Annotated in this window: 32 protein-coding genes, 1 pseudogene, 1 riboswitch and 1 other annotated feature (1 of these 35 cut by a window edge); of the genes and pseudogenes, 26 read left to right on the top strand and 7 right to left on the bottom strand. The window is 49.0% G+C overall.

Annotation, left to right across the window (positions count from 1 at the left end; all coding sequences use genetic code 11):
- Positions 1-22: 22 nt before the first annotated feature.
- The 19 genes and pseudogenes from ACQ76X_RS16675 to ACQ76X_RS16585 form a co-directional block, all read left to right on the top strand.
- Positions 23-175, top strand: a pseudogene (locus tag ACQ76X_RS16675) (AraC family transcriptional regulator); the annotation flags it as partial.
- A gap of 80 nt (positions 176-255) precedes the next feature.
- The gene (locus tag ACQ76X_RS16670; protein ID WP_438495079.1) at positions 256-627 is read left to right on the top strand and encodes an iron chaperone; all 372 of its coding nucleotides are present in this window, start codon (positions 256-258) and stop codon (positions 625-627) included.
- Positions 628-1,148: 521 nt separating this feature from the next.
- Positions 1,149-2,546: a cellulase family glycosylhydrolase gene (locus tag ACQ76X_RS16665; protein WP_438495084.1), complete on the top strand. Its 1,398-nt coding sequence runs from the start codon at positions 1,149-1,151 to the stop codon at positions 2,544-2,546.
- Between the two features lie 324 nt (positions 2,547-2,870).
- Positions 2,871-3,725 carry a hypothetical protein gene (locus ACQ76X_RS16660; protein WP_438495078.1) on the top strand — a complete coding sequence of 285 codons (855 nt, stop codon included), beginning with the start codon at positions 2,871-2,873 and terminating at the stop codon, positions 3,723-3,725.
- Positions 3,726-3,878: 153 nt separating this feature from the next.
- Positions 3,879-4,421 (top strand): PadR family transcriptional regulator, encoded by a 543-nt coding sequence (locus tag ACQ76X_RS16655; protein ID WP_438495077.1) that lies wholly within the window; start codon positions 3,879-3,881, stop codon positions 4,419-4,421.
- Between the two features lie 30 nt (positions 4,422-4,451).
- The gene (locus tag ACQ76X_RS16650) at positions 4,452-5,270 is read left to right on the top strand and encodes an SDR family oxidoreductase (RefSeq protein ID WP_438495076.1); all 819 of its coding nucleotides are present in this window, start codon (positions 4,452-4,454) and stop codon (positions 5,268-5,270) included.
- Positions 5,271-5,405: 135 nt separating this feature from the next.
- Positions 5,406-6,440 (top strand): NAD(P)-dependent alcohol dehydrogenase, encoded by a 1,035-nt coding sequence (locus ACQ76X_RS16645; protein ID WP_438495075.1) that lies wholly within the window; start codon positions 5,406-5,408, stop codon positions 6,438-6,440.
- Between the two features lie 106 nt (positions 6,441-6,546).
- Positions 6,547-6,653: riboswitch (TPP riboswitch) on the top strand.
- Positions 6,654-6,757: 104 nt separating this feature from the next.
- The gene (gene thiC / locus ACQ76X_RS16640) at positions 6,758-8,536 is read left to right on the top strand and encodes a phosphomethylpyrimidine synthase ThiC (RefSeq protein WP_438495074.1); all 1,779 of its coding nucleotides are present in this window, start codon (positions 6,758-6,760) and stop codon (positions 8,534-8,536) included.
- Between the two features lie 200 nt (positions 8,537-8,736).
- Positions 8,737-10,278 carry a response regulator transcription factor gene (locus ACQ76X_RS16635; protein ID WP_438495073.1) on the top strand — a complete coding sequence of 514 codons (1,542 nt, stop codon included), beginning with the start codon at positions 8,737-8,739 and terminating at the stop codon, positions 10,276-10,278.
- Between the two features lie 21 nt (positions 10,279-10,299).
- Positions 10,300-12,066 (top strand): sensor histidine kinase, encoded by a 1,767-nt coding sequence (locus ACQ76X_RS16630; protein ID WP_038596773.1) that lies wholly within the window; start codon positions 10,300-10,302, stop codon positions 12,064-12,066.
- Between the two features lie 286 nt (positions 12,067-12,352).
- Complete coding sequence (locus ACQ76X_RS16625; RefSeq protein ID WP_438495072.1) at positions 12,353-13,654, top strand: ABC transporter substrate-binding protein; 1,302 nt, start codon at positions 12,353-12,355, stop codon at positions 13,652-13,654.
- Between the two features lie 132 nt (positions 13,655-13,786).
- Positions 13,787-14,653, top strand: a complete 867-nt coding sequence (locus tag ACQ76X_RS16620) for a carbohydrate ABC transporter permease (RefSeq protein WP_076114021.1) — start codon at positions 13,787-13,789, stop codon at positions 14,651-14,653.
- Positions 14,653-15,477, top strand: coding sequence for a carbohydrate ABC transporter permease (locus ACQ76X_RS16615; protein ID WP_438495071.1), 825 nt, complete (start codon positions 14,653-14,655; stop codon positions 15,475-15,477). The genes ACQ76X_RS16620 and ACQ76X_RS16615 overlap by 1 nt, the downstream gene beginning before the upstream one ends.
- Before the next feature lie 69 nt (positions 15,478-15,546).
- On the top strand, positions 15,547-18,603 hold the full coding sequence (locus ACQ76X_RS16610; protein ID WP_438495070.1) for a glycoside hydrolase family 2 TIM barrel-domain containing protein: 3,057 nt from the start codon (positions 15,547-15,549) through the stop codon (positions 18,601-18,603).
- Between the two features lie 194 nt (positions 18,604-18,797).
- Complete coding sequence (locus tag ACQ76X_RS16605) at positions 18,798-20,168, top strand: hypothetical protein (RefSeq protein ID WP_438495069.1); 1,371 nt, start codon at positions 18,798-18,800, stop codon at positions 20,166-20,168.
- Positions 20,169-20,324: 156 nt separating this feature from the next.
- Positions 20,325-20,642 carry a GNAT family N-acetyltransferase gene (locus ACQ76X_RS16600; protein WP_438495068.1) on the top strand — a complete coding sequence of 106 codons (318 nt, stop codon included), beginning with the start codon at positions 20,325-20,327 and terminating at the stop codon, positions 20,640-20,642.
- Between the two features lie 574 nt (positions 20,643-21,216).
- Positions 21,217-22,134: a copper amine oxidase N-terminal domain-containing protein gene (locus tag ACQ76X_RS16595; protein WP_438495067.1), complete on the top strand. Its 918-nt coding sequence runs from the start codon at positions 21,217-21,219 to the stop codon at positions 22,132-22,134.
- A gap of 40 nt (positions 22,135-22,174) precedes the next feature.
- Positions 22,175-22,582, top strand: coding sequence for a DUF7674 family protein (locus tag ACQ76X_RS16590; protein ID WP_438495066.1), 408 nt, complete (start codon positions 22,175-22,177; stop codon positions 22,580-22,582).
- Positions 22,583-22,618: 36 nt separating this feature from the next.
- The gene (locus ACQ76X_RS16585) at positions 22,619-23,041 is read left to right on the top strand and encodes a macro domain-containing protein (RefSeq protein ID WP_438495065.1); all 423 of its coding nucleotides are present in this window, start codon (positions 22,619-22,621) and stop codon (positions 23,039-23,041) included.
- A gap of 124 nt (positions 23,042-23,165) precedes the next feature.
- Here the strand turns inward: ACQ76X_RS16585 and ACQ76X_RS16580 are convergent, their stop codons facing one another.
- Both ACQ76X_RS16580 and ACQ76X_RS16575 read right to left on the bottom strand, forming a co-directional pair.
- Positions 23,166-24,227, bottom strand: coding sequence for an LLM class flavin-dependent oxidoreductase (locus ACQ76X_RS16580; RefSeq protein ID WP_341096506.1), 1,062 nt, complete (start codon positions 24,225-24,227; stop codon positions 23,166-23,168).
- Between the two features lie 227 nt (positions 24,228-24,454).
- Positions 24,455-24,613 carry a hypothetical protein gene (locus ACQ76X_RS16575; RefSeq protein ID WP_156130961.1) on the bottom strand — a complete coding sequence of 53 codons (159 nt, stop codon included), beginning with the start codon at positions 24,611-24,613 and terminating at the stop codon, positions 24,455-24,457.
- Between the two features lie 174 nt (positions 24,614-24,787).
- Here ACQ76X_RS16575 and ACQ76X_RS16570 point away from each other — a divergent pair, with 174 nt between their 5' ends.
- Entirely contained in the window at positions 24,788-25,900 is a 1,113-nt protein-coding gene (locus tag ACQ76X_RS16570; RefSeq protein WP_438495064.1) for a WG repeat-containing protein, read from the top strand.
- A gap of 65 nt (positions 25,901-25,965) precedes the next feature.
- Here the strand turns inward: ACQ76X_RS16570 and ACQ76X_RS16565 are convergent, their stop codons facing one another.
- Complete coding sequence (locus ACQ76X_RS16565; RefSeq protein ID WP_438495063.1) at positions 25,966-27,165, bottom strand: oxalate decarboxylase family bicupin; 1,200 nt, start codon at positions 27,163-27,165, stop codon at positions 25,966-25,968.
- 157 nt (positions 27,166-27,322) lie between these two features.
- On the opposite strand from ACQ76X_RS16565, the gene ACQ76X_RS16560 reads away from it, so the two are divergent.
- From ACQ76X_RS16560 to ACQ76X_RS16550, 3 genes are all read left to right on the top strand, one after another.
- Positions 27,323-28,879 carry a tetratricopeptide repeat protein gene (locus tag ACQ76X_RS16560; protein WP_438495062.1) on the top strand — a complete coding sequence of 519 codons (1,557 nt, stop codon included), beginning with the start codon at positions 27,323-27,325 and terminating at the stop codon, positions 28,877-28,879.
- Between the two features lie 49 nt (positions 28,880-28,928).
- Positions 28,929-29,186 (top strand) — a binding site (T-box leader).
- 88 nt (positions 29,187-29,274) lie between these two features.
- A complete protein-coding gene (locus ACQ76X_RS16555; RefSeq protein WP_438495061.1) occupies positions 29,275-30,978 on the top strand; it encodes a glutamine--tRNA ligase/YqeY domain fusion protein in 1,704 nt (567 codons plus the stop codon).
- A 411-nt stretch (positions 30,979-31,389) separates the two neighbouring features.
- Positions 31,390-32,658 (top strand): Nramp family divalent metal transporter, encoded by a 1,269-nt coding sequence (locus ACQ76X_RS16550; RefSeq protein ID WP_438495083.1) that lies wholly within the window; start codon positions 31,390-31,392, stop codon positions 32,656-32,658.
- Between the two features lie 109 nt (positions 32,659-32,767).
- Here ACQ76X_RS16550 and ACQ76X_RS16545 read toward each other — a convergent pair whose 3' ends face one another.
- The 3 genes from ACQ76X_RS16545 to ACQ76X_RS16535 form a co-directional block, all read right to left on the bottom strand.
- Complete coding sequence (locus tag ACQ76X_RS16545; RefSeq protein WP_438495060.1) at positions 32,768-34,075, bottom strand: ABC transporter substrate-binding protein; 1,308 nt, start codon at positions 34,073-34,075, stop codon at positions 32,768-32,770.
- A gap of 107 nt (positions 34,076-34,182) precedes the next feature.
- On the bottom strand, positions 34,183-35,019 hold the full coding sequence (locus ACQ76X_RS16540; protein ID WP_438495059.1) for a carbohydrate ABC transporter permease: 837 nt from the start codon (positions 35,017-35,019) through the stop codon (positions 34,183-34,185).
- Complete coding sequence (locus tag ACQ76X_RS16535; RefSeq protein ID WP_438495058.1) at positions 35,019-35,909, bottom strand: carbohydrate ABC transporter permease; 891 nt, start codon at positions 35,907-35,909, stop codon at positions 35,019-35,021. The genes ACQ76X_RS16540 and ACQ76X_RS16535 overlap by 1 nt, the downstream gene beginning before the upstream one ends.
- Positions 35,910-36,030: 121 nt before the next feature.
- Here ACQ76X_RS16535 and ACQ76X_RS16530 point away from each other — a divergent pair, with 121 nt between their 5' ends.
- The 3 genes from ACQ76X_RS16530 (at position 36,031) to ACQ76X_RS16520 (ending at position 40,613) form a co-directional block, all read left to right on the top strand.
- Positions 36,031-37,860, top strand: coding sequence for a histidine kinase (locus ACQ76X_RS16530; protein WP_438495057.1), 1,830 nt, complete (start codon positions 36,031-36,033; stop codon positions 37,858-37,860).
- A gap of 35 nt (positions 37,861-37,895) precedes the next feature.
- Positions 37,896-39,476: a response regulator gene (locus ACQ76X_RS16525; RefSeq protein WP_438495056.1), complete on the top strand. Its 1,581-nt coding sequence runs from the start codon at positions 37,896-37,898 to the stop codon at positions 39,474-39,476.
- Between the two features lie 132 nt (positions 39,477-39,608).
- The gene (locus ACQ76X_RS16520; RefSeq protein ID WP_438495055.1) at positions 39,609-40,613 is read left to right on the top strand and encodes an HD-GYP domain-containing protein; all 1,005 of its coding nucleotides are present in this window, start codon (positions 39,609-39,611) and stop codon (positions 40,611-40,613) included.
- Between the two features lie 11 nt (positions 40,614-40,624).
- Here ACQ76X_RS16520 and ACQ76X_RS16515 read toward each other — a convergent pair whose 3' ends face one another.
- Positions 40,625-41,451: the 3' portion of an N-acetylmuramoyl-L-alanine amidase gene (locus ACQ76X_RS16515; protein ID WP_438495054.1), read on the bottom strand. 304 nt of this gene lie beyond the right edge of the window; 827 of the gene's 1,131 nt are visible here — the last part of the coding sequence; its start codon lies beyond the right edge, outside the window; the stop codon is at positions 40,625-40,627.

Here is a 41,451-nt window from a genome sequence, read left to right as displayed (position 1 = left end):
TTTTTAATTTTATCTATATTGGATTGATCAATACTTAAAAGAGCTCACTGAGCATCGAACGGTCGTACTACCGGTTGCATGTTACGAAACAACGATTAATCAAAATATAAATGAATATATACCGCTTCATTGGCATGATGAAATTCAGTTTGTTCTGATTGTAAAAGGGGAAGCCTGTGGAGTGAAGTGCTTTTTATTAAGCAAACTAGGGGATGTTAAATACATTAAATAAATTTTATTTTAGGGGGGAATGACATGGAAGTTTTTGCAGAATATTTAGCGCAAATTGATAACCCGGAACATCGGGACCGAGTGGAAGAGGTTTTGGCTTGGGTAAACAATGAATTTCCAAACATAATGCCGAAAATTGGGTGGAATCAGCCTATGTTCACCGATCATGGCACATACATTATTGGTTTTAGCGTAGCCAAACATCATATGGCTGTTGCCCCTGAAATCGCAGGGATTAATCATTTTTCTGCTGATATTGTGCAGGCTGGCTATGATCATACCAAGCAGTTGGTACGCATTCGGTGGGAAAGTCCGCTTGATTTCTCATTGCTTGAGAAAATGATCGAGTTTAATATTTTGGATAAGGCAGACTGTTCAACCTTTTGGCGGAAATAAAGTCGTCAAGATATGAGCGTGTTGCTTGAATTTCATCATATTAAAAGTGAGGTGCTGAATGAAACAGCGCTTCACTTTTTTTATGGAAATTTGATGTTGTTTGGTATTAAAAACCGATTGATGATTGTATAATATAACAGAATATGTAAGCGTTTACTGAGCATAGTGATTTCATAAGAACCCCCCATATGTTATGTGTCTTAATCATATCCGCTATGCTAGAACGATAATTCTTCTTAGATCTGATGATCTAGATGCCTCCATATGCTAATGCACTTCCATGTTACCTACCGACTACACCCTAACGATTAGATAACTACCAACCCTCAAGCCTGTCCTTTCACCCTTTTACATCGTTAATGAAACACCAAGACATACCCCATAGATTTGCAAGCTTGGTGAAGGGGGGATGAATCTTTTCGGAAAATAGAGCACGGGAAAGTGCAGCAAACCATTTAAGGAGGTAGCTTTATATGTTCAAAAAAATGTTTGCGGTTTTTTGTGCATTAATTATCACCTTCATGACCGTATCTTTCGGCCCCCCGCAAAAGGTGAAGGCCGAAGCTAATTCAGTCGTAGCCCAAAATGGCCAACTGCGAGTTTCTGGGAACCAATTAGTGAATCAGGCGGGAGAAGCGATCCAATTAAAGGGGATGAGTTCCCATGGGTTGCAATGGTTTGGCCAGTACGTGAATTATGATAGCATGAAATGGATGAGAGACAATTGGGGAATAACTTTATTTCGGCCAGCTATGTATACGCAAGATGGCGGCTATATCAATGATCCTTCGCAAAAAAACAAGGTGAAAGAAGCTGTACAGGCTGCGATTGATCTGGGAATCTATGTGATTATCGATTGGCATGTGCTGGGTGAAAAGGATCCGAATATTTATAAAGAACAGGCAAAAGGTTTTTTTGCAGAAATGGCCAATTTGTATAAGGATTATCCGAATGTGATCTATGAAATCGCCAATGAGCCTAATGGGTATGCTACGTGGAACGGCCACATTAAGCCATATGCAGAGGAAATGATTCCGGTCATCCGTTCCATTGATACGAATGGGATCATTATCGTAGGAACCGGAACATGGAGCCAGGATGTACATGATGCCGCCAACAACCCTATCGCCCAAAGCAACATTATGTATACAACACATTTCTATGCCGGGACTCACGGTTCATTGCTGAGAGATCGTATTGATTATGCAAGGAGCAAAGGTGTAGCTGTATTCATCACCGAGTGGGGAACGAGTGACGCTTCCGGAGACGGCGGTCCTTTCCTTGCCGAATCTAAAGTATGGACGGATTTTATGAAAGACAGAAAACTGAGTTGGACCAACTGGTCGTTATGTGATAAAACGGAAGCCTCCGCTGCATTGACGCCTGGCGCAAGCCCTTATGGTGGATGGTCTGACGCGCAGTTAACGGCATCCGGTAAATTTGTCAGAGAGCAGATAAAGTCAGCAACGTCGCCTCCAAGTGATGGTATCGTTTCTGGTAAAATCTACAAAATGGTTAACGTAGGCAGCGGTAAAGCATTGGACGCAGCTGCTGCAGGCACTGCAAACGGCACAAATGTACAGATCTGGGACGATAACGGAACGGGTGCTCAGCAGTGGATAATCACAGATGTTGGCGGAGGCTTGTATAAGGTTATTAACGTCAATAGTAATACAGGTTTGGATGTAGCAGAGATGGGGACTGCCAATGGATCGAATGTGCAATTATGGAGTTATGGCGGCGGTTCCAATCAGAAGTGGAGCATTGTTAAAGTTGGAAGTGCTTATAAATTGCTTGCCAGCAACAGTGGGAAAGCTCTGGATGTCGCTGCTGCTGGTACTGAAAATGGAACCAACGTTCAAATTTGGGATGACAATGGCTCAAACGCACAAAAGTGGAATCTGTATCAACTAAACTAGCGGGGAGGTTTGAAGAAGACTCCCGGATTGAATTTATCTCTGCTCAATGTTAATCTAACTAATAGAGATGCATACAAAGGAGCGTTAACCTGATCATGTGGATTACTCTGTAAAGATTAACAATGCGAAAGGATGCCTGTAATAGTGATTACACTATTTTATTCGGCATGCTTTTCTTTAATCTTACAGGGTATGCAGGGAAAGGTGTAATGTAAACCCATTCTGCGGATACCTTAGGGTATCCGCTTTTAATGTTGTGGGAAACCGCATCTCTATCGCTCCTAACCTACATATCCTCCTAATAATGATTGGAGGGATTTTATTATGAAACCGAAGTTAGTCTTGATTGAGGGATTACCAGGATTCGGAAAAACAACAACGGCTCAATTAGTTCATGAAATTCTTACGGAAATGAACCTTAAATCTCAGCTGTTTTTAGAAGGGGATTTGGAGCATCCAGCGGATTATGAGGGAGTCGCCTGTCTCGAGAAAAATGAATTCGATGAATTATTGAGTACCCATGGGAAGTTTCGGGAATTGTTGAATAATCGTGTGATTAAACAAGGGAACCATTATTTCCTGGAATATCGAAAAATCGCAAATGAATATGGGCCGGATTTTCCAGATGAGTTATTGCAGGCAGTTGCCAAAAGTGATGTTTATGAATTGTCGCTAGCTCAAAACAGGAAACTGATAACAGAGCGTTGGAAGGGATTTTCGGCGAGTGTTTTAAATGGCTCAGAAACCTTTATTTTTGATTGTTGTTTTATACAAAACCCTGTAACCATTGGGATGATTAAATATGGTGCACAGAAGGAAGACGTTATAAGTTATGTTCTGGAACTGGCAGCGATTGTGGAGCGGCTGAATCCATTGCTGCTTTACGTAGAGCAGAATGATCTTGATCATTCTTTCAGAAAGGCCGTTAAGGAAAGACCTAAAGAATGGTCGGAGGGATTTATTGAATATTATACTAACCAAGGGTATGGAAAAAAGCAGGGTTATACAGGGTTAGAAGGAACCTTGGAGGTACTGAAGGCAAGAAAAGAATTGGAAGAAGAGATATTTAACGGCATAAACATAGTCAAGAAAAAAGTGAATAACTCTTCTTATGACATGAATGAGTATAAGCAAGTTTTGGTGGGGATTTTATCAGAATATTTTAGTTCAGCAAATTAAGTACAAATGACAAGCTGAGTTGATTTCAGGCATTCACTGCTGACTTCACTCGGCTTTTTTTTGCTTAAGTTTTATATATTGACGTGATATATATCAGTCTGGTATATTGCTAAGTGTAATATATAGATATTTTTAAATAAGGAGGAGCTATTCTTGAACAGTCAGGATGTTATTTTAGGCTTGCTCATGAAAGAAGCGTTGACTGGCTACGAAATAAAGCAGTTATTGGAGAATGTGTTGTCTAATTTCTATAGCTCTAGTTATGGCACGATTTATCCTACGCTTGCCCGAATGGAGAAGGAAGAATTAATAACCAAGGAAATTGTGCCCCAGAAAGGTAAGCCAAACAAGAATGTTTATAACATAACGGCTAAAGGGCGAGATTGTTTTAACGACTATTTACTAGCGCCACTAGAGGGAGACAGTAGTAAGAAATCCGATTTTATGATGAGGCTTTATTTTGGCCGATTTGTGGGGTATGACAAGGTGATTTTCTGGTTGAAGCAAGTACAAGAGGAATCACAAAAAAAGTTAGATCAGTTATTAGAGCAGTATTCACATTATAAAGATGAAATGCACCCGGCCCAGATCATCTGCATCCAGATTGGGATAGCAGAATATAAAGCTAAACTTGCAACCATTGCCGAGGGATTGTTAAGCATGGAGCAGTTAGTGGAAGAGAAGAGCAGCATTTAACGAATTCTGATACTTTTAGGAGGAATTTTAATGAAAACAATTTTTATCACGGGTGCTTCATCTGGCATTGGGAGAGCTACAGTAAAACATTTTGCTGAAAGAGGATGGAACGTAGTAGCCACGATGCGTGCACCTGAAAAAGAAACTGAATTCATTACATTGGACAATGTGTTGGTGTTGCGGTTAGATGTTGAGAAAACAGATACCATTCAATCTGCATTAGCTGAAGCTGTCCAGCGGTTTGGTAAAATTGACGTTCTCCTGAACAATGCCGGATATGGGTCAATGGGGCTTATAGAAGTAGCTACGGATGAGCAGATCCGCAGACAATTTGAAGTGAATGTGTTTGGTCTTATTAGTATGACTAAAGCCATGTTGCCACATTTTAGATCCAATCAGGAAGGGTTGCTAATCAATATCTCCTCAATGGGAGGGATCGTGACCTTTCCTACGATGTCTCTGTATCACTCCACTAAATTCGCGGTAGAAGGTTTTTCTGAATCCGTATCTTTTGAATTGGCATCACAAAACATTAAAGTAAAGTTGATTGAACCAGGAGCCATTAGCACGGACTTTGGCGGAAGATCGATGGAGTTCTTTTTTAATGATGGCTTAACGGATTATAAATCATTCACTACTGCCTTTCTGGGTAAATTAGGGGAAATGGAAAAAGCTCCAGACTATGCCTCGGCACCAGAACTTGTAGCTGACACTATTTATCAAGCAGCCACAGACGGTACAAGCAAATTCCGTTATGTAGTGGGAGAAGATGCGAAAATGCTCATAAGTATGAAGAAAAATACGGTTGAGGAAGAGTATCTAAGTAATATAGCTCAGCATTTTTCATAAAAAGAGGAAGACGGTTCCCCTAATAAAGGGAATTACATTCTCCTTGAAGAATAAAATGGTAGGAGTCCCGCGGGCGCGCAGCCAAAAGTGAATTGACAGCGCGACACACATAAGCCTATCGAATGGAGAATGACCATGAGAGAAGAGATGATGGATACAGGCTTACCCAGCGAACGAGGAGCACGCACGATGACGGCGATGGTCTATGATGCCTACGGATCGCCAGAAGTCTTACGTATTGAAGAGGTGGATATCCCTGCACCGCAAGACCATGAAGTGTTGATTGAGGTCCACGCTGCCTCTGTGAATTCCTGGGATTGGGATCTCCTCCGCGGCAAACCGTTCATGAACCGCCTTGGCGGGCTCCGTAAACCCCGTTACCGTATTCTTGGTGCAGATATCGCGGGACGGGTCATCGCCGTAGGCGCCAATGCCAAAAGATTCCGACCGGGGGACGAGGTTTTTGGGGACCTTTCCGGTTGCGGCTGGGGAGGATTTGCGGAGTATGTATGTGCCAGTGAGAAAGCCTTGTCACCAAAGCCGGCCGGCCTGAGCTTCGGGCAGGCAGCGGCTATTCCTCAGGCAGCCGTTCTAGCCTTACAGGGTATGCGCGACAAAGGAAAGCTGCGAAAGGGCCATCGGGTTCTGATCAATGGGGGCGGTGGCGGAGTTGGTACGTTTGCGGTTCAATATGCCAAATGGGTCGGAGCGGAAGTGACCTGCGTTGACAGCGCCGAGAAGCTGGATATGCTGCGTACCCTCGGGGCGGATCATGTATTGGATTATGCAAAAGATGACTTCACCACAAGCGGACAACGATACGATTTAATCCTCGATGTCGTCGGCAACCGTTCGGTTGTCGCGATGAAGCGCGCACTAACGTCAGGCGGCACGTATGTCATGGTCGGCGGTTCCTTTTCTTATATCCTCCTGGCTCTGTTGGTTGCACCGCTGTCTGCCTGGTTTGAAAAAAAGAAAATAGCACTTCTAGTCCATAAACCGAACCACGAGGATCAAATGGTTTGGAAGGAGCTTGTCGAAGCAGGCTACGTAGTGCCTGTTATTGATCGGCAATATCCGCTAAGCGGCGCGGCCCATGCCCTTCGTGATCTTGGAGAAGGCCGTGCGAAGGGGAAAATTATCGTGTGCATAAAAAGTCAGCTAAGCTAACAGTGCTCATCCAATATGCAATCGATATTTATTATTTGCCAATTCCTCTATAAGAGCACCGGTTGACAATTGCTGGATTTCTCTGTAACTTAAACATAACTAAATAAGAAACCACTAGGGGAGCCTGAATAGGCTGAGACGGGAAAAATGCATTCCTGGACCCTTGAACCTGATCTGGATCATACCAGCGTAGGAAAGTGGAGTCGGACCTTTATTTCATTGTTGGCGTTAGCCTTTTATGGATATTTGAGCCGCTCCATGTGGAGCGGCTTTTTTGCGCGCACTCTTATTTATTTAAACCTTAAGGAGGAAATAAGATGCCGAATCAAGAGAAGAAACATGAGGTCGATCTGTGTGCTTTTCCGGGAAGTCACAAGGTGTATGTGGAGGGCTCACGGCCTGATATTCAAGTTCCGATGCGCGAGATTACATTAAGCCGAACCTCGGGTACTGCCGGAGAAGCGGAGAATGCTCCTGTCCGTGTCTATGATACAAGCGGGCCTTATACTAATGATGAAGCCTATAGCGATATCCGCAAGGGGTTAACGCCTCACAGGCTTCAGTGGATCGCGGAGCGGGGGGATGCCGAATCTTATGAGGGAAGAGCGGTCAAGCCGGAGGATAACGGAAATCTCACAGAGAAGTCGGCGGCAGAGGTGTTTCCGGGATTGCAGCGGCGTCCCTTGAGAGCTATAGAAGGCCGCAATGTCAGCCAGCTGCATTATGCGCGCAGAGGCCTGATTACGTCGGAAATGGAATTTATCGCAATCCGGGAAAATGTAACCCCTGAGTTTGTTAGAGAGGAAGTAGCCAGCGGCCGTGCGATCATTCCAGCGAATATTAACCATCCGGAGAGTGAACCGATGATTATCGGGCGGAATTTCCTGGTGAAGATCAATGCCAATATCGGGAATTCGGCGGTGTCCTCTTCCATTGATGAAGAAGTAGAGAAGATGAGATGGGCGACCCGCTGGGGAGCGGATAATATTATGGATCTGTCGACGGGCAAAAATATTCATACCACCCGTGAATGGATTATCCGCAACTCTCCGGTACCTATCGGGACAGTGCCTATCTATCAGGCTTTGGAAAAGGTAAACGGCAAGGCCGAGGATTTAACTTGGGAGGTATACCGGGACACCCTGATTGAGCAGGCGGAGCAAGGAGTGGATTATTTCACCATTCACGCCGGGGTACTGCTGCGTTACATCCCATTAACGGCCAAAAGAATGACGGGCATCGTCTCCAGAGGGGGTTCGATTATGGCGGCCTGGTGCCTGGCCCACCATCAGGAGAATTTTCTCTATACACATTTCGAGGATATTTGTGAAATCATGAAGGCTTATGATGTGGCGTTCTCTTTGGGTGACGGGCTGCGGCCAGGCTCCATTGCCGATGCTAATGATGAAGCCCAGTTTGCCGAGCTGGAGACATTGGGTGAATTAACCTCGCTTGCCTGGAAGCATGATGTTCAGGTGATGGTGGAAGGCCCGGGCCATGTACCGATGCATCTGATCAAAGAGAATATGGATAAACAGCTTGAGCTCTGCAATGGCGCTCCTTTTTACACACTGGGTCCGCTGACTACGGATATTGCACCCGGCTATGATCATATCACCTCGGCTATTGGAGCGGCGATGATCGGCTGGTTCGGCACGGCGATGTTGTGTTATGTTACCCCGAAGGAGCATCTAGGATTGCCTAACAAAAATGATGTGCGGGAAGGCGTCATCACCTACAAAATTGCCGCCCATGCAGCCGACTTGGCCAAAGGACACAAGGGCGCGCAGGATCGGGATAACGCACTCTCCAAAGCGCGCTTCGAGTTCCGTTGGCGGGACCAGTTCCATTTGTCACTCGACCCGGAACGGGCACTGGAATATCATGATGAGACCCTTCCGGCGGAAGGGGCCAAAACGGCTCATTTCTGCTCTATGTGTGGACCCAAGTTCTGCAGTATGCGCATTTCTCATGGTATCCGCGATACGGCGAGGTTGCAGGATGGACAAGAAGAACCGGAGCAAGAGATGATTGCCGCAGGGATGCGGGATAAAGCAGAAGAGTTTAAGGAAGGCGGAGGTCTGATCTATAAATAAACCGTCGGTCCGGGACTGTCGCTAATCGCCCTCCTCCCTCTCAATTGACAGTCTCCGGGCGTATACCTATAATGTAAATCAGATTATGAAAGCTGTTTCATTTCTGATAGATAAGTTTGTTTCGGTGAGATGGAACCCCTTAATCAAGCGGGTTTCATTTTGTTTTTTCAGTGTATTCTTGTTCCCAAAAAGGAGAAGCCATGGACACAACGTTCTGCAAAATATTGGTGGTGGACGATGAAATGCTGGTACGGCAGGGGATAATCCATCTGCTGGACTGGGAAGGGGAGGGGTTTCAGATTGCGGGCGAGGCCTCCAACGGAAGAGAGGCTTTTGAATTAATTGAATTACAGCGTCCGCATATCATCCTGACCGATATCGTTATGCCTGTGATGGACGGGGAAGAGCTGATCCGGCTCGTCAAGGGGATGTATCCGGAAATTGAGGTGATCGTGCTCAGCAGCTTCAGTGAGTTCGAATATGTGCGTTCGACCTTCCAAAGCGGGGTTGCCGATTATATCCTGAAGCCCAGACTGGAGGCCGCTTCCCTGCTTGCCGTTCTGAAAAAAACCGCGCAGCGGATTCCGCTGCTTCAGCATGTGGACTGGAGAAGCGACAAGCGGCAATCCGCAGACTATATTCTGGACAAACTGGTTTCCGGATTTCCAGTGGAGTACGACGAGGAAGCGCTGCGGGTAACGTTCCCCTTTCCGGGATTCGTGCTGCTAATTGCTGATACGGGCGACGAACCCGCTGCGAATAGCCGCAAAGAGGAGTGGCTGGAGAACAGCATTCGTTCTCTGTTGCACAGCAGCGGCAGCAGGGTGACCTTCCGCCGGCTGTCTCCGCTGGAGGGGCATGTCCGCCTGTTGTTTAATCTGGAGGAGGCTGGGTATGAGGCGCTCGTCCGTCTTGCAGATCAGGTATTCACCGCGGGCATCCGTGCAAATATGTTCCTGAATCTCGCGGTCAGCCGGGTTTTCACTGAGCTGAGTGAACTGCATACGATCTATACGGATGATCTGATGAAGCTGCTGGACCGCCGCTTCTTTCTCCCGGATCACTGTTTGCTGGTAGATAACGGCGAGGAGGGGCGGCAGGGTCCCGCTTTCGATCAGGATGCCTTCGGTGTAGAGCTGAACCGGCAGGAGTTCGACTTGGCTTTCGGCCGCTTAAGCGCATATGTCGCTTCCATGTCCGGCCGGAGAGATACAGGGATGTTCGAGTTCAAATCGTTTTTATGCCACAGTATGTTTCAGATCATCGGAATGCTGCTGCATTTCCATTACGAGGCCCGCGCCTTGGACGAAAGCAAATACGAGTTCTTCCGCTCCATTCATGAGGCACGGCATATCGGTGAAACGGAGATACGGCTTGAGCAGTTTCTGCAAGCTGCGACGGAATGCGTAACCAAGAACCGCGGCGGGGTACCAGCCATTCAAAAAATTTTACTGTATATCGACGAGCATTATTCACGCCAGCTTACGCTGACCGAAGTGGCAAGGCAGTTTCATTTCAACCCGTCCTATCTGTCTAATTATTTTGCGCTACATAACAAAGAGGGCTTCAACGAATATTTAAACCGGGTGCGGATAGAAAAAGCGTGCCTGCTGCTGAAAGAAAATGCAGGTTTATCCATTTCTGAAATCAGCAGTCTTGTGGGCTACTCAGACCACAGCTATTTCACCAGAGTATTCCGCAAGCTGATGGGAATCTCGCCTAGTCAATACCGGAAAGGCTAATGCAGCGGGAAGGAGCCCGAAATGGGACTAACGGAGAAATGGCTCACAAAGCTCAAGGATCAAAGCCTGTTCAGTAAAATATTCGCCGTCATGGTCATCAGCATCATTCTGGTTACTGTCCTGATTACCGGAGTGACCGTACAAATGTCCCAAAAGCTGTTCGTGCAAACCTTCAGCATCACCAATTCCAAGATTATCGACCAGATCAAAAGTGCGCTGGAGAACTCCCATTATGCAACCGTCAACAGCGCTATTGAAGTCGGGCAGAGCGGCGTGATCAGAAGCTTCATGACGGAGAAGGATATCAATTCACTGGCGAACTTCAAGCGGTATTACAGTATGCGGGATCAGATGGACCGCATTCAATCCGGCATCGGGGGGACCAATATCGGCCTCTCTATTCTGGGTGTGAACGGAAGAAGCTACACCAGCGATGTTACCTACTGGTCGGGCTCCTCAGAAGAGTTAAAGAATAATCCCATTACAAAGGCCGCTCAGGAACGCAATGGGCAGCTCTTCTACAGCTTTATGGACGCCAGCCCGTTCAATTCACAAAGCCGTTATCTGGTCGCCGCCAAGGCGTTGACCGCCCCGGGTCTATCCAAGCCGTACGGCACGTTGTATATGTTCACCCGTGAAAGTGATTTCCGCAAGAACTACGCCAGCTTTACGAGTCAGGGAAACGATGTAATGTTTCTGGATACATCGGGCCTGATCGTGTCCAGTAATCGGACGGAGCAAATCGGCAGCATGTCTCCCGACCTGCTGGAGAGTGCGCAGCAGATCGCCGAGGTGGGCAAATCCAGCCAGGAGCTCTCCATCGGCGGGCGGGAGGTCATCGTGCTGGCGGACTATTTGCCTTCGTACAACCTATATATTGTGAATCTGATTGATAAGAAACAGACAATCGGCACGCTGCTGGACAAAAAGGCGATTTTTCTGATCGTTGCAGCAATCGCCGCCGTAGCCGTACTCGTCATCTATTTTCTGACGAAGAGGCTGACGCAGTCTCTGCGCACCCTGGTCAAAAAAATGTCCAATGTCACCAAAAAAAGCTTCCATAACTACATGTCGGTTACCGGTACCTATGAGACAAGACAGCTCAGCACCGCATACAACTATATGCTCAAAGAGCTGAACGACTATGTCGGTCAGCTCGTGGAAACCCAAAAGGAACAGCGGAAGGCGGAATTGGCCGCACTTCAACAGCAGATCAATCCCCATTTTCTATACAACACGCTGGCGTCAGTCAATATTCTGGTGCAGAGAGGAAGCAAGGAACAGGCGACGGAGACCATTCATGCGCTGATTTCCCTGCTCCAGAACACCATCAGCAATGTGAACGAGACGATTACAGTGGAAGAGGAGCTTATTAACCTGAAGCATTATGTATATATTAATCAGGTTCGCAATGGCAACCGCATTAAGGTGGATTATTTCGTTTCACCAGACTGCATGTCTGCTAAAGTGCCCAAGCTTGTTCTTCAGCCATTTATCGAAAATGCCTTCTTTCACGCGTTCAATATCAAAACCTCCGGCTATATCTATGTCACCATTATGAAGGACAGGGATACGTTGCACTGTGAGGTGGTTGATACGGGAGATGGGATGGATTTGGACAACAAGGATTCGATTCCCGCCTCATCCGTCAGCAGGCAGCTGTTCAGCGGCATCGGCATCCGCAACGTTCATGACCGCCTGACATTGCTGTACGGTGAGCCTTACGGCGTATCTATCTCCAGCACACCGGGGCAGGGGACGAAGGTTTCTATCAAAATTCCCTGCTGACTACGGATTGAACCGGTGTTTTTGCAGCATACTATCCAAGCCACGCCATGAACCGGCGCCCTATAAACGGCGCCGGTTTTTTGTATGTGCGATGTTTATTGGACGGGTATTTACCTAAAAAAAGTGCGAAAGGAGAAAATAAATGCTAATTTACTCTCCGTGGAAGCGGATACAAAGACAATATTATCACTATTTTAACTAAATTAATTTCTAACGAAATGAAGGACCGGGATGATATTCTTGATAAAGAAAGCACTTTCAAATATACGTTAGGGGGATATACATCATGAAGAAAAAAGCTACTGCTCTTCTGCTCGCCGGCTTTATGCTGCTGACAGCCTGCTCCAGTAACGCCAATAACCAGGCAAATACCAACAATGGGGAAGCTACAGGCACCTCCAAGGAAATCACGGTCTGGGCATGGGACAAAAACTTTAATATTGCCGCGATGAATCTGGCGAAGGATGCGTATGTGAAAGACCATGCGGATGCTAAAATCAACGTTATCGAATATGCCCAAGATGATATTATTCAGAAGCTGAACACCGGCCTCAACTCGGGAAGCGCATCGGGTCTGCCGAATATCGTTCTGATTGAAGATTACCGTGCTCAAAGCTTTTTGCAAACGTATCCAGACTCATTTCAGGAGCTCGGTGATGCCATTAAACCCGCTGATTTCGCCGATTATAAGATCGGACCAACCAACTTTAACGGCAAGCAATATGGCGTTCCTTTCGACTCCGGGGTTGTAGGCCTGTATGTCCGCACAGACTATTTGCAGGAAGCGGGCTACACAGTTGACGATCTGCAGGATATCGACTGGCAGAAGTACATTGAGATCGGCAAAGCAGTCAAAGCTAAAACCGGCAAAGATATGCTGACCCAGGACCCGAACGATCTGGGGCTGATCCGGATGATGATCCAATCCGCCGGCTCCTGGTATCTGAAGAGCGATGGTACAACACCTGACCTGAAGGACAATGCTGTACTGAAGGAAGCGTTCGAAAGCTATAAAGAGCTGATGTCTGCGGATATCGTTAAGGTTAACTCCGACTGGAGCTCGTTCCTCGCCGGCTTTAACAGCGGTGCCGTTGCATCCGTTCCAACAGGCAACTGGATTACACCATCGGTGAAATCGGCAGCTGACCAGTCCGGCAAATGGGCGGTTGTACCGTTCCCTAAATTGAAAAATGCGACAGGCTCCGTGCATGCCTCCAACCTGGGCGGCAGCTCCTGGTATGTACTTAACAACGACGGCAAAGAAGCTGCAATTGAATTCCTGGGGGCAACACTCGGCTCTGACACTGACCTGTACCAGAAGCTTGTGACAGACGTTGGCGTTATCGGAACCTATAAACCGGCTGCTGAAGGCGAAGCTTACACTGCCGCAGACAACTACTTTGGCGGACAAAAGGTCATTTCCGACTTCGCAAAATGGACTGCGGAAATTCCGAATGTTAACTACGGCATGCACACCTATGCTATCGAGGATATCCTCAAGGTTGAAATGCAGAATTACCTGAACGGTACGGATATAAATAAAGCGCTCGGCGATGCTCAGTCCCAAGCGGAGTCTCAAATCCAGTAACCCCTTGTAGGACCTGATTACTCCGCTGTCCCCCCGTACCGGCCGATTTGAGCCTTGGCGGGGGGAGGGCGGCTTATCCGTTTTCCGATTCACGCCTGTATAGAGAAAGGATTGAGAGCTGTGAACCATACCATGCGCAACCGCGCTAAGCTTACCGGCTGGTTATTTATTGCTGTGGCCGTCCTCATGATTTGTTTGTTCTACTTTTATCCGATGATTCAGGCTTTGCTGCTCTCCTTCAAAACGGGCGCAGGAGCCAATCTTCATTTTGACGGATTAAGCAACTATAAACGGCTGCTCAGCGACAAAACCTTCTTTACCGCCGTAAAGAATACCTTTCTGTTCCTGATTGTGCAAGTACCGCTCATGATCACTTTTGCGATGATTATTTCGGTGCTCCTTAATGACAGCAAGCTGCGCTTCAAAGGGTTTTTCCGTACCGCTATTTTCCTGCCTTGCGTAACCTCGCTTGTGGCATACTCCGTCGTATTCAAATATCTGTTTGGTAATGACGGACTGGTGAATCTGGCTTTAATGAACATGCATTTGTTATCCGAACCGATTCAGTGGATCTCCGATCCCTTCTGGGCAAAGGTCACAATTATTATCGCAATTACATGGCGGTGGACGGGATACAACATGATCTTCTTCCTCTCGTCGCTGCAGAACATCGACAACTCCATTTATGAAGCCGCGCGGATTGACGGCGCCTCGGGGGTCAGACAATTTTTCTCGATCACCGCTCCGTTGCTTAAGCCGATTATTCTCTTTACGTCGATCACCTCGACTATCGGGACGCTGCAATTGTTCGATGAAATCATGAATATTACTAAGGGAGGTCCCGGCAACGCGACGCTCTCCATTTCACAATATATTTATAACCTTTCGTTCAAGTACACCCCTGACTTTGGATACGCAGCTACTGTGTCTTATTCCATCGTTGTCATGATTATTGTACTGTCCTTCCTTCAAATCAAATTGGCAGGTGATGATAAGTAATGAGAACCTTACGCCGCGCACCTATTTATGTGTTTCTGTCCATTGTAGCGATCGTTTCGATCTTCCCGTTTTTGTGGATGATTATTAGTGCGACAAACCTTTCGGTAGATGTAACTCAGGGAAGAATGCTTCCCGGAAGTCATTTGATCGAGAATATCAAGAAACTGACGGATTCAATCAATCTTGTGCCTGCTCTGTGGAACACGCTCAAAATCTCTGTGACGACAACGATTCTGGCCTTGCTGATCTCATCACTGGCCGGATACGGATTCGAAATTTATCGCAGCAAAGCAAAGGATATCGTCTTCAATTTGTTATTGTTATCCATGATGATTCCTTTCGCCGCGTTGATGGTACCGCTCTATCAAATGTTCTCAAAGCTGTCCGCTACAGCTCCGCTCATTGGAGTCAACACGATGGCCGCGGTCGTTCTTCCGACCTTCACAACGGCGTTTCTGATCTTCTTTTTCCGTCAGAGCTCCAAGATGTTCCCGCGGGAACTTCTGGAAGCCGGCCGGATGGACGGATTGTCGGAGCTGGGATTGTTCTTCCGAATTTATGTTCCGACCATGAAGACAACTTACTCGGCTGCCGCCATTATTACTTTCATGTCCAGCTGGAATAATTACCTCTGGCCGCTGATTGTGCTGCAGACCCCGGAGAAACGGACAATTCCGCTGCTGATCTCCAATCTGGGCTCCAGCTATTCGCCGGATTTCGGCGTGATTATGGCCGCGGTTGTCATCTCTACGATTCCAACGGCACTAGTCTTCTTCCTGATGCAGAAGCAGTTCGTGGCCGGCATGGTTGGTTCCGTGAAATAACAATGACTAATAAGCTGAACATAAGAATGAAGCAGCTAACCTTCTTATGTTCACGTTCTAAAGGAGGAAATGAAATTGGCAGTTACCCCAAGTTTGAGCTGGCTGGAGGACCCCGGTGTGTTCAAGGTGAACCGGCTGGAGGCCCATTCGGACCACCGTTATTATTCAGACATGGCTAAGGCAGAGGCGGGTGCGCCGATGGATATGCGCTATAGCCTTAACGGCAGCTGGAAATTCAGCTATGCGCCGAATCCGGCCAGCCGTGTAGAGTCGTTTTTTGCGGAATCCTATAATTGCTCCGCATGGGACAGCATCCAGGTTCCCGGACATATCCAGCTGCAGGGCTTCGGCCGGCCACAATATGTCAATACGATGTATCCGTGGGATGGACTAAGTGATGTCCGCCCGCCGCATATCCCGCAGGAGCATAACCCGGTCGGCAGCTATGTGAAGGAATTCCATCTCCCGGCGAACCTGGAGGACGGACCGCTCTATATCTCCTTCCAAGGGGTGGAATCGGCTTTTTATGTCTGGCTTAACGGGGATTTTGTCGGCTATGCCGAGGATAGCTTTACGCCGTCGGAATTTGATCTGACCCCGTATGTGCGTACAGGCAAAAACAAGCTGGCCGTCGAGGTATACCAGCGCAGTACCGGAGGCTGGCTGGAGGATCAGGATTTCTGGCGGTTCTCGGGTATTTTCCGCGACGTCTATTTGTATACTGTTCCGAAGCAACATATCCGGGATCTCGCGGTGCGGGCGGAGCTTGACGATACTTATACGCAAGGAAGCCTGAATGTTCAAATGCAGCTGTTGGATACTCCGCAGGAGAACGTTAGCGCTAGAATTGAGCTCAAGGATAAAGCAGGACAGGTCCGGCTGAGTGCGGAAGGCGGGTTCAGCGGACGTGAACTGACCTTGTCTGGAGACATTGCGGATGTTCTGACGTGGAGTGCAGAGAATCCGTATCTGTATTCGCTCTGCATCTCGCTGCTCGATGCACAGGGGAAGCTCATTGAAGCGATTATCCAGAAGGCGGGGTTCCGCCGGTTCGAGCTGAAGAACAAGCTGATGTGCATCAACGGCAAGCGGATTGTATTCAAAGGCGTCAACCGGCATGAATTCAACTGCCGCACTGGCCGGACGATTACCCGTGAGGACATGCTGTGGGATATCCGTACGCTGAAGCGCAGCAACATTAACGCCGTACGTACGTCGCATTATCCCAACCAAACACTATGGTATGAGCTGTGCGATGAATACGGCATTTACGTCATCGACGAAATGAATCTGGAAACCCATGGCTCGTGGCAAAAGATGGGGGCTGTTGAGCCTTCGTGGAACATTCCCGGCAACGATCCGAATTGGCGCGATATCGTGCTGGACCGGGCAGAGTCTATGCTGGAACGGGATAAGAATCATCCATCCATTCTAATCTGGTCCTGCGGCAACGAGTCGTATGCGGGTCAGGTCATTCTGGATGTGGCGAATTGGTTCCGCAGCCGCGATAATAGCCGTCTTGTCCATTATGAAGGTGTGTTCTATGACCGTAATTACAATGCCACGAGCGATATGGAGAGCCGGATGTATGCCAAACCGGCGGATATCGAAGAGTATTTGAACAGCAATCCGGACAAGCCTTATCTCAGCTGCGAATACATGCATGCAATGGGCAATTCGGTGGGCGGCATGCATAAGTACACGGAGCTGGAGAATAAGTACCCGATGTACCAGGGTGGCTTCATTTGGGATTATATCGATCAGTCGATTATAACTAAGGATCGCTATGGCCGCGAGTATTTTGCTTACGGCGGCGATTTCCAGGACCGTCCGACGGACTACAGCTTCTGCGGCAATGGCATTGTCTACGCCGACCGGCAGTGGACGCCGAAGATGCAGGAGGTTAAATTCCTGTACCAGAACTACAAGCTGGAGCCTGGTAAAACAGGCATTCGGCTCATTAATGAGAGCTTGTTCGCAGGAACCGGACATCTGGCATTGGAATACCGGCTGTATCGTGAAGGCGAGCTGCTCGGCGCTTGGACAATTGATGTCAATGCCGCGCCGCAAAGCGAGGTGCTGGTGCCGGTCGAGCTGCCGCAAGCAGACGGGAAACCGGGCGAATACAGCATTCAGGCCTCATTGCTGCTGAAGGATGCGGAGCTCTGGGCTGAGGCCGGATATGAAATTGCCTTTGGAGAGTCCGTCTTTGTAGTGCAAGAGGAAGCTGAAGCGGAGCAGCCAGCCGGCGAACTGAAGGTTGTGGAAGGGGATGTACAGATCGGCGTCCTCGGCGAGGGCTTCACCGTGCTGTTCTCTAAACAGGTTGGTTCTCTGGTGTCCTTGAACATCCACGGCCGCGAAATGATTGCGGCTCCTCCGGCCCCGCTGTTCTGGCGGGCGGCGACCGACAACGACAAAGGAACCAATCTCGGATACAATGCCGGATGCTGGTATGCTGCAAGCCTGTCGCGTAAATGTGTAGGGGTGAGCCTTGCACAGGAGGAAGGTGCAGTTACGGTGAGCTTTGATTACCGGTTCAGCATCCATCCCGGGCTGTCGGTTCAAACCGCCTATACGGTCTACGGCGACGGAAAGGTACGGGTACGTACCCGCTACAACGGCGCTGCCGGGCTTCCGGATCTGCCGATCCTGGCATTGTCCTTCAAAATGCCGGCCGACTACGACCAGACGGAATGGTATGCAATGGGACCAGAAGAGAATTATATCGACCGTGCGTACGGTGCCAGACTTGGCGTGTTCAGCCGGAGCGTACAGGAGCTGCCGTCCCGCTACCTTGTTCCGCAGGAATCCGGTAACCGCACCGGTGTACGCCGCGTGAAGATTACCGATAAATCGGGAGTGGGCCTGCAAATCTCGGCCCCTGCAACCGCGCCTGTGGAATGTAATTTGTCGCCGTATACCGCGTTCGAGCTGGAGCATGCCAGCCATGCGTTCGAGCTTCCGGCGGTTCATTACACCGTAGTGACAGTAGCAGGAAGACAAATGGGCGTAGGCGGAGACGATAGCTGGGGCGCGCCAGTATATAAGGAATACACCATCCCTGCAGAGCAAAGTCTTGAATATGAGTTTTTCCTTTCAAGCGTGGGAACGGAAGAGAAATAGCACGTTAGGCTTATTAAAGCCGTAAACCGGCCTTGGTCCTGAATTCATGGACCAAGGCCGGTTGTGTTTTTTTTCTGGAAGAGAGGAGGTCAATGAAGGCGGAGGTCTAATCTATAAATAAACCGTCGGTCCGGGACTGTAGCCTAATCGCCCTCCACTGAATACATTTGAAAGATAAGATGACTCAGGAGAGGATGTTGGCCATGCAAGCTGTTCCTCATGATTTTGTTCAAGGATGGATTGCCTACACGTCGGACCGCGCCGGAACGTTCGACATTTGGCTGTACCGACCGCAGGACGGTTTTAATTTTCAACTTACCAAGGGACTGGGTGCAGAGTTTTCCGTTCCTTATTGGTCTCCTGACAACAGGAGAGTCGCTTTCATTGGCGTTGGCAACGTGGTCTACCTAATAGATACCGTCACGTTTAGGGCTGCCCGGATCGACCAAATCGAACCCTACACGCTGCTGGATTGGTCCCCCGACAGCAAATTTCTGGCGTATGTCAAAAACGGGCGAATCGTCATCTATGATACATTCTCACATAACAGCAATAGCATCCCGGAGCCGGGCGCCAGTGATGTCCAATGGTTCCCTTCGGGCACGGAGCTTTTGTTTGCTGCTCCGGATTCCACCGGCAACACCCAGCTCTACCGCATCCGGACAGATGGTACAGACAAGAGACAAATCACGCAGAATACGGAGGGGCCGCTGCATGATGTTCGGCTTTCCCCGGACGGAGCCTTCGCGCTTTATACGTTTCCCGGCAGCAGCATCTCAATCATTTCCACGGTGGATCTGGCCACCGGCACCATCTACACACTGGAAGGGGGACCGCTCGCCAAAAACTATTTTCCAGCATGGTCCCCGGACTCCCTAACCATCGCTTATAGCGCAACCGATTATAAGGCACCGAATTATTATTCTCTCATCCAAATGGACAGCCGTACCGGTCAGCATCAAAAGACGTTAGCGGCTTCAGATTGTTTCGCGACTCCCGTCAGCTGGTCGCCGGAAGGCAGCAGAATCGCGTATTTATCGGGATGCACTAATGCAGGAAGAGCAACTCAACTCTGGATTGTCGATATCAGAGCGCCGATGCCGGTGAATGTCCTCAGCGGTGGTCATATTACCGCCCTGCAATGGTCTCCTCGTGTCAGGGTGCCGAAAAGCATCTACACAAACTCCATGTACCGGGTGTCCTTTCCGTATCCCTCAGACTGGCGCCCGGTCAGCGAAGTGAGGTACGAAGGGCCCGGCGGTTTTTTTCAGGTGTCCGCGATTTCAGCAGACAACCGGATTGCCGAGGTATGCAGTTCCGAAGCCTTTCATCCGTTGATGCCTTACGGAACTTCTCCCCAGATTGTCATGACGACGATACAAAAGCAGGAGGCCTGCTTCATTTTTCCGTCAGCGGATCAACCCGCGGAGATGAACAAACAGGCTGCCCTCATCGTAAGATACCCCCGCCCAGTACAAATCGGGGGAACGTTCTACAATTATTTTATTCTGTGGGCCGACGTAAACCATATCCGCCAAATTGGCGGGCGGCTGTCGTTCCATTAGCCAACCTTGCAGCGAACCAGCCCATTGAGGGCTGGTTTTTTGATAGTTCTTAAGTGAAGCTGACTAAATGGGTTGTTGCACCAATAAAACATGGTAAAATATGCGTTAAATAAAATTGGAAGGAATGGTAATACCCGGAGGTGGAGGAGGTTAGAAATGATTATTAGAGAATCCAAGATTTCAGATGCTAAAGGGATAGCAAAAGTACATGTAGATTGTTGGAGAACCACTTATAGAAATATAATACCTGACGAATTTTTGGAGAAGTTGTCTTATGAACAGAGGACTGAATTATGGATTAAGAATTTATCAAAAGATGATAACTATGTTTTTGTAGCAGAAAATAATCTTGGGGAAATTATTGGATTTGCCGATGGCGGAAAAAGAGAAACGAACACAGTAGAAAACTCAGCGGACTTAACCTCGATTTATATCCTTGAACAATATCAGGGATTAGGGATAGGCAGCTGTTAAGAATACTATTTTTACAATTTGAAAAGCTGAGTATAAACAGGGTATTTGTTGAGGTTTTGGAGGGCAACAAATCTCGTTACTTCTATGAAGCCTTTGGCGCTGAATGGATTAAAACTGAAAAGGTGAAGATTGCAGGTTCTGAATTGAACCTATTAGTTTATGAATGGAAAGGTATTGATTCTGTGGTTAATCATACATAAGCACGAAGGGCAGCAGGCGATATTGCTGCTGCCGTTTCTCAAATTATATAGAATGAACTTAATACTATCCAAAAAGGCAAAAGTAACGGAGGGGATTTTGGAACTGAAGGAGCGATAGCGACCGCCTTTGTCACCGGATTTCCACCGCATTTAGCGGGTTAAATCAAGAAATCTGGGGACAACAGCGGCCGGAAGTCCAAATATTCACCGTAGTTACGTCCTCGCCAAAATGGAAAATCCTTAAATTCAATTTATATAGTCAAAATAGTTCCGTGTGAAATTAATTTCTGCAACGGGACTATTTGAATTTATAGAAACAATTTCCTTTAAGCGGCGTCTATAAATAATGAAACCTAATTGCGGAGGAAGATAAAATGAAGAAAAAAATGATGCTCTTAATTTGTACTTTTATAGGGTGTACTATATTTACGATGCACTCTGTCCAGGCGGCTGCGCTTCAAAATGAACTTCGTCTAAACATAAACGGGGTGCAGACGGGGGATCAGAAGCCCATCGTAGTGAACAATGTTACGTTAGTGCCGATTCGTACGGTATCCTTTATTCCAAATGTAAATGTAGGTTGGAGCAGCAAGACCAAAACTATCACGGTAACTGACTCTGTAACAAAGGATAGTCTGAAATTAACAGTGGGCAGCAAGGAAGCAATTGTAAGCGGGGAACGGGTAACGCTTAAGACGCCTCCTGTAATCAGAGATGGAGCGGTGTATGTTCCTTTTCGGTGGATTGGGGAAGGGATTAAGGCAAATGTGGTATGGGATGCGCCAACAAAAACTGTAGTTATTTATAAGACGAGTCAAGAGTTGTTGAAGGATGCGGTCAGTGCTGATCTGGTCAAGTCCAGAAATGCAGCGCTTGATTTGCCGCGTATTACGCTGCAGGATGACCTAATCCCGGATCAAGAAGGCGGAGCGGGCGGAACTTATTATTTTCAATATGGGAAAAGCAATAGCTTTATCTATGAATACAGAGGTATCTCCACCTATTATAAAGTCATCAATGGAGCGGCCTGGGGGGTATGGCAAGGGAAAGAGGTACTTCAGATCGGAAACGGAAACCCGTTTAAGATTAATATGATGAAACCCAATGGAGAAGAGTGGGGAACCCGTCCTGATTACAGCGGGAAGGTTAATTATTTCATGGATCTGTGGAAAATGGAGGAAGTGAAATACGGTACGTTTGACGAAGCGGGTAATGTGATTTTTAGTGCTTCCAAATCTTTTCCGGCTGGAGCTAAGGATTTTATCTCGGAAATTCCCGGGGAACAATCCTAAAGATAAGGTAGCAGAACCTGAATACAAATAGAGGTGATACATGAGTGCCTGGAGAAGAATAGGGCTTGAGTTATTTTATGATATTAAGTTTCAGTTTAATGAAAAAGAGGACTCGATTTATTCTTTATTAGTGTTCTTAGGAGATAGACTTGTTGAAGCACATAGGAATAAGGATTGGAAAGAACAAGATAAGATTTATAATTATGCGGAGTGGTGTTTTAACCAATACCGGAGAAGTCCGTATTTGAATAACGCAATTTGTGTCGGCTTCTATGAGCATTTAGTTCAGGATGAGATGACTCTGCAAGCTATTCCATATAAGATTAAGCCGTATATTTTTGAAGCGGTCCGAACATTGTTCGAGTGGATGTTAAGCCAGCAGGAAGGGAAGTACAAGGAGCTATTGGAAGAGTACAATAAAGTAAATAATACGGAGTTTGAAAATTGATAGATTTGACTATATCCTTGCACGGAGTGAATGCCGATGGAATTTCAGGAGATAAAGAAAGACTTGTTTTCAATGCCGGAAGATTACTGTCTGGCCCATTGTATTTCAGCGGATGCTAAGATGGGGGCTGGAATTGCTGTACAGTTTCGGAAAAGATTCAAGCTGTCCTCCCTTCAAGAGAAGGCCAACAGGAATGAATTACTCGTAGGTGAATGTTATAAAGTGGACAGAGTGTTTAACTTGATAACGAAGTCAAAGTACTGGCAGAAGCCAACTTATGATACGTTAACGTTGTCCTTAAGAGCAATGAAGGAAATATGTCTGCAGGAAGCCGTCAATCAAATAGCTATGCCTGAAATTGGCTGCGGCCTGGATAAATTGCAATGGGAAAAAGTAAAAGAGATTATAATGAAAGAATTTAGTGATACCCCTGTACAAATCACTGTTTGCAGATTGTAGTTTGATTCCGTAGGCGGCTGATAAGGATGGATTCTTATACCCCAAAAAAAAGGGATGTCTGGGCGGCCACGTATTTCCTGGCTTACCGGACATCCCTTTTGTATGAGAACTTATTAGGATTGACTTACCCGCGGGCAAGCTCCTTGCGCACGATTGGCGCAACCTTGGTGCCGAGCAGCTCGATGGCACGCATGACCTCACGGTGCGGCATGGTGCCGACATTGACGTGAAGGAAGAAACGTGTAACGCCCAGGTTCTTATGCAGCAAAATAATCTTCTCAGCGACATATTCGGAGTCACCGACATATAGAGCTCCACGCAGGCTGCGGGCATCATCATAAGCTGCGCGGTTGTATGGCTGGCTCCAGCCCCGTTCACGGCCAATGACGTTCATTTGGGCCTGGGTGGAAGGATAGAACAAGGCTGCGGCCTGCTCGGTGGTTTCCCCGACAAAGCCGTGTGAATGTGTGGCAATCTGCAGCTTGCTAGGATCATGTCCGGCGCGTGCGGCGGCATCTTTGTAAAGCTTTACTAGCGGAGCAAACCGCTCCGGCATTCCGCCAATGATGGCGAAAGCGACCGGAAGCCCCAGCGTCCCTGCGCGGATCGCCGACTCCGGATTTCCCCCGGTGGCGATCCAGACCGGCAGCGGGTCCTGAACGGAGCGGGGGTATACTGCAAGGTTATCGATGGCCGGACGATGGCCGCCGCGCCAGGTTACCTTCTCTGATGCGCGGATTGCCAGCAGCAGCTCCAGATTCTCTTCAAATAATTCGTCATAATCCTCCAGGCTGTAGCCGAACAAGGGGAAGGATTCAATAAACGACCCCCGGCCTGCCATAATCTCCGCTCTTCCGTTCGAAATGCCATCCAAGGTAGAAAAGGCTTGATAGACGCGAACCGGATCATCTGAGGACAGAACAGTAACAGCACTGGTCAATCTGATCTGCTTCGTCATAGCCGCAGCTGCCGCGAGTACAACTGCGGGAGAGCTGCCCGCGTAATCTGCACGGTGATGCTCACCTATTCCATATACATCAAGGCCGACCTGATCGGCGAGAACAATTTCTTCGACCGCTTCGCGCAGTCTTTCCGCATGGCTCATCACCTTGCCGGTCACCGGGTCGGGCGTAGTTTCCAAAAAAGTGCTGATTCCTATCTCCATACTATTTTCCATTTGGGCCATTTCACTCCGCCTCCTTCGTCTCTTTATATTACTATACTTTTTAATGTTTCTCAACTTTAGTAAGTGAAAAGATGCGGATTTTTGTGGAAGTGCAGATTAAGCGAATGCGAGCTTGAGCTAACCGCTGTTCGAGAAGCTTGTCCGGTGTCCGGCAGGCTTTTTATCAGAAAAAAAGCCTGCTGCCCAGTAATACCCCGGGCAGCAAGCGGATTCAGGAGTGCATTTCTTTAGAATTTCCCCTTATTTACGGCGAGCTGTACGATCATAATGACAAGAACGAGCAGTGCAATGAGCTGATCTGTACTCATGAGTCCGACCTCCATTCCTGTGAAAGAATGGCTCTTCGGACCGGCATCTCCTCTCCAAGATGCTGCTTCGCTCCCCATTATCAGAATATGAGCTCCTACACGCGGTTAGTACTTCACGAGGTAAATAATTCATACAGCACTTTGGCCAATAAACATTGAATGCACCAGAAGCTGCATAACGGTCAACGAAACTTTTTCCATAATCAACACGTCTATATATTAGGTAAAATAAGGAAGCGGAGGCTTTCAGACATGTTCAAAAGAATCGGAATGGCATTATTGACTTTGAGTCTTACCACCGCAATTGCAGGAACCGGATGGGCAGCTCCTTCTCCGGCACAGATTGATGTCTCCCAAACGTCGTTCGACTTTGATACCGCCAAGCCAAACAGTGACGCAGAATTTCATCATGGGCTGCTGCTTGCAGTGCAGGCCGATGGAGATCTTGTTTATTATGATCGTACCGGCAAACAGGCTTTTATCCTCCCGGAGGGTATAGTGCCAGTAACAGACTTTGCTGAGCAGCGGGCTGTTGTGAAGGATTCGGCAACCGGACGGTATGGCTATATCAACACGAAGGGAATTGTAGCCATTCCCTGCCAATATGCATCGGCCGGAAATCTGTCGGGTGGTGTAGCCCATGTGGTGCTGGCTGAGGGTGCGGGCGAAGCCCTTATTGACCGGGCAGGCAAGGTGGTTACTACACTAACGGAGAAATATAGCTCGGAATTTTATTTTTCGGACGGACTGGCATTAGCTTACGCGCCAAAGGACGGGAAGATCGGATTTATCAATACTTCCGGCAAACTGGTTATTCCCTATCAATACACCGAAGCGAGAGGATACTCCCAAGGTTTGGCTCTTGTGAAGAACAGTGCAGGGCTGTACGGATATATCAATACGGCGGGAAAAACAGTGATTCCATTTAAGTACAAAGAGGGAAGCGACTTCTCAGAAGGACTAGCGTCTGTGAAGAATGCGAAGGGCAAATGGGGATTTATTAACAAGCAGGGCGAGCTTAGCCTTCCTTATCAATATGAGAATACCGGTGATTTCAGTGAAGGCCTGGCCAGCGTATACAATCCTGCTGGTAAAGTTGGCTTCATCAATAAACAAGGCAAGCTGGTCATCGGCTACCAGAAATACAATAGAGCCTTTTCGTTCAAAGAAGGCATAGCTTTAGTTGGCATCAGCAACCCGGCCGACAATTCCAAAGACAAATATGGTTACATCAACACCAAGGGCGAACTGCTGACCAAGCTTATCTATACGGGAGAATCCTCATCGTTCAGTGGCGGCTATGCCGTGGGGATGACTGCTCAAGGAACAGGTTATATTCTGACCAAACAAGGATTGGCCAAATAACATCATCAATCTGCATAATAAGGAACGGTCTGGACAGCATTGTCCTAGCCGTTCCTTATTTGTTGTTACTCCTCGCGTTTCGGGAATCCGTAGCCCGGATATTCCACCACAGGCCATTTCACCTTACGCAATGCATTTAGCAGCTCCGGCCCGGCATTCAGATTGCTGCTTACCAGCTGATGGGGAGTCAGGGCCATCCACTGGTTCAGGGAGACGTCGGCAAAGCGGTCGCTTTTGAACATTTCCAGAAACCAGAGACTGTCTGTGCCGGTATTCTGGATATAATGTCCATAAGCAAAAGGGACATAACCGACGTCTCCGGCTCTATAATTGAAGGTACGGGCTGCGCCGTTTCCCCCGAAGACGGTCATCCGTCCTTGCCCGGCAAGATAATATTGCCACTCATCATTATTCGGGTGCCAGTGCAGTTCCCGCATGGCTCCGGGTTCAATCTCCACCAGTGCTGCGGCAATGGTCCGGGAGATCGGGAAATTGGAGGAGTCGACGATTCTTACACTTCCTCCCGGGGTCTTCAGCGGGGGCTGGGCCAATAATTGATGTTTAAAGCTCAGCGGAATATCCCCATAAGGCGATTGCACTTTTTGACTCTGTATTGTACCAGGCACCTGATCCTGATAGATATAGACCTGATCGTTCGGTATGCAGTCAAAGGCGGCAACGGGCACGCCGAAATTCGCCGCCAGGACTTCCTTGGGTGTATGGGCGAACCAGTCGGAGATCGACAGTGTATTCAAATCGGAGAAGCTGCCGTCATCAAAGACGAGCAGGAATTCGCAGCCTTCGGCAAGTCCTTGAATGGAATGCGGAATACCCGGAGGGAAATACCATAGATCTCCGGGGCCGATGTCGGCAATGAAGTTGCGGCCGTTCTGATCCACGGAGGTGATCCGCGCGCTCCCGATCAGCATATAAGACCATTCCGCCTGCTGATGCCAGTGCAGCTCCCGCACTCCACCGGGCGTCAGGCTCATATTGACCGCTGCCAGAGTCGTGGCGACAGGCAGTTCCCTTACCGTAACTTCCCGTGACCAGCCGCCGCAGTTCAGCTGCATATGGGCATCGGAGAAGGAAAACTTCAGATTCGGAATCAGTCCGTTGTCCGTGGAAGGAGGAACGAACATATCCGGATTCTCGCGGTCCCGCATAATATCGCGCGGCCCGCGGTCGATATTGCCTGCGCCGTCGCTTCTTATCGGCTGGGGGATTTTCATTGTTCCGGCTGAATCCTGTTCAGTGGAATCCATAGATTAAGCTCCTTTCCATATCCGAAAATACATCAATGGGAATATATATGCAGGAAGCCGATTTTTATGAATGGCAGCGGAATGTGGGACACTGGACATGATATTGGATATAATTATTAATATTCAACAAGAATTATAGAGAGCAGGTTTAGAGAACATGACGAATAGCGAACAACAACGCTACCGCTTTAGTGAAGCGCCGATTTGGGAGCTGCAGCGGTCATATTACGAAGAATTGGGCTTGCAAGCCTGGAAAAATGACCAGGTTCCGCAATATATTACGAGCAACCCGATGATCGGGACAGCCTATGCTGAGATGATCTTCGGCTTCCTGCAAGACCGCTATGCACTTGGCCAGACCGATGAGCCGGTTATTATTCTGGAAATGGGTGCGGGGGCTGGCAGACTAGCCTTCCAGGTACTGCAGAAGCTAAGCGAATTGATCGACTATGCGGGGATTAAGCTGCCTCCATTCCAATATGTAATGAGCGATCTGCCTGTCAAAAATATTGCCGGCTGGCAGCAGCATCCCGGCCTGATCCCTTTTGTTCAGCAGGGAATCCTTGATTTCGCGCGCTTTGACGCGGTCCATGATACCGAGCTGCACCTGACGCACAGCGGCAACGTGATCCAGGTGGGCGGACTGAAGCAGCCGCTGCTGGTAATCGCCAACTATTTCTTTGACAGCATTCAGCAAGAACTGCTCTATATCGACGAAGGCAAAATTTATGAATGCGAGGTTTCCCTAAAGTATCCGGAGGAAGCCGAGTCGATGGGAACTTCAGAGGTGCTGAAGGGGATCATTCCGGAATATCACTACAGCCGTGCAGCCGGGTATGAAGAGAAGTCGTATCCGTATCACGTGGTGGCGGACTACTACCGGGAGAAGCTGGAGGATACCCATATTCTGTTCCCGGCTACGGCGCTGGCTTGTATGGAACGGCTGGACAGTCTGTCCCAAGCGGGCTTTCTGCTGTTGACCGCCGACAAGGGCGATCACCGGCTGGAGAACTGGGAGTTTGCAGAGCCCCCTAAGCTGATGCACCACGGAAGTATCTCCTTAACGGCCAATTATCACGCGATGCAGTACTTTTTTGAGCAAAAGGGTGCACTTTCGCTGTTCACCCCGCATCATTATAAGAACCTGAACGTTGGTTGTATTCTGAAGCTTAAAGATCCAGCGAGCCATGTGCATACCCGGCTGGCTTACCGGCGGTTTGTCGACCGGTTCGGACCGGATGACTTCTTCAGCCTGAAGGTATGGGTGGATCAGAACTTCGATAGCATCGGGCTGCAGCAAATTCTCGCTTTCTGGCGTCTTGGCGGATATGATGCTGAGCTGTTCATCCAGAGCGCTGAGCGTATTTCCAGCCTGCTGGAGGATGCGAATGACGAAGAACTGCTGGATCTCCAGCATGGTATACAGCAGATGTGGGCAGGATATTACCCAATGCCCCAGAGGTATGATCTGGCGCTGGATAGCGGACTGCTGCTGTTTGAAATGGATATGTACCGCGATGCCCGCATGTTCCTGGAACGCTCGCTTCATGAGAGTGATGAAGAGCCGGTAATTACAGTGCTCTATTGCCTGGCGATTTGCAGCTATGAGCTGGAGGATCTGGAGGCGGCACTGGATTATACACGCAAAGCACTGGTCCTGGAGCCGGAACATGAGGAAGCCTTGGACCTGCTGGCCGCGCTCAGTGAGGGGTAAGCCGCCCCTTTACAGGGGCAGGGATTGTTTGGTATTCTATACAAAATAATGACACGCGATGATGAGAAAAGTAGATAATTTCATTCCTTCACAGAGAGCCCCGGATGCTGAAAAGGGGCAGGGAATGTTTTGTTGAAACATGCCTCTGAGCGGCGTATCGGAACCGGCAGCCGGGGATGGTACGACAGGTGCTCCTGTTACAGAGCTAGAGTATAAGCCTTGCTTTCAGCAATGCCGTACTTGATGAGTTTAATATGGCGACATATTAATAAACCTGGGGTGGTACCGCGAGAATCTCGTCCCCAAGACGCAAAGTCTTGGAGGTGAGGTTCTTTTTTGTTGCGCAGAATTACTGTTTAGGAGCGGTTATTGCACACACACAGGAGGGTTTAGCTATGAGTAATGTAAATGAGACGCCAGAAGAGAAGAACGAAGAGAACTATATGGAGAAACTGATCAGGGAAGATGTGGAAGGCGGTGTCTACAGCAGAGCGGTCTGCACAAGGTTTCCACCGGAGCCGAACGGGTATCTTCATATCGGCAGCGCGTTTGCGATTCATACCAACTATGACATGGCCCGCAGATTCAATGGAGTATTTAATCTGCGCTTTGATGATACCAACCCTCTGAAAGAAGATATGGAGTATGTGAAGGCCATCATTGAAGATATTGAGTGGCTGGGCTGCAGCCCGGGAGAGCATTTTTATTACGGCTCCGACTATTCGGAACAAATCTATAGCAGCGCGATTGCCTTGATCCGCAAGGGCAAAGCCTATGTCTGTGATTTGTCTCCTGAGGAGGTCACCGCCTTCAGGGGGACTTTAACCGAACCGGGAACGAACAGCCCTTACCGGGAGCGCACGGTGGAAGAGAATCTGAGGCTGTTCAGCGGAATGAGAAACGGGGAGTATCCTTCCGGGTCCAGGGTGCTGCGGGCCAAAATAGATATGGGCTCGCCCAACATCAATCTGAGGGACCCCATACTGTACAGAATCATTCATGCCGAACATTACCGGACAGGGGAGGCGTGGTGCATTTATCCGCTGTATGATTTTGCCCATCCCATTCAAGACGCTATTGAAGGCGTAACACATTCCTTGTGCTCTCTGGAATTCAAGGATCACCGGCCGTTGTACGAATGGGTGCTGAATGAGCTGGAGACCCCCGAGGCGCCCAAACAAAGGGAATTCGGCAGGGTTAACCTGACCGGTGTTGTCACCAGCAAACGTTATCTCCGGCAGCTGGTTGTCGGCAATTATGTGGAAGGCTGGGATGATCCAAGATTGCCCACGCTTCGCGGACTGCGGAGAAGAGGGTTTACGCCGGAGAGCATCAAGAGCTTTGTGTTGGGGATTGGCATGGTCAGAAATCAGACAATGGTTGACTTCTCGATGCTGGAGCATAGCCTGAGACAGGACTTGAAAGCCAAAGCGCCTAGTGTAATGGCGGTGCTTGATCCTTTAAAGGTCGTGATCACCAATTATGCCGGGCAAGCCGGAGAGAATTTTGAGCTGCTGGAGATAGATAACAACAGTGAGAATCCAGAGCTAGGCACAAGAAAGGTCCCTTTCTCCGGAGTCGTATATATCGAGCGGGAGGATTTCATGGAAGAACCGTCTCCGGGCTTTCGCCGTCTGACGACGGGCGGAGAGGTGCGGCTGAAGGGGGCTTACATTATCAAATGCAATGAAGTGGTCAAGGACGCGGCAACGGGGGAGATCACTGAGCTGCGCTGTACCTATGACATTGAAACGAAGAGCGGAAGCGGCTTTAACGGGCGGAAAGTGAAAGGAACGCTCCACTGGGTATCTGCCGGTCACGGCATTCGGGCAGATGTATATCTGTACGAGAAGCTGCTCAAAGACAACGATGGTCCTAAGGGCGATACCGAGACATGGGGAGATGTCATTAACCCGGATTCGGTGAAGCTTCTGAAGAATTGCCTGCTGGAGCCATTTGTGGAAGGGGCATTGCCGGAGGCGAAATTCCAATTTATGCGTCATGGATATTTCTGTGCCGACAGCAAGCACAGCGGCGGAGACCGGCTGGTATTCAACAGAATTGTTCCACTGAAGGATAGCTGGAAGGGGAAGAAATAGCTCTTTGAGGAAGCGGGCAAGAACAGGGGATTTCACCCTGAATCTTGCCCGTTTTTTTAAAATTCAAGAATTTATGTGCTTCACGCTATAAATTATCCGTTTCCACTTGTGGAATCTTATATTGTGGAAGCTCCGCAAAATACCCAAAATCCGCTTTGCAGTGGAGGCTCACTTACTGGGCTTATGGTACATATGATTAATTATGATTGCCGGACAATAATTTGAGTTAAGAATAGGTAATAGTTTTATTGGAAAATTCCATGGAAATTACATTTACATTTTTCATTAAGCAGATTATAATAAAAATAAGTTAAATGTTGCACCAGGGAAACTTTCATGTGTGAAGACAACTTTTTCCGGGCAAGAGGAGGGTTTGAAATGATCGAGCAAAACGTGGTGGAAACACCCAAAATGATAAATAATCCTAAGCATAAGAATACAATTTCAGCACAAGCTGTACTTAACGGGGACGTCAAAGGATTGAAGAGACTCCTTCCGTTTCTGGGCCCGGCCTTTATTGCCTCAGTAGCATATCTGGACCCCGGGAATTTCGCCACGAACATTACGGCCGGATCGAAATACGGTTACCTGTTGTTATGGGTCATTGCCGCATCGAATTTAATGGCCGTGCTGATACAGTCCTTATCCGCCAAGCTTGGCATAGCTACCGGAAAGAATCTGCCGGAAGTGGCGCGCGAACGCTTCCCGAAGGGCGCTTCCATTTTTTTATGGATACAAAGCGAGCTGGTCATTATTGCCACGGACCTGGCGGAGTTTATCGGGGCAGCCCTTGGACTATATCTGCTGTTCGGGATACCGATGCTGCCTGCCGCAATAATTACCGCTGTCGGTTCATTCGCTATTCTTGAGCTGCAGCGGCGTGGTTACCGGACGCTTGAGGCCGGGATTGCTTCGATGGTGCTGATCGTCGTCTTAGCCTTTGCTTTCCAGGTCATTATGGCTAAGCCGGATGCCGGAGCAGTAATCACCGGAATATTCACCCCTGCATTCGAGGGTGTGGACAGCATCCTGCTGGCAGCAGGGATTCTCGGGGCAACGGTCATGCCGCATGCGATTTATCTTCATTCTTCACTGACACAGAGCCGTGTGGTCGGGATTGACGAAAAAGAGAAAAAACAGATTTTTAAGCTGGAAATGATCGATATCGTTATTGCGATGGTTATTGCCGGTGCTGTGAATATGGCGATGGTGATCGTTGCCGCTGCCCTTTTCTTTAAGAACGGGCTTGTAGTTGAAGACTTGGATGTGGCCTTCCAGCAGTTCCGCCATTTGGCCGGTCCGGTAACGGCAGTTTCGTTCGGCCTTGGACTCTTGATCGCAGGGCTGTCGAGTTCTTCGGTTGGGACAATGGCCGGTGATGTGGTTATGCAGGGATTCATTAATAAGAGAATCAACCTGTATCTGCGGCGGGCGATTACGATTATTCCTCCGCTGGCGATTATCGCCTTTGGCATCAATCCGACCCGCGCACTGGTGATGAGCCAGGTAGTATTGTCCTTCGGGATAGCCTTTGCTTTGATCCCGCTTGTTATTTTCACCAGCAACCGCCAGATTATGAAGGGGCTGGTCAACCACCGGATCACTACGATCTTGGGCTGGATCATCTCTGCGCTGGTCGTATCGCTCAATCTGTTCCTGATTGTTGAAATGTTCATCTAAAAGGCAGAATCAGACAAAACCCCGCTCCCCCGCGACTGTCAGGTATAACCTGACAGCACACCGGAAGGCGGGGCTTTTTGTACATAAGGATGTATAAGCTTTACGCTGATTATTGCTTCACGATATCCTGTACGGATTTATCCAGTTTTTCCAGGAGCTGATCGTGGCCAATTTGTCCGCCGAGATATTCCTGCATCGCAGCGCCGAAGCCCTGAGTTACTCCGTCAGGGAACATATCCCAGTTCCAGCCGAGTGCAGTTGCGGATTTTTCTTGGACCGCAACGGCAACCTGGCCGATATCTTCTGCAGCTGTTTCAATATCCGTTTCAGCCGGAATGAACTTGAATTCCTTCGTCAAATATTGTTTGCCGGTCTCCGAGGATACGAGCCAGTTCAGGAATGCTTTGGCTTCTTCCGGATGCGCGGATTTGCTGTTTACAACATAGTTATTAGGTACTCCTACCAGAATGGTGCCTTCTTCATCACTGATGGGTAGCGGTAGCAGGCCAAGGTTCAGTGCAGGGTCAATCTTGTCGATGTCACCCTGAGTCCAGTTGCCCTGCATCATCATTGCCGCTTTGCCGGAGGCGAAATCAGCAACCTGAGTCGCATAGTCAGTAGTCATTTTGTTATCTTGGGCGTTATCGAAGATTACATCCACCAGATCAAGCCATTGCTCGAACACGGCATTGCCTTTAAAGGTTTGCGTACCGGCTTTGACATCATCGACAAATTTCTTCGGATCAGGCTGGTGGGCAAGACCAACATTCACAAGGTGCATCCCCATGGACCACCATTCGTTGGTTGCTTCAAATGGAGTGATGCCGGCAGCTTTCAGCTTCGCGGCAGCGTCCTTAAGCTGGGACAGTGTTTTTGGTTCTTCAGTAATACCAGCTTTGGTAAACAGATCCTTGTTATAGATAAGGCCATAGCCCTCGACGTTCATCGGCATGCCGTACAGCTTGCCGTCCACAGTAGCAGGAGTTTTGGAGGTAGGGATCAGTTTTGCGGCCCAAGGCTGGTCTGACAAGTCGGTAGCGCGGTCCATGTAAGGAACCAGAGCGGTGTAGCCGCCGTTATTGAAAATTTCCGGTTCCGAGCCTGAAGCGATTTCCGCTTTGAGCAATGCGCCGTAATCTTCGCCGCCGCCATGCGTTTCGACTTCAACCTTGACTCCGGTTTCTTTCTCATACAGTTCAGCCAATGTGTTCAGCTGTTCGGCAATTTCGACCTTGAACTGGAACATTTTGATCGTCACATCTTTGGCAGGAGCTTTGGTCGCCTCAGTCGCTGCTGACTCTTTCGGGGCGTTGGTAGCGGTTCCATTGTTCCCGGAATTAGTATTGCCGCCATTGCCGCAACCTGCGATAATGAGTGTGCAAACGGTTGCGATAACAAACGCGAACTTTCTTTTCATAGAATAACCTCCCTGGTCTGTGGTTCCTACAACTTGATCGTAATGCATATGACCTTACACTTACACTTAATATTTTGCTCGAAAAAGTGGATATTGTTGCAACCCTTTTATCCCTTTACGGATCCTGAAGTTACTCCTTCAACAATATAACGCTGCAGCGTCAGGAAGAACAGGAGGATCGGTGTAATGGCCATGACCAGTCCCGCGAGCGCAAGATCCCACTTCTTCGTGTACTGCCCGAAGAATTTGGTTACAGCTACCGGCAGTGTAGTCAGATCCTTATTACCGCCGATGACCAGCACAGGCAGCAGGTAGTCATTCCAGATCCAAAGGGTGTTCAGAATAATTACAGTAACAATAATTGGCATCAGCAGCGGGAAGACGATTTTGAAGAAAACGCCGTAAGGATTGGAGCCGTCGACCCGGGCCGCTTCCTCCAGCTCAAAGGGCACGGTTTTGATAAAGCCGTGGAACAGGAAGACTGACAGAGGCATCCCGAACCCCAGATAGCAAGCGACAATACCGTAAAGTTCCCCGCGCAGCTCCAGGATACTGGTTACCCGGACCAATTGCAGCATCAGCGACTGGAAGGGAATAATCATCGCTGAGATGAGCAGCAGGAAGACAAAGGAATTGAAGCGCGACGGCTTTCTAACGATCTGATAAGCGGCCATGGAGCTGAACAGAACAATAAAGATAACACTAAGGATGGTAATCTGCAGAGAATTCCAGAAAGCCTGCGGGAAGTCTATGGCGTCCCAGACCTTAGAATAATTGCTCCACATAAAAACCTGCGGAAACGATGCAGCATCAGTCAGAATTTCCTTAAGCCCTTTAACAGAGTTGCTAAGCACCAGGTAGAACGGAGACAGGAAGACAAGGGCCAGGAGTATGGCGGCAATTTCCAGAATGAAATTTCCGGGGCGGTATCTGCTGCTGTTCATTATGCCGACACCTCTTTTCTCTTAGTGATCCATACCTGAGTAACGGTGATCAGTGAAACAGCAGCGAAGAAGAGCAGCGCTTTGGCTGTGCCGAGACCGTAACGGTTGTTGATCAGCGCTTCCGCATAAATGTTATAGGCGAGCGATTGGGTGGAGGTTCCCGGTCCGCCCTTGGTCAGCGACAGGTTGAGATCGAACATTTTAAAGGCATTGGATGTGGTCAGGAACAGGCAGATCGTGATGGCCGGCATGATCAAAGGCACATAGACGCTTTTGAACAGCTGGGGTGCGCGGGCGCCATCGATCTTGGCCGCTTCAATCAGATCCTTCGGAATCCCGGCTAGCGAGGCAATATAAATAACCATCATATACCCGGCAGTCTGCCACACAAATACGATGACAAGGCCCCAGAAGCCAGTGCTGGGCGTACCGAGCCAAGGCAGCTGGAAGAAGGAGATTCCGGTGATTTCGCCGATTGTCCCGAAGCCCTTGGTGAAGATAAACTGCCAGATGTATCCTAGCAGAATACCGCCGATTACATTGGGCATAAAGAAGATGGTACGCAGCAATTTCTTGGTCTTCAGTGTCGTCATCAGCAGGAAGGCCAGCAAAAGTGCCAGCACATTCGCGGCAACTACGGACACTATCGTGAAGCGAAGGGTAAAGAGCAGGGATTCCCAGAACTTATCATCATTCAGAAAAATCCGTTTCCAGTTGGCGGCGCCTGTCCAGACCGCTTTGTCCAGATCCAGCCCGTTCCAGTCGGTGGAAGAATAATAAAAGCCGAGAAAGAAGGGTGTGACCACAATGGTCAGGAAGAAGAGCAGGCAGGGTCCGAGGAAAACGATTTGCTGTCCCCAGCCTTTTTGCAAACGCAGAGCTTTTCTCATATGGAATCTCCTTTGTATAGTTTTTCAACGGGTTCATACCCTCATTATAGGAAGAGGCAGGAGTCATCAACACTCAATTTGATGATTATAAAGGTGGATTATATTGCAGGAGGAAAAGGGCATGTTCAGAAACAGTATCCGGACCCGGCTGATGGCGCTTGTGCTGCTGGCCTCGGTGATCCCGTCGGGGATATCCGTAACGTTCTCATATCTCTATACCAAGCAATCGGTAACCGAACAGTCAGTGAAGCAGAATACGAAGCTGCTGACACTTGGGGAGGCTAATCTCAGCAGTTACTTCAGCGGAGTGAATCAGCAGGCGATGTCCCTATACAGCGGAATCAATGTCCCCAGCTCCTTCTATACGAGCCTGCTTACGGCCAAACATCCGGATAATGCTCCTGAAAACTCCGTCTTGCCGGATAACCGGGCGATCATCTCAACACAGCTCTATAACCTGTTCCTCTCCGACCGGAACACCTTTCAGATTCACCTGTATGTCCGGGCGGCCAAGCAGTCGAATCTGGTGCTCGGTGGGTTATTCCGCCGGGAGAATAATGATGATTACGCCCCGGTGATCCAATCGGAGGAAACGTACCGGCCTTATATTGAGGTTACGCATATGGATCATCAATACGGGATGAAGTCCGGATTCCCCAATTTGAAATCGGGTACTGTGCCGGTTTTTACTGCTCATTTCCCCATGTACCGAACGCCGAGCGATGATGTTCTGGCCGATCTGTCGATTGATTTCCGCTTGGGGGAGCTGGAGGGAATCGTCAAATCTATGTACAATTCGGATACAGAACGGCTTTATATCTTGAATGAACAGGGGCAGGCCTTGTTTGCATCTGATTCCGATTGGATCGGCAAACCGGTCACCGCAGGCTGGAGCCAGTTGCCGGGGAAGGATGACAGTGGCCATTTCACCTGGAAGAAGGATGGTTTCGAGGGTATTGTAATGTACCGACACATTGAGAATACGTTGTTCAAGGGCAGCATCATCAAGCTGGTTCCCTATGAAGATCTGTATGGCGATGCCAGAACTATCACCCGGTTCAACACCGGAATCGGTGTGCTGTTCCTGATCCTTGGCGGACTCAGCGCGGTATTAATCTCCGTCGGATTCACAAGGCCGATCAAGAAGCTGATCTCCTTCACCCAGAAAGTGCAGATTGGTCAGCTTGATGCGCATATGGATGCCGAACGGGAGGATGAATTCGGTCTCCTGACACGCAAAATCACCGGCATGACCCGGACGATCAACGATCTTATCTTAAAGGAATACAAGCTTGAGCTGGCCAACAAGACCAATCAGCTGAAGGCGCTGCAGGCCCAGGTCAATCCTCATTTCCTGTATAATGCCCTGCAGTCCATTGCCAGTCTGTCCTTGCGCTACAATGCACCGAAGGTGTATGATCTCATCTATTCGCTTGGCAGTATGATGCGCTATTCCATGAACACGGAGCGGACGCAGGTCCCGCTTCGTGATGAATTGGAGCATGTGCAGAATTATGTGATCCTGCAGACGGAACGTTTCGGTGAAGAGAACTTAAGGCTGGATATTGATGCAGAGGAAGCTGCTCTGGAGATTGCCGTGCCCAAGATGATTCTGCAGCCTATTGTTGAGAATATATTCAAGCACGGTTTTACGGACGGGATCCGCGAGGCTGTAATCTCCATCACCTGTGCTCTGGATGCGAACGGTAGCCTGCGGCTTGCCGTCAGGGACAACGGCAAAGGAATCACTGCGGAACGGCTGGAGGAAATTACAGCCGGACTTCAGCAGAGCGGCCGGACAGAGCACGAAGAGATTGGGCTGCATAACGTACTGGCGCGTGTGCGGCTGCAGATGAGCAGCGGGGCAGAGCTATTGCTGCAGAGTGTTGAAGGCGGCGGGGTTAAGGTGACGCTTATTATTCCGCTGGATAAGATGGACCCAACAAATTAAGGGAGCGCAATGGACCCAAAGGAGCGGCAAGTGAGATGAAGGTGCTGATTGTAGACGATGAGAAGCATGTGCGTGAGGCGATCCGCTATTTTGTACCGTGGGAGAAATATCAGATTTCAGAGATTTTTGAGGCGACCAACGGGCAGGAAGCTACGCTGATAATGCAGGAGCAACAGCCGGCGATTGTCTTCACGGATATGCGGATGCCGCTGATGGACGGTGCGGAGCTGCTGGAATGGCTGCATCATCATTTCCCGAATACGAAGACAATTGTCATTAGCGGGTATCAGGACTTCAATTATGTAAAGCCGGCAATCGTCTACGGAGGGACAGATTATTTGCTGAAGCCCCTGAACAGCAAACAACTGATTGCCGCAGCCGAGCATGCCTTCAAGCTGTGGTTGGAGGAAGAGGAGGAGCGGCAGCAGAGTCACCGGCAGAATATGCAGCTTAATGTGCTGCGGCCGCTGTACTGGGACAAGATGCTCTCGGATCTGGTCTCCGGTCATGCCTCATTTCAGGAGCTGAAGCCTTCCTTGTGCGAAGAGCTGGGGTTGCCGGGGGATGCGGCAAGCTGCAGAGTTGCCGTAATCTCGCTCCAGCGTGCAAACTGCCGCCTGCTGGAGCGGTTTCATGGCGATGTGACGCTGACCTCCTTCGTGCTGGCGAACGTCTGCAATGAGGTGATCTCCCCCGGGAGAAGCGGCTTTGCCTTTCGCAGCTGGCAGGCCGGCACCGATATTGTCATTCTTTTCTGGACGGCGGCTCTGGATGCGGAAGTGTGGGTGCGGCTGATCAATGAATCGATGAAACAGACTTATGGGGTACAGGTGGATATAGGTCTCAGCCGGCCCGTGGCTTTTCCCGAAGGACTGCAAAACGCCTTCCGTCAGGCGCGTCAAGGCCTTAGTGAGCGCAATCTCCTGCAGCGGGAAGGGCGCATTTATCATTACAGGGAGCTGACGGAGGAGAGTGGGTCTGTGGAAGACCACGTGCTGGAATCACTGCTGGACAAGCTCAGAGTGGCTGTGTTATCGGGGGATCTGCAGAGAATGGAACGGGTGGTTGATGAATGGGCCGATCAGCTTTCAGGACTGTCACTGCTCACCGAGAATAGCTTTCTGCACCAGCAGGAACAGATCTGCGCCGTTCTGATGCGCTGGCGCCAGAATGAGGAGATTACCTTTGAGCTGTGTTATGACGAAGAGGGGCTTTTCTCCGTTGAGCACTGGCGGAATCAGTTAAAGAGCATGCTGCAGCGATTGTGGAAAGGGAATTCCCAGACACCGGACAGCCGGCTTGTTCAGGAAATCCGGGAATACCTCAATCAGAACTATGCCAAGGACATGACGCTTCAGCATATCGCCGAGCGCTTTTTTATCAGCAGGGAGAATGTGTCACGCAAGTTCAAACAGATCAGCGGGGAGAATCTGTCCGATTATTTAACTGCACTGAGAATAGACAAGGCCAAGACGCTGCTGCAAAATACAAACCTGCGGCTGTCGCAGATTTCGGAGCTGGTCGGCTATGAGGATGAGAAGTATTTCAGCCGGGTTTTTAAGAAATCGACCGGGCAGACTCCGCGTGAATACCGCAAGCAGGAGGGCTCTCTGTAGCGAAATAACCACTCCACAATGGACAAAAAATGGAGCCGTCCTACAAATTTCAGAATTCCCCATCTTTTACCGATAATAGTCATACGGATATCGCACATCATTTTATCGGTTAAATGGGAGGGTTGGTATGGTATGGATAGTTATTTAGGCAGAATCCTCAAAAATGATCTGATCAATGCGTACGGTGTAACTGTAATACCTGCAAGAAGCGTATTGAACGCAGAGCATTTGGAACTCATCCGCAAGCAAAGAATCAATACATTGGATATCGTATTCACCGATGAACAACCACAGACGCCGGCCTGCCGCGAGATGGTTAACGGTGTGGTGGAAGTGTCGAAGGATTTATTTAATTCTTTCAGATTAACCCGCAAAGTTCCATTGGCGGATATAAGAAAGGATGTTGTACCGGTTGTTCAGGAGATTTCACTCCTTCCCGATATTTTTGCGCTGTTCGAAGCGATTCAGGGGAAGGACGATTATACATACCAGCACAATATTGGCGTAGGTGTGTTATCCACATTGATTGGCAGATGGATGAATATGGGGCAGGCGGAGCTGTCGGTGCTTTCCCTAGCTGCAACCTTGCATGATATCGGCAAGCTCAAAATTCCTCCCGAGTTGTTGAATAAACCGGACAAGCTGACCGCTGAGGAATTCGCCATGGTCCGAAAGCACACGATCTATGGCTATGAGATGCTCAAGGAGACAACGGGGGCGAATTCCCATATCACCTTGACCGCGCTCCAGCATCATGAGCGAAATGATGGCAAGGGTTATCCGCTGGGGCTGAAGGAGGAGCAGATTGATTCCTACAGCAAAATCGTTGCCGTTGCCGACATCTTTCATGCAATGTCCTCCAAGCGGCCCTATCATGAAGCTATGCCGTTCCATCTCATTGTGGAGCAGATGAGGAGAGGCAGCTTTGGGGCGCTTGACCCGCATGTGGTCTCTGTGTTCCTTGAGAATATTGTGAAACGGACCGTCGGGCGTGATGTGATCTTAACCGACGGCCGTGTCGGTGAAATTGTCTACTTGAATCCCCATAACATCGAAACGCCCTTAATCAAGATAGATGGTGAATATATCGACCTTGGCAAAATGAGGGATCTCAAGATCAAAGAAATCAGTATATAGCCGTTTCGCCATTAACCTTTAAAATAGTCCGCGAGCCCCTCGGCAATTGCCTTGGCGGCTTTTTTCTGATAGGCAGATGTGCGGACGACCGCTTCATCGTTCCGGTTGCTTAGGAACCCGAGCTCCACCAGTGCTGCCGGAAGGTTGTTCTCCCGCAGAATATGGTAGTTACCGAAGGAGACCCCGTTGCTCTTCAAGCCGATGCCCTGCCCGAGCCGGTTCTCAATGGAGCGTGCCAGGCGCAGATCATCCGATTCCGAGTAATAAAAAGTCAGCGTGCCGCTTACATTCTTCGGGGAGGAGTTGTAATGGATGCTGACAAAAGCGTCCGCCCCCACAGACTGCCCGATCTGCACTCTCCTGGCGAGAGAAGGGCGCTGGTCTTGGGTGCGTGTCAGCTCCACACGGGCTCCCTTGGCTGTCAGATAGTCGCGGACATACAATGCCGTCTGCAGATTCAGATCCTTCTCCAACGTGTCAAAGGATGTGCCGAGCATGCCCGGGTCGCTGCCGCCATGACCCGGATCAATGACGATCCGCTTGCCATTGATCCCGCCAGTTTGCCTAAGGCTGCCAGTCGTTCGGCTCCCGCTTCCCGTGCTCACGGAGCTTCCGCTGGCAATATATTGTGCAGAGACCCAGCCGGTCTCCCCGCTGGCGGTGCGGATCCGCACCCAACCGTTCTGCCGCAGCACAACAGTTACGGAGTCCTCTGCCTTTAACGCCCCGAGTATCTTATAACCGGTTCCCGGACCTCCACGGATGCGCAGGGAGTCGGCTGTAACCATTGCTGTGCTGCTGCCGCTTCCGGAGGTCTTGGCGGATGTGGATACAGCAA

It is taken from the genome of Paenibacillus sp. IHBB 3054, from assembly GCF_051594305.1.
Lineage (GTDB): Bacteria > Bacillota > Bacilli > Paenibacillales > Paenibacillaceae > Paenibacillus_AQ.
Note: the sequence above shows the minus strand (reverse complement) of the source record. Positions and strands in the feature narration are given on the sequence as shown.

Coding starts and splice junctions, on each gene's coding strand:
- ACQ76X_RS16550 (WP_438495083.1), top strand. CDS start 31,390: ATGATAAATAATCCTAAGCATAAGAATACAATTTCAGCACAAGCTGTA.
- ACQ76X_RS16540 (WP_438495059.1), bottom strand. CDS start 35,019: ATGAACAGCAGCAGATACCGCCCCGGAAATTTCATTCTGGAAATTGCC.
- ACQ76X_RS16560 (WP_438495062.1), top strand. CDS start 27,323: ATGACGAATAGCGAACAACAACGCTACCGCTTTAGTGAAGCGCCGATT.
- ACQ76X_RS16585 (WP_438495065.1), top strand. CDS start 22,619: ATGGAATTTCAGGAGATAAAGAAAGACTTGTTTTCAATGCCGGAAGAT.
- ACQ76X_RS16610 (WP_438495070.1), top strand. CDS start 15,547: ATGAAATTGGCAGTTACCCCAAGTTTGAGCTGGCTGGAGGACCCCGGT.
- ACQ76X_RS16580 (WP_341096506.1), bottom strand. CDS start 24,227: ATGGCCCAAATGGAAAATAGTATGGAGATAGGAATCAGCACTTTTTTG.
- ACQ76X_RS16535 (WP_438495058.1), bottom strand. CDS start 35,909: ATGAGAAAAGCTCTGCGTTTGCAAAAAGGCTGGGGACAGCAAATCGTT.
- ACQ76X_RS16525 (WP_438495056.1), top strand. CDS start 37,896: ATGAAGGTGCTGATTGTAGACGATGAGAAGCATGTGCGTGAGGCGATC.
- ACQ76X_RS16650 (WP_438495076.1), top strand. CDS start 4,452: ATGAAAACAATTTTTATCACGGGTGCTTCATCTGGCATTGGGAGAGCT.
- ACQ76X_RS16545 (WP_438495060.1), bottom strand. CDS start 34,075: ATGAAAAGAAAGTTCGCGTTTGTTATCGCAACCGTTTGCACACTCATT.
- ACQ76X_RS16670 (WP_438495079.1), top strand. CDS start 256: ATGGAAGTTTTTGCAGAATATTTAGCGCAAATTGATAACCCGGAACAT.
- ACQ76X_RS16635 (WP_438495073.1), top strand. CDS start 8,737: ATGGACACAACGTTCTGCAAAATATTGGTGGTGGACGATGAAATGCTG.
- ACQ76X_RS16530 (WP_438495057.1), top strand. CDS start 36,031: ATGTTCAGAAACAGTATCCGGACCCGGCTGATGGCGCTTGTGCTGCTG.
- ACQ76X_RS16565 (WP_438495063.1), bottom strand. CDS start 27,165: ATGGATTCCACTGAACAGGATTCAGCCGGAACAATGAAAATCCCCCAG.
- ACQ76X_RS16615 (WP_438495071.1), top strand. CDS start 14,653: ATGAGAACCTTACGCCGCGCACCTATTTATGTGTTTCTGTCCATTGTA.
- ACQ76X_RS16570 (WP_438495064.1), top strand. CDS start 24,788: ATGTTCAAAAGAATCGGAATGGCATTATTGACTTTGAGTCTTACCACC.
- ACQ76X_RS16645 (WP_438495075.1), top strand. CDS start 5,406: ATGAGAGAAGAGATGATGGATACAGGCTTACCCAGCGAACGAGGAGCA.
- ACQ76X_RS16595 (WP_438495067.1), top strand. CDS start 21,217: ATGAAGAAAAAAATGATGCTCTTAATTTGTACTTTTATAGGGTGTACT.
- ACQ76X_RS16660 (WP_438495078.1), top strand. CDS start 2,871: ATGAAACCGAAGTTAGTCTTGATTGAGGGATTACCAGGATTCGGAAAA.
- ACQ76X_RS16630 (WP_038596773.1), top strand. CDS start 10,300: ATGGGACTAACGGAGAAATGGCTCACAAAGCTCAAGGATCAAAGCCTG.
- ACQ76X_RS16575 (WP_156130961.1), bottom strand. CDS start 24,613: ATGGGGAGCGAAGCAGCATCTTGGAGAGGAGATGCCGGTCCGAAGAGC.
- ACQ76X_RS16520 (WP_438495055.1), top strand. CDS start 39,609: ATGGATAGTTATTTAGGCAGAATCCTCAAAAATGATCTGATCAATGCG.
- ACQ76X_RS16605 (WP_438495069.1), top strand. CDS start 18,798: ATGTTGGCCATGCAAGCTGTTCCTCATGATTTTGTTCAAGGATGGATT.
- ACQ76X_RS16665 (WP_438495084.1), top strand. CDS start 1,149: ATGACCGTATCTTTCGGCCCCCCGCAAAAGGTGAAGGCCGAAGCTAAT.
- ACQ76X_RS16620 (WP_076114021.1), top strand. CDS start 13,787: ATGCGCAACCGCGCTAAGCTTACCGGCTGGTTATTTATTGCTGTGGCC.
- ACQ76X_RS16555 (WP_438495061.1), top strand. CDS start 29,275: ATGAGTAATGTAAATGAGACGCCAGAAGAGAAGAACGAAGAGAACTAT.
- thiC (WP_438495074.1), top strand. CDS start 6,758: ATGCCGAATCAAGAGAAGAAACATGAGGTCGATCTGTGTGCTTTTCCG.
- ACQ76X_RS16600 (WP_438495068.1), top strand. CDS start 20,325: ATGATTATTAGAGAATCCAAGATTTCAGATGCTAAAGGGATAGCAAAA.
- ACQ76X_RS16625 (WP_438495072.1), top strand. CDS start 12,353: ATGAAGAAAAAAGCTACTGCTCTTCTGCTCGCCGGCTTTATGCTGCTG.
- ACQ76X_RS16590 (WP_438495066.1), top strand. CDS start 22,175: ATGAGTGCCTGGAGAAGAATAGGGCTTGAGTTATTTTATGATATTAAG.